This is a genomic window from Paenibacillus arenilitoris (genome assembly GCF_014705655.1).
Lineage (GTDB): Bacteria > Bacillota > Bacilli > Paenibacillales > Paenibacillaceae > Pristimantibacillus > Pristimantibacillus arenilitoris.
Window position 1 is genome coordinate 1 of the sequence record NZ_JACXIY010000012.1, and the last position, 57,671, is coordinate 57,671.

Genomic DNA, 57,671 nt, shown 5'->3' on the forward strand with positions numbered 1-57,671 from the left:
CGTAAACCCGCCGTGCCGCCCTAGGCGGCGCAAGCCCGGCCGTGCCGGGCAAGCTGCCGCCTCGGGCGGCCAAGGGCCGCTACTCCTTCACCGAGCCGAGCACGATGCCCTTCACGAAGAAGCGCTGCAGGAACGGGTAGACGGCGAGGATCGGGAGCATGGCGATGAAGATTTGGGCCGCTTTGACGCTGCGGTTGGACAGCATCTCGAGGTCCTCGAAGTTGATGCCGGTCTTGCTCAGATCGAGCGCGACGACGATCGTCTGCAGCAGCGTGGCGAGCGGCCACTGGTCCGGGGACCGCATGTACAGCATGCCGTCGAACCAGTTGTTCCACTGGCCGACCATCGTGAACAAGGACAGCGTCGCGATCGCGGGCATGGAGATCGGCAGGTAGACCGAGCCTAAGATCCGGAAGGCGCTCGCCCCGTCCATGATGGCCGCCTCATCCAGCTCCTTCGGAAGGGCGCGGAAGAAATTCATCATCAGGATGATGTTCCACACGTTAAGCAGATGCGGCAAAATGTACACCCAGAACGAGCCGACGAGCCCGAGCTTCTGGTTCATCAAGTAATGGGGGATCAGCCCCGCGTCGAAAATCATGATGATCAGGAAAAACCAGACGTAGAACGTGCGCGGCCGAAAGTCGGCGCTTCTCCGCGACAGCGGGAAGGCGGCCAGCACGGTGACCGCCATCGCCATCGCCGTGCCGACGACGGTGCGCAAGGCCGAAATTTCGAGAGCTCGGACGAAGTTGCTGTTCTCGAACGTCTTCGCGTAGCTTTCCAGATTGAAGCCTACGGGGAAGAACGTGACCAGATTCGCTTCCGCCGCGGACTTGCCGCTGAGCGATACGGCGAAAATATGGACCATCGGCAGGATGCAGAGCAGCGATATCAACAGCAGAACCACCACGTTGCTGTAGTAGAACGCCTTATACGACGGATTTTTATAATACATGGCGGTTACCTCCACGGGCAGTCATTTTAAAATACGCGATAGTTGGTCCACTTGTAGGCGCAGTAGTAGCCGGCGCTGATCAGGATGAACCCGACGGCCGATTTGAACAAGCCGACGGCGGCGGCCAGGCTGTATTGTCCGTCCTGGAAGTTGCGGAAGACGAACGTGTCGATGATGTCTCCCTTCTCCAGCACGAGCGGATTGATCAGGTTGTAAATTTGATCGAAGTTGGCGCTCAGCATGCTGCCGAGCGACAGGGTGAATACGACGGCCATGATCGGGAGCAGGGACGGAATCGTAATGTAGATCGTCTGCTTCCAGCGGCCGGCGCCATCGATTTCGGACGCCTCGTACAGCTCCGGATTGATGCCCGACAGCGCGGCGAGGAAGACGATGGCGGAGAAGCCGAACTCCTTCCACAAATCGCTCACGATGACCGTTGCCCGGAACCAGCTGCCGTCTCCGAGGAACAGGACCGGCTGCAGATTGAGCCAGGTCAGCAGGCGGTTGACGATGCCCTCGAGCGAAAGCACGTCCAGCAGGATGCCGCCGAGTATGACCCACGACATGAAATGGGGCAAGTAGACGAACGTCTGAATGGACCGTTTCAGTCCCATGCTCCGGACCTCGTTGAGCAGCAGGGCGAACGCGACCGGGACGGCCAATCCGAACAAAATCTTCAGCACGGAAATGATCAGGGTGTTCCATATGACCTGCACCGAGCCGTGCATCGTGAAGATGAGCTCGAAGTTGTCCCAGCCGACCCAGGCGGACCCGTCGATCCCGAGCCAAGGCTTGAAATCCTGGAACGCCATGACGATGCCCGGCATCGGGGCGTATTTGAACACGAGCGCCGCCAGGACGGCGGGCAGCAGCATGAGATGCAGCCTCCACGTTTTGCGAAGCGGGCTTAATTTTTTCGTTTTGCGTCTTGCCGGCGCGACGGTTGATGATATAATGGCCGTATTCTTCATTCGCTTTCCTCCTTTGTCAGTAATTTCATTGTAGGTTGGAAGCGCTTCGATTTGTAGAACACATATTCAAGATCGCTGTCAATATCTTAAGGGAGGCAAGCGCCGGTGAAGCGGAACAGGCCGATTTTTTTGAAAATCAACTTGGTCATCCTCGTTTTGTTAATTCCCGCCGTCATTTTGTACACCTATTTCAGCAGGACGAGCTTGCAGGTGATCGACAAGCAGATGTCGGATTACAACGAAAGCCGGCTGCAGTTTCTGAAAAGCCAGATCGAATCGAACGCCGAGCGGCTCTCCTTCTCCTCCAGCGTGCTGGCGCGCGATTCGTCGATCCTCGATCTCCAGCTGAGCATCTTGACCCGCGACTACTACGGCACGATCGACTACCAAACCCAGGTCAAAGAAAAGCTGTACCTGCAAAGCTTCTCCAGCAACTGGACCAACTCGCTGTCCGTCTATTTGCCCGACATCGCAACCCGCATATCGACGAACCCGGGCGACGGCTACGACGAGGGCGAGCTGGACGAAGCCGATAACGGCAAATGGCGGTTTCATCCCGGGCAGGACGGCGGTCACCCGTATTACCAGCTGTTCATATGGGATCCCTATTTCTCGAAGGACGGCTCGCAGACGGTCAACGCGGTGTTCGAAGTGCGGTTCGGCCTCGACAATATCCGGAAAATGCTGCAGCATTACAAGCTCGAAAGCGCCGGCAACTGCTTCCTGCTGACCGCCTCCGGCACGGTGATCACGGATGCGGCGGCGGCCGACGCGGATTACGCGGAAGCGGGCGCAAGCCTGATGGAGGCGTCCTTAAGCGAGCTCGGGCATCTGAATATGAAGCTGGACGGGCAGCGCACGTACGTCAGCTACGTATGGCTTCCGGGGCTCGAAGCGTGGCTGGTCGATTACGTGCCGCTGCACGTGTTCCACGCGCCCGTCATCGAGAGCCGGAACTTGTTCTACCTCAGCATGCTCGCGCTGATCGTGCTCGGCTTCGCGGCCTCCTGGCTGCTGTATCTTCACGTGCAAAAGCCGATTTCGCACATTATCAAGGGGCTGAAGCATTTTGAAATGGGGGACTATTCGTACCGGATCGGCAAGCGGTTCCACAACGAATTCGACTACATGCTGCAGCGGTTCAACGACATGGGGAAGGAAATCCAGCATTTGATCCAAAACGTATACGAGGAGCAGAACCGTTCCCGGCTCGCTACGCTCAAGCAGCTGCAAGCGCAGATCAATCCGCATTTTTTGTACAACTGCCTGTCGTTCATCGCGGGCTGCGCCAAGGTCGGCCATACGGAGACGATCAAGGAAATGGCCTACCATCTGGGCGGCTATTACCGGTATACGACGCGGGTGGAAAATCAGGTGCCGCTGCTGAGGGAGGAGGCCGAGCTGGTGCGGCATTATCTGCAAATTTACTCGTACCGGCTGGAGCGCGTCGATTACGGCATCGACATTCCGCCGGACATGATGGACGAGCCGGTGATGCGGCTGATTCTGCAGCCGGTCGTGGAGAACGCGGTCATGCACGGAATCGAGCCCAAGCCGGGGAGGGGGACGGTGCTCGTCACGGGCGTCCGCGAAGCCGGATGGGCGGTCATTCGGATCGAGGACAGCGGGAGCGGCATGTCGGCATCCGAGATCGAGGCTTACGTCCGCCGCCTGAATCAGCCGATGGACGAGGGGACGGGCTGCGGGCTGTGGAACGTCCACCAGCGGCTGAAGCAGCGGTTCGGCGGCGGAGCGGGCGTTACGCTGGAGCCGTCGAGAACGCTGTCCGGCCTGTGCGTCACGCTCAGGTGGAGAGCGGAAGCGGGATAGGCTAATAGAAGCGCGTTACGAGAGGAGAGACAAGATGCTTCAGCTATTGATTGTCGATGACGAGCCGGTCATTTTGCACAGCATGGTCGCCAACGATTGGGCAAGCGCAGGAATCGGGAACGTCTACCAGGCGTCGTCGGGGCTCGAGGCGGCGGAGCTGATGAAAAATACGCCCATCGACATCGTCGTGTCGGATATCCGGATGCCGGGCATGGACGGCTTGCAGCTGTGCAAGCACATTCAAGACCGATACCCGCGCGCCAAATGCATCCTGCTGTCGGGATACGGCGAGTTCGAATATGCGCAGAAGGCGATTCTGTACGGCACGGTGAGCTACCTGCTCAAGCCGATCAAGGACGAGGAGCTGATGGCGGAGGTCGCCCGCGTCAGGTCGCTCATCCTGGAGGAGTGGGAGCGGATCGGCTCGGTGGAGCGGGCGAGGCAGTCGTTTCGCGCCCATCTGCCGCTGCTCAAGGCGAATTTGCTGAACGAGCTGCTGTCGGGCGCGGACGTTCCGGCCGCCGAACTGACCGGGAAGCTCGGCGAGTACGGGCTGCCCTTCGAGCCGGATGCCGACTGCTCGCTCATGCTGCTCCGGCTCGAAGACGGATTCGGGGAATCGCCGGAAGACGCCATGCTGTACGAATTCGCCGTCCGCAACGTCGCCTGCGAAATTTTGGAGGCGGACTACGGCGTCTGGACCTGCAAGGACGCGTTCGGTTATTTGTGCATTCTGCTGCAGGACAGGGCCGGCGGCGACGGCGTTCGGCGCACGAATGACAAGAGGCTGGACAAGGCGGCCCACGAGCTGCAGCTGAAGGTATCGGGCTTCCTGAAGGGCGGCGTATCGGTGCTGATCGGCGGGACGGGCGTCTTCCCGCGGGAGCTGGCGGACCGGTACCGGAAGGCGCTCAGCGAGTTTCGAAAGGTTCCGCGAAGCGACCGGGGGGCGATCGTCCTTCCGGCCGAGCCGCGCGCCCAGTCCCGCTCGCCGGGCGCGCTGTACAGCCCGCCCGGCTTCCAGCAGCTGCTCGAAGCCGGGCGGTGGGCGGACGCGCGCGCCAAGCTGGGCGGCGTATTCGAGGAGATGCGGGCCAAGAAGCTGGATACGGAGGAGCATATGACGGAAATCGTCTATACGCTCATGAACGCCTTCTACTACATCGCGCACCTGCAAGGCAAGACGCTGCTCGAGCTGTCGGGCTGGGAGCCGGACATGGCGGCGGATCCGCGCCACTTGACGCAGCCGGAGAAGGTGCGGGAGTGGGCGGATAAGGCGCTCGCCGGCATGGAGGCCGGCAGCGTGCGCGAGATCAAGGACGGCAAGAGCCAGCTCATCTCGAAGATCCACCGTTTCATCGAAGCGGGCATCGCGGGCGACGTCTCGCTGCAGACGATCGCCGACCACGTCGGCCTGCATCCGGTTTATCTATCCTCCGTGTACAAGCAGGAGACGAGGGAGAACATCAGCGACTTCATCATGCGGTACCGGATGGAGACGGCAGGCGTGCTGCTTCGGACGACGGACGTTAAGATCTACGAGCTCGCGAGCCGGCTGGGGTTCCAGAACCCGCCCTACTTCAGCAAGCTGTTCAAGCAATATTACGGCATAACGCCGCAGGAATTCAGGGACCGCCACGTCGATTGAACCTTAACAAATTGACATACGATCTTAAAACTTTATCTCTTACCCCGGATGTAAGCGCTGTAATAAGATTAGGGTGCAAATCGATTACAGCGAAATTAGGGAGGTCCGGAACAACGATGAAAACAAAAATTGCGCTGGTCGCGCTTGCGGCCATGATGCTGTTCTCGGTCGCGGCGGCCTGCTCGAACGGCTCCGGGGGCTCGAACGGTTCCAATAACGGAGGCGGCGCGTCGACCGGCACGCCGGCCGGGCAGTCGGCGGCGCCGGAAGGGCAGAAGGACGACGAGGCGGAGGCGATCCGGAACGGGACGTACAAGTTCGATCCGCCCGTGACGATCACGACCGTGAAGGCGACCGACTCCACGATGACGTTCAAGAACGGGGAGACGATGGAGAACAACGTCCATACGAAGTGGGCGCGCGACGAGCTCGGCATCGACATCAAGCACTTGTGGCAGGTGCCCGGCGAGCAGTTCAATACGAAGATGAGGCTCATGCTGACGGCGAACGAATCGCTGCCCGACGTGCTGACGACGCAGGATATGACGCTGCTCGACGAATTGATCCAATCCGGCAAATATCGCGACATCACGGCGGATTTCGAGAAGTACGCTTCGGACAAAATGAAGCAGATCTACAATTCGAACCCGCTCAATTGGAGCCAGGTCACGTACGGCGGGGCGAAGATGGCGCTTCCGAACTTCGCGAACGCGGGCAACGACAACGCGGTCATGTGGATCCGCCAGGACTGGCTGGATGAGCTCGGCGTACAGGCACCGAAGACGTTCGAGGAGCTGGAAGCGCTCATGCAGGCGATGCTCGACAAGAAGCCGGGCGGCGCGGACAACATTATCCCGCTAGGGGCGAGCCTCGGCTCAGGCGGGTCCTCGCCGAATCCGTTCACGAGCTGGCTGGGCGAGACGTCGTGGGTGTTCGGCGCATACGGCACGATCCCGTATCAGTGGCTGGAGAAGGACGGCCAGCTGGTGCACGGCTCGACCCTGCCCGCGATGAAGGACGGCCTGGCCAAGCTGAAGGATTGGTACGACAAGGGCTACCTGTCGAAGGAAGCCGGCCTGCATGACGAGAACAAGCTGGCCGAGCTGATCGCCCAAGGGCGGGTTGGCGTCGTCGTGTCGCCTTACTGGATGGGCGGATGGCCGACGTCCGACCTGATGAAGAACGTGGAGGGCGCGTCGATGAAGCCATACCCGCTGCCGACGCTGGACGGCAAGGCCGCGGCGCGCGATACGACCTACCTGCGCGGCGGCATGCTGGTGAAGAAGGATTTCGAGCACGTCGACGCCCTGTTCCTGTACTTGAACCGGATCTTTACTTACGTGAACGCGGAGGAAGGAAGCGAGTTCGAGAACGGCTGGTACAAGGATTACGATTATACGATCAAGGCGGACGGCACCAGGTCCGTAGACGAGAAGGATATTCCCGGGGGCAAGGTCGGACCGGCCAAATATTTGCTGATCGAGCCGAAGGATCCGTTCTCGGGGCTCGGCACGCTGGCGAAGCTAAGCCGCGGGGAAGCGCCGGTTACGGCGGCCGAGAAGCGGGCGGCCTCCGGCATCCCCGAGAACATGAAGGCGGCGGAGATCGTCGACGACGGCTGGAAGGCGGGCATCTACGTTCCCCAAGCGTACACGGGAGCGAATACGCCGTCGATGCAGTCCAAGGGCGGCATTCTGGTCAAGCTGGAGGGCGATACGTTCATCGGCATGATCTACGGCAAGAAGCCGATCGACGACTTCGACCAATTCGTGCAGGAGTGGAAGAGCCTCGGCGGCGACGACATCGCCAAAGAAGTGAACGAGTGGTATGCCAAAATGAAGAAGTAGCGCAAAGGAGCCTCGGCGGCGCGCTTAGGGACGCGGCGGCGCAAGGAAGGGGCTTCCCGCAAGCGGGTACGCTTGTATACATGGAAGGAATGGCGGTGCAGGGGGTTATCCTTGCGCCGCCATTTCTGATTTCCGTCCAGCCGCCGCCTTCTTCAACGGATGGGGCATCTCGCGCCTAAGCGGCCGGTCGGCGCGCGTACTGTCTCCAGTCGGCGTACGATCTGCTCCCGGACGGCGCCGTATTGCCGACAGTCGGGGCATGATCTGTTCCCGGACGGCGCGTGTATTGCCACCTGTCGGCGTACGATCTGCTCCCGGTCGGTGCGCCTCGCGCCGAAGCCGCAATTGTGCAGGCTTTTCGTCGGACTATGCGCTTAGTGAAGCAAATGCCTGCGAATGTGCATCTTCTTTCGTTCGGTAAGCGCGATAGGGGCCCCATGTCCCCGAAATGGCTGTACGTACGCATGCTTTCCGTTAGGCCGCCCCATCGATAACGCAAAGGCTGCACAATCGCAGGCTTGGCGCTGGGCTAGCCGCCGACGGGCAGCCGCGCTGACGAGCAGCCAATGTGCTGACGGGCAGCCGAAGGTTCTTTTGTTTTACAAATCGAAGAAGGGGCGTCCTTCCGTCTCGTCTCGCGATGATTTTTGGTTACCTCCTTCCTTGCGTGCTTCATGCTCTTCTCTGCCAAATTTCACGGTTCGGGTTCTATCGCGGCCCCGAGTCCCATATACATGTCGCGTTCCTGGCAACCGCCGACTGGAGGGATGTACATGAAGCTGGATCTCGGCTGCGGCGACCGCAAGCAGCCCGGTTTCCATGGCATGAACGACCGCCCGCTCGCAGGGGTGGACGTGGTCGGCAGCCTGAACGAGAGACTCCCGTTCCCGGACGACGCCGCAGAGTTCGTCATGGCGGTCCGTTCGCTTCCTTACGTGCGCGATTTGTTCGCCGTTCTATCGGAAGTATACCGCGTGTGCGCGCACAAAGCGGTCGTATGCATTCTGGCGCCATACGCGCACAGCTTCCGCCATCGATCGAATCCCCATTTCAACCATCTGTTCGACGAGCACACGCCCCGTCATTTGACGAGCTGTTTTTTTCAGCCTTCGTTAGGCCAGCTTTCCCCGGAAATCACTCCTTATGAAGGTCCGCCTCCTCCGTTCGACTTCCGCCTGCTCAGGATGGAAATGTTTTATTTGCCGCCATTCCGATCGCCGCTCTTCGAGGAGGAGGAGCTCGAAATTTTGCAGCAGCTGCAGCTGAACGTCGTGGACGAAGTCATGTACCACTTTCTGGTCGTCAAAGAGTCGATTGCAGGGGATGAGCTCGACCGGCTGAGCCGTCTGACCATGACGGAACCCGATTGCGTGAAGGAACTGCGAAGATCCGCAGGCGAAGAAGGGGACGTCCATGACGGAGGTTCGGATTAATCCTAGGCAATACCCGGCGGACAGGCAAAAAATTCGAGTAGCGTTCATATCGTTAGGATGACTCATCGCGCCAGGATTTCGTTCTTTTTTGGGTAGGGAGGTGGATACCATTCCGCTTATCGTTCGAGCCACCTTTAACGCAACCGGAGCCATCACCTTCACGGGCAATACGCTCGGCTTGAGCCGATCGGACGTATCCGGCGTACCGGGCACGCAAGACAGCATCGGCGCGTTCGCAACGACGAACGCCGCGGTCCGTTACGGTATCTATCCGCTCGGCACGACGGACAATTATTTGTCGAGCGGGGCTTCGGCGCAGCTCGTGCTGCCCGCCGGGAGCACGATCCTGTATGCCGAGCTGATCTGGGGCGGCAGCTATATAAACGGCTCGGTCAATCTATCGTCCGCCATCAACAATGCCGTCACGTTCGCGACGCCTGCCGGCAGCTTCACCGTCGCGCCGGACTCCGCGACCGCGAGCGACCTGGACCTCGGCAGCGGCGTCCGCGCGTACGTGCGCACGTCGATCGTAACCTCGCTCGTGCAGCAGGGCGGAGCGGGGACGTATTCGACGGGGCGCGTACCCGGGACGATCGTCATCAACAACGATCCGACGGGCAATCACGCCGGCTGGACGCTAGGCGTCATCTACCAGAATCCCGCGCTGCCGTTCCGGAATATGTCCATCCGCGCGGGCGCCGTTCTTATTCAGAGCACCTCGTCCCCTGTCACGACGACGCTGACGGGCTTCTCGACCCCGGTATCGGGAGCGACCTCGGGGCGCGCGCTGTTCAGCGCCCAGGAGGGGGACGCGAACCGGAACGGCGACCAAGCGTTGTTCGGACCGACGGCCTCCAATCTGGTCGCGCTCTCGGGGCCGAACAATTTCGCGAACAATTTCTTCGCATCTCAAATCAATAACGACGCGGGCCAGTTGAATACGATGGGGACCTTCGGCAACAGAAACCAGACGAACGGCTCGCCCGGAACGAATATTTCGGGCGGGAGGCAGGGCTGGGACATTACGAACGTCGATATATCCGCCCGGCTCGTCAACAACCAGACGTCGGCCGTGCTGCGTCTGACGACGTCGGGCGACGCTTACGTGGTCAACGCGAACGCCATTCAGGTCGATATTAACGCGCCGCTCGTCACGGTCGCCAAGTCCGCGAACGCGTCCGGCGCGCTGGTCGGCGATACGATCCGGTATACCGTAACGGTTTCGAATACGGGAACGGCGAACGCGACGAACGCCATTTTGTCCGACGCCTTGCCGGCCGGCGCCGCGTTCGCGAGCGGAAGCGTTACCGTCGGCGGGGTTGCGAGACCCGCGAACGACATTGCGGCCGGCGTGCCGCTCGGCACGCTCGCGCCGGGCGCGTCGATCGCGGTTGCGTACAGCGTTCAGATCGTATCGATGCCGGCCGGGCAACAGCTCGTCAATGTCGCCAATCTGTCGTTTTCGTTCCAGAGCGTAGCCGGAGGCCCTATTACGCCGGCCGTCATTCCGTCCAATCAAGTCGCTTTGCCGGTCTATTCGCCGCTCGTTACGCTGGCCAAAAGCGCGAATACCGGCAGCGCGCTCGTCGGAACGACCGTGACCTTTACGTTGACGGCCGCCAATAACGGAAATATCGCGGCGGCCGTGACGGTAAGCGACCCGATTCCGGCCGGCGCCGCGTTTGTGCCGAACAGCGTCACCGTGAACGGGACGCCGCAGCCCGGCGCAAACATCGCGACCGGCGTGTCCGTCGGCTCGTTGTCCGCCGGGGCAAGCGCCGTCGTCGCCTTTCAGCTTCTCGTGCAGAGCGTTCCGTCGCCGCCGCAGCTGTCCAATCGCGGCGCGGCGAGCGCGACGTTCCAAATTCCGGACGGCCGCACGTCCAGCCAGTCCGCTTTGAGCAACCTGGTGGAGCTCCCAGTCGCGCTGCCTAACGTTACGGCGGTCAAAAGCGCCTCGCTCGCCGATGCCGCGGCAGGGGAGACGATCACGTACTCGATCGCGGTATCGAACGGCAGCGCGGGGCCGGTGACGGACGTTGTCGCGCAGGATTCGATTCCAGCGCCCGGCCAGTTCGTCGCCGGGAGCGTCAGGCTGAACGGTACGGCGGTTCCATCCGCGAACCCGGCGAGCGGCATCGTGATCGGAACGCTGGCGGCGGGCGCGGGCGCGACCGTCACGTTCGATGTCGTTGCCGCGGCTTTGCCGGCTTCGGGCCAATTGACGAACCAGTCGTACGTCGCGTTCCGGTCGGGCGCGTTCAATAGCGTCGCGGTGACGAACGCGGTAACGGTTCCGATCTACCAGCCGGTTATCGCAACGGCCAAATCGGTCGACCGGAATATCGCGACCGTCGGCGATACGTTGACCTATTCCGTCTTCGTTACCAATTCCGGCAACCTGGCCGCCTCCGCAACCTTGACGGATCCTTTGCCGGAAGGCGTTTCCTTCGTTGCCGGCAGCGTGACCGTCAATACGGTGACCGTCCCGGGCGCTTCCCCTCTGACGGGTATTCCGCTCGGCGGCGTGGAACCGGGCAGCGCCGTGCCGATAAGGCTCCAGGCCGTCGTCGAAGCCGTTCCCCCGTCTTCGAGGCTGGTCAATCAATCTACGGCCGCCTATTCGTTCCAGCTGCCGAGCGGAAGAAGCTTTACCGGACTGACGTCCCCGTCGAATGTCGTCGACATTCAGGTGACCGTCCCCAACGTTTCTGTAGCGAAGAGCGTCAGCGCCGCAACGGCCGTTCTGAACGACGTGCTGACCTATGATGTCGTCATAGCGAACGACGGCGTCGAAGGCATAACCGAGGTCGTCTTCTCCGACGCCATTCCGGACGGCCTCGTCTTCATTCCGGGCACCGTAACGATCGGCGGGACGGCAGCCCCGATCGCGAATCCCGCGGCGGGCGTGGCGCTGGGCGGCATACCGGCAGGGGGAGAGGCGTCCGTCGCCTTTCAGGTCCGGGTCGTCTCGGTGCCGCTGACGATTCCGGCGGTAGCGGCGAACCGGGCGAACGTCAGCTTCACCTCGGGCGCCTTCAAAGGGACGGCGGCGTCGCCGCTCGTCGAGACTGCGATTTACCAGCCCGTTATCCAGGTCGTTAAGTCAAGCAGCGTTTCCGCGATCACGGTCGGAGGCACCTTCGTCTATACGCTGCAGGTGACGAACGCCGGCAATTATCCCGCGGACGTCGTTCTGACCGATATCGTCCCGGCCGTCATGGCCTTCGTGCCGAACAGCGTCGTCATTAACGGCTTCCCGAATCCGGGAGTGGAGCCGTCCACGGGCATTCCGCTGGATACGCTGTCCGCCGGCGAGACCAATACGGTCAGCTTCTCCGTCAACGTCATCGCGCTGCCGAGCCCGCAGCAGATCGGCAATCAGGCGGAAGCCGCCTTCGAGTACACGCTGCCGGACGGCAGGACGCTCGCCGGCTCGGCCGTGTCGCCGGCATCGGCCGCAAGCACGGTAACGGTCTCCGCTCCCGATGTGGACGTCGTTAAGAGCGCGGGCACGGTTTCGGCGGTAACCGGCGACGCGATCATATACACCGTCGCGATTACGAACAACGGCCTTGAGGCCGTGGATCAGGTTGTTCTCATCGACAGGCCGCAGGACGGCTTGACTTTCGTTCCCGGCACCGTTGCGGCAGACGGCATTCCGATGCCGCTCGCAAGTCCGGTCGCCGGCATTCCACTCGGTACGATAGCGGCGAGCGCTACCGTAACCGTCACATTCGAGGTGATCATCAGCATGCCGGTTCCAAGCCCGATCAGCAATCAGTCGACGGTCAGCTTTACGTCCGGAACGTTTGCATCCTCGTCGTTGTCCAATATCGTGCAGATCCCGGTTACCCAGCCGGTCATCGCGCTTACGAAATCGGCCAGCACGGCGGACGCGACGCTGGGCGACACGATCGTGTATTCGATTGCCGTCGCCAACAGCGGCAACGTATCGGCGAACGTGACCTTAACCGATCCGCCGCCCGCGGGAACGATCTTCCGGGCGAACACCGTCGTCGTCGGAGGTGTTCCGCTCCCCGGCGCAAGTCCGGCGGAAGGGATTCCGATGGGCGCCGTCGCGCCGGACACGACGGTCGTCGTCACTTTCGAGGTCATCGTCGATTCTTTGCCTTCCCCGCAGACGTTAGCGAACCAGGCGGGGGCCAGCTATACGTTCGTTCCGCCGGACGGCCGGACGCTCACCGGCAGCGCGGCGTCAAATACGGTGAGCATTCACGTCTCCGCGCCGAACGTTACGCTCGTCAAGAGCTCCACGACGACGAATACGGCGATCGGGGATATCGTTCCGTTCTCCATCGCGGTGACGAACGCGGGAATTGCGGCAGTTACCAATATCGTATTGGTGGATGCCATCCCGCCCGGCGCCTCCTTCGTAACGGGCTCGGTTACCGTGAACGGGACGCCGGTACCGGGCGCCGTTCCGTCAAGCGGGATCAGTCTCGACACCATCGCTCCAGGCGGGTTGACGACGGTCGCGTTCAACGTAAGGGTCGATGCCCTGCCGTCCTCCGGGACGATCGCCAATCAGGCGTCGGTCAGCTATAATTCCGGAGCGTTCACCGGCACGTCGATCTCCAATACGAGCGCCGTTCCCGTTAATCAGCCCGTCATCGCGGCCGTCAAATCGTCCGTCGTCGCGGACGCGACCGTCGGCGATACGGTCAATTACGTGGTCAACGTCTCGAACGCGGGCAATTACGGCGCGTCGCTCACGCTGACGGACAACGTTCCCGCGGGCACTTCCTTCTTGGCGAACAGCGTCCTGGTCGGGGGGATCCCGCAGCCGGGCGCGACCCCCGCGATGGGCATTTCGCTCGGCAATCTGGGGGCCGGCGATGCGGTATCGGTCGCGTTCTCGGTCCTGATCGAGGAGCTCCCCGCCCCGCCGCAGCTCGTGAACCAAGCGACGGTCGCCGCGGAATTCACCTTGCCGGACGGAAGGCCGTTCAGCACGGAGGCCGTCTCCAATTCGGTCGTTGTCGGGGTCAGGGCGCCGAACGTCGCGGTGGTCAAATCCACGGCGACGACCGCAACGACCGTCGGCGATACGATCGAATATGCCATTAATGTCGCGAACAACGGCATTACCGCCGTAACGGACACGATTCTGACCGATCCGCTGCCGACCGGAACGGCGTTCGTGCCGGGCAGCGTGACGGTGAACGGGACGCCAGTGGCGGGCGCGATCCCGGCAACCGGCATTAGCCTGGGCACGATCGCCGCGGGAGCGTCGGTGCCCGTCACGTTCCAGATCAGCGTTATCTCCGTGCCCGATGACCGGCTCGTCAGCAATCGCGCGTTCGTCAGCTTCACCTCGGGTTCGCTGTCGGCCGCTTCCTTCTCGGAGATCGTCACGACGCCGGTATACCGGCCGTCCTTGACGCTGGTCAAATCGTCGAGCAGCGCGAACGCCACCGTGGGCGATACGATCGTGTATTCGACCGTCCTGTCGAACGCGGGCAATATCGCGGCGAACGTCGCCTTTACCGACGTCATTCCGGACGGAGCCGCGCTGGTGCCGAACAGCGTGCTTCTGAACGGCGCATCGCTGCCGGGGGCCGACCCGTCCGAGGGCATACCGCTCGGGCCGATCGCGCCGAACGCGCAGGCCGCGCTTACGTTTTCCGTCGTCGTGCCGTCGCTGCCGGCGACGCAGCAATTGGTCAACCAGGCTTCCGCGTCCTACGGCTATTCGTTGCCGGACGGCCGTTTATTTAACGGCAGCGCCGTATCCAACACAGTCGTAGTTCCCGTCTCATCGCCCGACGTCACGCTCCTTAAAGGCACGACCTTCACCGCCGCGACGGTAGGCGATGTTATCCCGTATACCGTGACGATCGCCAACAACGGCGTCCAGAGCGTGACGAGCGTGTCGTTCACGGATCCGCTGCCCGCCTTTGCGTCGTTCGTCGCGGGCAGCGTGACGCTGGACGGGACGCCGCTGCCGAACGCCAATCCGTCTACCGGGATCCCGATCGGCACGATCGCGGCGGGCGGCAGCGCGAGCGTGGCGTTTAGCGTAACCGTCGAGTCGCTGCCGCCGTCCGGCCAGCTGACGAATCAGAGCTCGGCGGCTTTCTCGTCGGGAGCCTTCTCGGGCGTCTCCTATTCGAATCCGCTGAATTTGCCTGTCTACCAAGCGCAGCCGGCCGTCGCGAAGAGCGCGAGCGCGGCGGTGGCCACCGTCGGCGACACGATCGTCTATACGCTCGACCTGACGAATACGGGGAACATTGCGGCAGCCGTAACGCTTACCGATCCGATTCCGACGGGAGCGGAGTTCGTCCCGAACAGCGTTATCGTAGGCGGCGTGCCGCAGCCCGGGGCGGATCCGGAGGCCGGCTTCTCCGTCGGTGCGGTACCGCCCGGCGGCACGCTTACGGTTAGCGTAACGCTGCAGGTTACGGTAGAGTCGCTGCCATCGCCCCAGCAGCTCGCGAACCAGGCAACCGCAACCTATTCGTACGCGCTTCCGGACGGCCGGTCGATCACCGGAGCCGTCACGTCGAATACGGTCACGATCCCGGTATCCGCGCCGGACGTCAGCGTCGTGAAGAGCACGCCGGCCATCGACGCCGTGTCCGGGGATACGGTCACCTATACCGTCGTCGCGACGAACAACGGCATCTCGCCGGTGAACAACGTCGTGTTCGTCGACCCGATTCCGCAAGGAAGCAGCTTCGTCGCGGGCAGCGTAACCGTCGACGGCACGCAGCTTTCCGCGGCTGATCCGGCCATCGGCATTCCGATCGGAAGCATCGCGGCGGGCGACAGCGTGGAGGTGACCTTCCAGGTATTGGTGTCATGAGCGCGGACCGCTACGGGAATCAGCTCGTTAACCAGTCGCATATCAAGTACGACGCGGGTTCCCTCCGTTACACCACGTACTCCAACACGGTCGGCATCCCCATCGTTGGCGCTATCGTCACGCTGGAGAAAGAAACGGCGGAATCGCAGGCTTCTCCCGGCGTGCCCGTCCAATACGCGGTGAGCGTAAGGAACGCTGGCAACCTGGCGGCCGATGTCGTCCTGTACGATGAACTGCCGAGCGAAATGGCCTTCGTGCCCAACAGCATCCGTCGCGACGGCGTCCCCGTCCCGGGCGGCAGCCTGGAGGAGGGGCTGCCGCTCGGCAGCGTGGGGGCGGGAGAGAGCGTGCGCGTCGTCTTCCAGCTCGTGCTCGCGCCTTCGGCCGCGGCGGAAAACCGCGAGACCGTCGGCAACCGAATGAAGGCGGATGTTTCCTTCACGACCTCGTCGGGCAGGCCGGTCAAGGAAACCGTCTATTCGAATACGGTCGTACTGCCGATCGCGTGGGGAGAAAAGCCCGTTCTCTACGCAAAGCTGTCCGCCGACGTATCGAAGGCGGCGCCGGGCGACCGGATCCGCTATACGCTGCTGGTCGGCAATGACGGCAAGGAGCCGGCCCGCGTTCAGCTGATCGACTTCATTCCGATGGGGACCCTCTACGTGCCGAACAGCCTGCGCGTCGAAGGCCAGTGGGTTAGAGCGGGCGTCCATCCGGAGGATGGCTATCCGCTTGGGCGGCTCGCCCCTGGCGAGAGCGTCGTGGTCGAGTGGTACGTCTCGGTCCCGGTCGTCGGTGTCGAGTCCCCGGGCCAAATTGTCGCCAATGCCGCCGGGCTTAGGGGGGAATACGCCGATTACGAGAGCGGGAGGCCCGCCTGGCAGCCATTCGAATCGAACAAGGTTTTCGTCGAGCTATGGTTTCCCGTCATCGACGCGAAAGCGAAGGCGAATCCGAAAACCGCAGTGCCGGAAGAGACACTCGAGTTCGTCTCCGTTGTCGGCAATTCGGGGAATTTGGCCGCTTCGATCGCGGCGGACCGGCTGGTCGCCGCGCCTCTCCTGCTCGTGCCCGGAAGCTTGCGGGCGGACGGTGCTCCCGTACCCGAGCCGGGCAGGGGCGAGCCGTTCCGCTTCGGCGAGCTGGCGCCCTCCGCAGCGCTTAGACTTACGTTCCAGGCGATCGTAAGCCCGCTGGCCACGACGCGCAGCATACGGGGGCATCTCGCGTTCCAATACGCGTACCGGCTGAACGGCCGCGTTTACTCGGGCGAAGCGTCGACGAATCCGTATGCCGTCGCCATCGTGTACGACGACGAATAAGTGCCGGCCCGCGTCGGGGCCGGACGCCGGGAAGGCGCCGGAGCGGCAAGCTCGCTTGCTCTCCGGCGCCTTCTTTTGCCGTGTCGCGGCAATCGCCCGCGTATGGCTCGCCCCGCTCCGAACGGCTAGGGATCGCCGCAACCTTAACATTTTGCTAGCGATCTTAAATCTTTGTCTCTTATCCGAGTGTAAGCGCTGTAATAAGATGGAGAAGAGGTGAGGAGATGAGGCTGAAGAAGCAGTGGACGGCGGCCGTATGGCTGTCTGCGGCAATTCTGGTCGCGGTTGGCGGCGCGATCGCCTATTCCGCTTCGGCGCGTTCCGGTTCGGGCGGCGCTCCGGTCGCCGAGGTGAACGGAAGTCCGGTCGCGGCGCAGGAATTCGCGAAGGAGCTGGAGCGGCAAAGAGCCGCGGTCATCGATTATTTCCAAAGGGAGCGCGGCGCGGCATACGAAGCGGGCTTCTGGACGGCCGATTACGGCGGGGAGAACCCGGAAGAGAAGGCGAAGGACATGGCGCTGCGGCAGCTTGTCCGGGTCAAGGTCGAGCTGGAGCTTACGAGGCGGCACGGGCTTGTCCAAGGGACGACCTACGCCGATCTGCTTGCCGCCATGGACAACGAGAATAAACGGAGACGGGAGGCTGTCGAAGCGAACCGGCCGGTATATGGTCCCGTCCGGCTGGACGAAAGCTCGTTTCTCCCTTACTATTTGTCCAATCTGCGGAACGGGCTTAAGGAGGCGCTGGCGGAGGGGGAGCTGCGGGCAACGGACGAGGAGCTTGAGCGGCATTACGAGCTGGTCAAGGACCGGTTGTTCGCCGGAGAAGAGAGGATCGGCTTTCGGAAGCTTTCGGTGCCGTACCGAATGCACGATGATCGGGACGATGCGGACGAGAGGAGCAGGCAGTCGGCCAAAGCGCTGCTCGATTCCGCGAGGCGGCTGCTGGAGTCCGGCAGGTCGCCCGAGGAAGCGGCGCGGGAGCTGGACGCCGGCGGCGAAGCGGGCGGAATCCGTTACTCGGAGGAAGAGCTGAACGAAGGCACCGCAGGCACTTACTTCAAGTCACAGCCGGCGCTGTATGCGGCACTATCAGGCGGACTGAAGGCCGGTCAGGTCAGCGAGCCGTTCGACGAAGCCGTGCAGGGCGAATACGTCCTTATTCAAATCACGGAGAGGGAAGAGACGGGGCATGCGGGCTTCGAGGAAAAGGAGCGCGCCGTACGGGACAGTTACATGGACGCCGCCTATAACGCTTATTTGGAGCGGCTCGTCCGGGATGCGGAGGTCATCGTCCATACGGACGAACTCGATAAGATCGCGATTCGTTAACACCAATCTTGAAAGCGGTTTCTTAAGCGGGCATGCGAAAGGAATCGTTTTTTAGATAAAAAAAGTCTAGTTGGGAGGATCATGATGTGAGAAGTATGCGAAGGTTCAGGTGGTTCAATCTGTTTCTCGCCTTTGCCGTGCTTGCCGCCGGCATCGCGGCTTGGGGCGGACCGGCGTCCGCAAGCGCCGAGGAGGCATCCGGCACGTCGTATTACGTCGACGCGCTGGGCGGAAGCGACGCGAATGCCGGAACGACCGAGGGAACGGCATGGCAGTCGCTGGCGAAGGTGAACGCCACGACGTTCCAGCCGGGCGACCGCCTCTTGTTCAAGGCGGGAGGCGTTTGGACGGGCACGCTGTCGCCGCAAGGCTCGGGCGCCGAAGGAAATCCGATCGCCATCGACATGTACGGGACCGGGGCGAAGCCGCTCATCGCCGGGGCCGGCGCGAGCGCGGCGGTCTACTTTTACAACCAGGAGCAGTGGGAGGTCCGCAATCTCGAAATTACGAACAACGCGTCGACGCCCGGGACGCGCAGAGGCATTCACGTGGACGGCAGCAGCGGGACGTGGACGAATCCGAAGGTGTACAAGCATTTCCTGTTCGAAAATTTGGACATCCATCACGTCAAAGGCAATATCGCCTCCGACTACGCCCATAACGGCGGCATTATCGTCTGGGGCACGAACTGGGATTATCACGTCTCCGACGTCGTCGTCCGGAACAGCCGGATTTATTCGCTCGACAGCGTGGGCGTCTATCTGTACGGCGCGCAGAAGCATCTTTCCTCCGGCTTCAAGGTCGAGGGGAACGTCATTTACGATATCGGCGCGGACGGCGCCTTCATCCTGGACACGACGAACGGCTTGATCCAAAACAACGTCGTCTACGATACGCACGTGAGAGCGAGCGGCTACCATGTGCCGCTGTGGGTATTTTCGAACAAAAATTCGGTCATTCAGTTCAACGAGGTGTACAATACGGCGCCGGGCGGCGACGCGATGGCGTACGACGCGGATTACAAGAGCGACGGCACGATCATCCAGTACAACTACAGCCATAACAACGCGGGCGGCGCCTTCCTGGTCGTGAACGACGGCACGGTCGCCAGCAATGCCAACACGAATACGACGATCCGCTACAACATCAGCCAGAACGACAGCGGCGCCGTGTTCAACTTCAGCGGGACGCCGGACACCACTTACATTTACAACAACACCGTCTTTCTGCCCCGATACTCGAACGCCAAAGTGGTGGACTATCTCAATTGGGGCGGCTTCGCGAAGAACACGTACTTCTACAACAACCTCATCTATAATTTGGGCTCGGGCGGCTACAATTTCGGCGCAAGCACGAACAACGTGTTCGAGCACAACCTGTTCTACGGCAACCACCCGGCAAACGAACCGGCGGACCCTTACAAAATAACGGCGGACCCGCAGCTCGCCTCGCCAGGCTCGGGCGGCATCGGCAAGGATACGCTCGTCGGCTACCAGCTGCTCGCGACTTCGCCGGCCATCGGCGCGGGCAAGGCCATCGCAAGCAACGGCGGCCGGGACTACTTCGGCAATCCGGTGTCCGCGACCGCGGCTCCGAATATCGGCGCTTACGGCGGACCGGGGCTCGACCCGAATAACCTGCCCCCGCTGCCGGAGCCGCCGGAGGAGGAGAACCTGCTCAAAAACTCGGGCTTCGAGACGGGGGATTTCACGAACTGGCCGATCCATTATAACGGCGCGACGATCGAGAACAACAACGCCCGGACCGGCAATTATTCCGCGAAGGTGACGGGCTCGACCGCCGGAATGGAGCAGACCGTCAGCGGCTTATACCCGAATACGATTTACAAATTGTATGCCTACGGGAAGAGCTCGGGCGGCGGCTCCGCGGTATTCGGCGTCAAAAATTACGGCGGCTCCGCCAAGGACGCCTACATGACCGCGGCAGGCTACACCCGGAAGGAAATTACGTTCACGACGGGCAGCGCCGATACGAGCGCCATCATCTATTTGTACAAAGCGGGAGGAAGCGGCGACGTTTATTTCGACGACCTGGAATTGATCCAATTCAGCGCGGCGCCGGGCGGACCGACGGGCCCGATATGGACGGAAGGGACGGACGACGAGTTCAACGATCCCGAGCTGAACGGCCAGTGGAACTGGATCCGCGAGAATAGCGCGAACTGGTCGCTTGGCGCGAAGCCCGGCTCGATGCGGATCGTCAGCGAGGCGGGCGACATCGTGGACGGCGGGGCGACCGCGCGAAATATTTTGCTGACCGGCGCGCCGGAAGGGGATTGGATGATCGAGACGAAGATGGACGGGAAGCCTTCGTCCAGGTGGTCGCAGGGCGGACTTATCGTCTACGTCGACGACAATACGTACTTCCGGATGACCCGCTTGTACGGAAGCGGCAACCAGATCCAATTCACGAAGCAGATCAACGCGATCCGGGAGCATGTGGAGGTGCCCGATCCGATCGCGGCGACGGAAATTTATCTTCGCATCGTGAAGTACGGCGACACGTACAGCGGCTATTATTCGGCGGACGGCGTATCGTACACCCAGGTCTGGACGACGCAGGCCGCGGTTCTGGACGATCCGAAGATCGGGCTGATCGTCTGCGCGGGAACGGGGCTCACGGCGGACTTCGACTATTTCCGAATCGTTACGGAAGGCATCGAGCCGCCGCCGACTCCTACGCCAACCCCGACGCCGACACCGACACCGACGCCTACGCCGGTTCCCGTGTCCGGGGTTACGCTGAACAAAACCGCGTTAAGCTTGAGGCCCGGCCAGTCCTCCGCATTGACGGCCACCGTCCTGCCGTCCGGCGCGGCCAACAAGACGGTAAGCTGGAGCTCGGACAATGCCGCCGTCGCGACGGTCGATTCGAGCGGCAACGTGACGGCGACGGGGGAAGGAACCGCGGTCATTACCGTGACGACCGAGGACGGCGCCAAGACGGCGACCTGCGCCGTGCAGGTCGTGTCCGCGGACAATTTGCTGGCGAACCCCGGGTTTGAGACGGGGGATTTCACCGGCTGGGGCACGCATTTCAACCAATCGGCCATCTTGAACGCGAACGCCCGCTCGGGAACGTATGCGGCCAAATTGGCGAAGCAGTACGGGGGCATCGAGCAGCGGGTTATCGGCTTGATTCCGAATACGACCTATACGCTGTCCGCATGGGCCAAAACGACCGACGAAGTGTCCGGGGAATTCGGCGTGCGGAATTTCGGCAGCTACGAGAGGACCGTATTCGTCAATTCCGCGGACTATGTACGGAAGGAATATACGTTCACGACGGGAAGCACGAATACCGCCGCAACCATCTTCATGTACAAAAGGTCGGCCGCGGGCGAAGTGTATTTCGACGATTTCGAGCTGGTGCAGACGGGGCCGTCGCCGACGGTTTCTCCTTCGCCGACACCGACACCGACACCTTCATCAACTCCGACGCCGACACCGACGCCAACGCCAACGCCAACGCCAACGCCGACTCCGCTGTCGTGGGATTTGGCGGATGACGACATGGACGATTACGCGTCCGGATGGAGCACGACCGGCTCCGGCGGATCCGTGACGCAGCATGACGGCTACGTCTCGGTCGCGGACGGCACGACGAGCCATTTTTTCATGACGAAGAAGGATTTCGCGCCCGCGGCGGGAGCGTTCACGTTCGAGGTCAAGGCGAAGGCGAACGAGCCGGGCACGATCAATGAAATATCGGCGCGAAGCGGCTCGTACAACATTTCCTTATTTTTGCCGTATGGCACGTCGGGGGCGGCTCAGGACCGGGAGAGCGATCCGGTGAAGCGGACGACGCTCGATACGACCGTGTACCATACGTATAGGGTGGTTGTGCATGCGGACTTCACATACGATCTTTACGTCGACGGCAACCCGGCCTGGAGCGGAGCGGCGAGCGGCGGCACGGGGACCGATATATTGAAAATCGGGGGCAGCGCAAGCAGCGGCGTTACGGCCGGGCTGGACGTCGATTATTTCCGGATGGGCCATGGCGAAATGCTGCCATCCGCGACACCGCAGGATACGACGCCGCCCGCGCTTGCGGCGCCGGCCGACCGCTCGGTCGAGGCGACCGGCGCCCGGACGCCGGTCGACATCGGGCTGCCTGAAGCCGCCGACGACTCCGGGGCCGAAGTAACGGTCGCGAACGACGCGCCGCCCGACTTTCCGCTCGGCACGACCGTCGTCACCTGGACGGCGGCGGACGGCTCCGGCAACGTAAGCACGGCGCGGCAGAACGTAACCGTCGCCGATACGACGCCTCCGGTGCTCGCGGCGCCGCCCGACGTCGCCGTTACGGCAACGGCAAAGCTGTCGCCGGTCGCGCTTGACGAAGCGGTCGCGACGGATGCGGTGGACGGCGCGGTAGCGGTAACGAGCGATGCGCCGCCGCTGTTTCCCGTCGGGAATACGCTTGTGACCTTCACCGCTATGGATTGCAGCGGGAACTCGTCAACGGCTCAAGCGACGGTAACCGTGCGGAATGCCGCGCCCGTGCTCGGGGCGGTCGGGAATCAAGCGGCGAAGGAAGGGAAGAAGCTGGAGCTCGTCCTCCGCGCGGACGATCCGAACGAGGACGCGATCGCGTACGGCGCCGCCGGCCTGCCCGAAGGCGCGGTCTTCGACCCCGCGGCCGCCAAGCTGGTCTGGACGCCGACCTTCGCGCAAGCCGGAACGTACGACGTTGAGCTGTATGCGAGCGACGGCGAGCTTGACGATCGCGAGCTCGTCACGATCACCGTCCAGAACGTGACGCTCCAAGATCTGATTAAGGAGCTCATCGACTACATCCGGCGCCATCTCGGAGCTTCCGTGCAGCAGGAATTGGTTGTTAAGCTGGCCGCCGCAGCGGACAAAGCGGTCAGAGAAAGCGACCATGCGGCGCTGGACGCGCTTCAGGCGTTCGAGAACGCCGTCGAGGCGCTTAGAGGGAAGAAGAAGCTGACCGACGAGCAGGCGGACGAACTGCTTCGGATGGCCGCCGCCATCGAAGAATGGTTGTCTTCCATGTGACGGGGAGTCATTTCCCGTACCGCACAAGCTCCGGTACACGACGAGGCGGCGGAACCTAATAGCCGCTTCCAAGGAACCGAAGAAGGAGCCGTCTCCACAGGTCATGGGCGACCGTAGAGACAGCTCCTTCTTCATTGCCTTTCCGCACTTGGCCGCGTTTACGCGCCTCTTCCTCCTTTCAAACACGACCGCCTGCTTCCGCGACGTTCGGCCATTAGACGGCGATACTAATTTCAAAAAATGAAACTAAATCGCATTAACCCCCATCCACACTCGATTTAGTTTAAATGTTTGATATTAAACGGTGTTAATCGATCCTTTCATTATGATATTAACCGTCTTAGTATCAAAATTTGAAACTAGTCCTCAATATTCCTTCCAGCTTACCGCTCTTAGTTTCAGAATTTGAAATAAGTGCCCTCGTCGCGCAAAGCGTAACCGTCCGCTCGACGCTTCATTGCCGGTAACCTCGCATCGGATCGGACGATAGGGCGGTTGCAGGAACCGGGGAACGGACGGCGCGCGGAAGGCAGCCGACCATCGCGCCGGCTCCCTTCGTGTTTTTAATTTGCCGCGGAACGGCTTGGGACAATGCTTTTATCCTCGAAGCGGGTGGAGAGAACGACGAGGGTCGACGAAAAGCCGAACGCGTGGCAGGCTTCAAGGAAGGCTTCCAACGTTTCGCTCGTTTCGGTTACGACCTTCAATAAATAGTTATACTCCCCGCTCGTTCGGTAGAAATCGACGATCTCGGGGGCCGCTTCGCCGAAAGCCTCGAACTCCTTGCACTTATTCGATTTGAACAGCACGAACGCGGTTGTATGCTTGCCCAGCTTGGACGGGGCAATCTCCGCCCGATAGCCCGTTATGATCCCCTGCTCCTCGAGCTTCCGAAGCCGTTCCGTTACGGCCGGCTGCGACATCGCGATCATTCGGCTCATTTCGGAAATCGTGATTCTGGCATTATCGTGAAGCGTTGACAATATTTGTTGATCGATGCGATCCATTACGAGAGCACCTCATTTTTTTAGGATTTGGTGGGAAAACGACGATGGAATTAAGCTTTTTAGCTCCAAATGCCTTAATCCGCTCATTTAAATGGTAACGCGGTTTCAATAAAATGTCACTTATAACCAGTAAGGGGGAATGAACATGATGACAACGTCATTATATGAAACCGGAGCGATCGATGAGGTGAAATTTGTCACGACAGGGGACGGCGTTCGGATCGCTTATCGAATCGACGGATCGGCAGGCAAGCCGATCTTGATGCTTGCGAACTCGATCGCCACCTCAATGGGCATGTGGGATGGCCAGATGGACGAATTTGCACGGCATTTCCGTGTGCTTCGCTACGACTATCGGGGACATGGCGCCTCGGATACGCCCGCGGGCCCGTATTCGTTCGACAGGCTGGGACGGGACGTCATTGAACTGCTCGACTCGCTACGCATCGACCGAGTCCATTTCCTCGGGCTGTCGCTGGGCGGCGCCGTCGGACAATGGCTCGGCATCTACGCTCCCGAGCGGATCGATCGGCTGATTCTGAGCAATACCTCCTCTTACCTTGGACCGGCCGAGCAATGGGAAGGCCTGATCGCGTCCGTCCTTCAGGCGGAGAACCTGACCGGATTCGCCGATATGTTCGTGAAGAACTGGTTCCCTTCGCATATGGCGGCGTCGAACGAAGCGATCGTCGAGTCGTTTCGCCAAATGGTGCTCGCTACCCGCGCGCAAGGAATCGCGGGAAGCTGGGCCGCGATCCGCGACATGGACATGCGCCGGACCGCCGCCCTTATCCGCAATCCGACGCTCGTCATCGCCGGCCGATATGATACGGTGACGCTCCCTGCGCACGGCGAATTAATCGCCGGGACGGTGCCGAACGCGAAGCTCGTCATGCTGCCCGCCGTTCACCTGCCGAACGTGGAGTACCCGTCCGAATTTCTGAATGCCGTGCTCGAATTTCTGCAAGCGGAATAAAGAAAGCACGGTCCATGCTACAAAAAAACGAGCGACCTCCCCGAAAATTACGGAGGTCGCTCTCGGTTTATCCGATCACGCTCAGCGCAATCGATACCGTATCCGCCCCGTGCGCGCGGGCAAACGATTCGAGCGCGCGATGCACGCTTTCGCGAAGGCCGTCCGCGTAGTCGACTTCGGGATCGATTTGCAGCAACTGCACGGTCAAATGGCCTTGCTTGGCGTCCAGGCGCGGGTCCATGCGGCCGATCAGACGGTCGCCTGCCAAAATCGGCATCGCATAATAGCCGTATTTACGCTTGACGGCCGGCGTATAGATTTCCCACCGGTACTCGAAGCCGAACAAGTCCTCGAGCCGCGACCGGCTCCATAACAGATTGTCCAGCGGCGGGAGGAAGCGAACCGTCCCTTCCGTTTCCTTCCCGGCCGCGTCTTCCTGCGCGGCAAGCCGATCCCTATCCGATGCCAGCATGTAATAGGGCTTGTTTAATCCCTCGACTTCAACCTTCGCGATTTCCCCCGCCAGCAGGCGGCGTTCGATCGCCTCCCGCCGTTCTTTTGCGCTTAGCCGCTGCCAGCCGAGTCGAGGGTCGCCCGGTTCGAACACCCGGTAAGCCCGAAAGTATTTTTGCAGCATCGCTTCCAGCGCTTCGGCTCTGCCGATCGACTCCGCTTGCCGGAGCAGCTCGGCCGGAACGCTGCGCCCGGTGACGGCGAAGAGGCGCTGGTTGCCTTCTCTTCCGACGATCCGGATTTGCGCGGCGTCCATCATCAAATTGAGCGCATGGGACGTCGCCTTCGTCTTCGCGTTCACGTTATCCCAATAGCCGTGCACTCGCTGATCGGAGTCGAACGACTTGGCCGGCAGCGGGCCTTCGTCCTCCAGCCGCTTCAGCACCTGCTCGGCGACGGGGCGAATTTGATCGATATAGGGCTGCAGCTTCCGCTTCATCAGCAGGCGGGTCGGTTCGAAAACCGGGTAATCCTCCATCGGAATGACGCATGCCGCATTTGCGATATATTCGAACAGCTCGCCGCCGCGCAGCAGCTCGTTCAGAATGCCCGGCTCGTAGCCGCCGATTCGCGCCGCCAGCGTCAAATGCTGATTCGGACGCACGGCGGAGACCGGGTCGATCTGCACGCATTCCAGATGCCGGATCATGTCCAGCACGCGCCGGCTCAGCGCTTCGGCCGAGGCCGGCCGATCCTCCGGCGGATGAAGCAAAGCCTGCCGCTCGAGCAAAAAACGCCGGAGCGCCCGTTTCGTCGTTTTGACCGTGTTCATCGGAACGCCTCCGCCGCTTCGGACAAATGCCAGCAGACGCCGGAAGGATCGATGAGGTGGATCTCGCGTTTGCCCCATGGATACACGGTCGGCTCTTTCGCCTTCGCCGGGTAGCGGTTCGCCGCAAGGACGGCTTGGAGTCGGGACCACCAACCGTCCAGGTCCTCGACCGCCAGCTCGAGCATGTAATTGTCCTGAAACGATTGGTCGTGGAAATTTTGAAGGAAAAATTCCTGTTCCCCGATTCGAAAGACGCTCAGTCCGTCGTCGGAGTAGATTTTGTCAAAACCAAGCTCCTCGAAAAAACGCTGCGCCAGCGCGTAATCTTTCCCCGATGGCACGAACGGCCGAAGCTTCACGGCTTTCATAGGCAAGGCTCCCTCCTCTGCATTACTTTTTATCACAACATCCATTTTCAAAATTGTAGCACAACTTGCGTGAGAAATAGTTGACCAAAACCGCATGTCACAAAAAGAGGGCGTTCGTTGTCTTGTTTAATGCAGCCGATTCTAACGCAAAATAATGAAAAAAAGGGAGAGGAACAAGATGGAACCATTGCTCGTTATTAACGCGCATCCGAAGACGGATGCCGAATCGTCCGTCAGCCTGCAAGTGCTGCGGCGGTTTCTCGAAACGTACCGGAAGCTGAATCCTGAAGGACCGGTGGAGCAAATCGATTTGTACCGGGACGACGTTCCCGCCATTGATCCTGTCTTTCTCAGCGCGCAGGAGAAGACGAGGAAGGGCGAGCCTTTGACCGAGGAGGAACGGCGTCTGGCTTCCCGCATGTCGGAAATTCTCCGGCAGTTCAAGCAGGCCAAAAAGTACGTCATCGCCATGCCGCTGCATAACTTCAATATCCCTTCGAAGCTGAAAGATTACATGGATAACGTCATAATCGCGAGAGAAACGTTCGCGTACACGGCAAACGGTTCGGTCGGCTTGCTGAACGACGGCCGAAGCCTGCTCGTGATTCAAGCGAGCGATGCCGTGTATACGAATAACGATTGGTATACGGAAGTCGAGTATTCGCATAAATACTTGAAGTCGATGTTCCATTTTCTAGGCGTGAAGGATTACCGGATTATCCGGGCGCAAGGCAATGCCTTCTTCGATCGCGGGGACGTGCTCGCCAAAGCCTGTCAAGAAGCCGATGACGCAGCCGCTTCCTTAATCGAGACAACGAAATAAAGGAGCGGCGGTACCGTGCCGCATCGGCGGTCTACCCGTCGCCGTCCGCCGGATTGGCGGCATGGGGCCGCTGCCGGAATTCGCTGGGCGAGAGTCCCGTTTCTTTTTTGAAGTTATTGCTGAAATAGTGGATGCTCGCATAACCGAGCGCATCCGCGATCGCTTCGATCGCCTCTCCCCGCAGCAGCGCTTGCTTCGCCTGCCTGGTCCGCTCGGCGATCAGGTAATGCTTCGGATTTTGCCCGACCTCCCGGTTGAAAACGACGGAGAAATGACCCGGATGATAGCCGCATAGCCCGGCCAGCTCGCGAACCGTCCACTTCCGGCCCGGCTGCTGGCGAATCGCGTCCAGCGCCGGCCCGATCCTTCCGGCCGGTTCTTCCGCCTGCGATCGCAAAGCGGTGCGAACGACGAGCGTCAGCAATTCCATTATCAGGGCGCGCAGCGCGAAGGGATAGGCGGCATGCGCGCCGGCATACTCCTTGACGATGCGCGTGAACAACGGCTCCGCGAGGACGATCGAGAAGCGGCTCGGCAGCTCGAGGTCGGCCGCTCCCGGAATCGCGATGCGGAACCTCTCGGGCTCCGCCGCGAGCTGCGCCGAAGAGGCTTCCCGGATCAGATAGGCCGGATGGACGGGTACGGGGCTGTCGCTGCGGAACGCGAAGTGAACGCTATAGTATTCGGTCTCCTTCGTCGTCGCGAGCAGATGGGCGCTGCCCGGTCCCAGCATTACGCATTCGCCGGGGGAGATGCGGCAGCGGCTCCGCCCCGACTGCAGCACGGCTTCACCGGATACGACGTGAAAGAACTGCCAATCGGGGATGAACCGCGGGCCCCACTGCACGTTCGGGCCGGCGGCGTCGCGGCTGGCGAAATTAACGGCGGGGCTGCAATCGAACAGCGAGCCCAGGTGCATGGCGATCAAGCCTCCTGCTCTAAGCAATCTTGAAAAAACGTAAATCTCTCCGGTATTTGTCTAAATACGTCCCGATGCTCCTACTGTATAGTTAAAGCGCATACAAAATCAACTTCATTTTTAACGGAGGTGCGCTATAGCGATGTTGTCGGAAACGCAAGTGAAGCAGTTCGAGCGGGACGGTTTTCTTAAAGGGGATGTCGTATTAAGCGAGGACGAGGTTGAGGCGCTGCGCGCCGAGCTGCAGGACGTCATGGACGGGAAGACCGTCAACAAGCCGATTCTGAACCGCAACATGCTGGACTCCGGGTCGCTCTACGACAATATGAAAATGACGGTAAGCGAGCGGGTCGTGCAAATCGTCAACATCTGGATGGCGAGCGACGTCTTCTTCCGGCATGCTTCGAACCGCCGGATATGCGAGGAGATCGCGCAGCTCTCGGGAACCGGCACCGTCCGCATCTGGCACGATCAGGTCCAATACAAGCCCCCGGTATCGGGCGGTCCGACGGGCTGGCACCAGGATCACCCGCTGTGGCCGATCATCCAGCCGGCCGATCTCGTCAGCGCCTGGGTGGCGCTGGACGACGCGGTCATCGAGAACGGCTGCATGTGGATGGTGCCCGGCAGCCACAAATGGGGCAATCATCAGAAGTACTTGGCCAGCGACCAAAACTTCATGCCGTACCATAAGCAGCCCGAGCTGCTGCCCGAGGGCGCAATCGTGAAGGCCGTGCCGTTCGAGATCAAGAAAGGGCAAGTCGGTTATCACCACTGCATGACCTGGCACGGCAGCCCGCATAACCGCTCCGACCTGCACCGCCGGGCCATCGCGGTTCACTACATGCCGGGCCATACGAGATACGAGCCGTCGGCGAACCATCCGATGCACGATTACGTGAACGTGAAAGCCGGCGAAATTCTTCAAGGCGACCATTTTCCCGTCGTGTACACGACGCCGACGAGCAAGATGGCTTGAAGGCGGCCTGTCCGCATTCGTCATCGTTCGTCCAAAAGCAAGGAGCAGCTGCCGCGGCCGCTGCTCCTTGTTCCTTATCGTAAGCGAATCTCGCTACGGCGCCGCAATATCCCGGGCAACGGCGCCCAGGACGTTATGGAAGAGATGCCCGCCTCCGTCGAGCTCCCGGCATACGGCCCCGGGAAGCTTGTCCGCGTACCGCGCGAGGTGGTCGAAGGGAACGATTTCATCGTCGCGGCTGTGATAGATGAAAATCGGAAGCGCCGAGGGCAGCTTGGATGCGAAGCCTTCGCGCAGCGCATAGTCGCCGACTTCCCAGTCGACGGCGCCCCAATAGGGAGGCGCGAGGAGGAAAAGGCCGGCAATCGGCGGACTCGTATGCGACTCCGATAACAATTTCAATAGAACGGAGGCGCCCAGCGAATGCCCGACGGCAATCGCATTGCCATTGCCCGCGGTAAGCCGTTCCTCGATTAAGCCGCGCCAAGCCGCATAGTCGGGGCTGTCCTCGTCGGGCATTCTCGGACAGCAAATTTCGTATGCAGGACCGAGCAGCGATTGCAGCGTCATCGCCATATGCCGGCCCGCCTCGTAAGCGCCGTGTCCGCCTCCGTGGATGAAAAGCAGTTGCTTCTTCAGTGCCTCCACCTCCATCGTTTCGTCAAAATTCCGTCTGTCCGAATTGTAGCATATCAGGCGACAAACGATTTCTTCTCGTTTGCTGTTTGGCCTCGCCGGACATGGAGATAGCGGTAATTATTGATTAAAATTATTCTATCCTGTGGATTGCGGCGGAGCGTTAATGGTAAAGTACTAACGAACAATGATGTCGGGGGGAATGGACTGCGATGCAACAGAACAAATACGACGATTCCGCTTTTTTTGCGAATTACAGCCGGATGCCGCGCTCGACCGGCGGTCTTGACGCCGCCGGGGAATGGGAAGATTTTCGCGCCTTGCTGCCCGACCTTCGAGGCGCCAAGGTGCTGGATCTCGGCTGCGGCTTCGGGTGGCATTGCCGGTACGCGCGCGAGCAGGGGGCCAGCTCCGTCGTCGGCATCGACCTTTCGGAAAAGATGCTGGAGCGCGCCAGGGCGATGACCGACGATCCGGGAATCGAGTACCGCCGCCTGGCGATCGAGGACTTCGAATTCGGCGCGGAGCGGTTCGACGCGGTCATCAGCTCGCTGGCGTTCCACTACGTCGAGCGCTTCGACCTGCTCTGCCGGAACGTGCATCGAGCGCTCGAGCCCGGGGGATCCTTCGTGATCTCGGTCGAGCATCCGATCTTCACCGCGCTCGCCGCCCAAGACTGGCACTACGGCCCCGAGGGAGAGGCCCTGCATTGGCCGGTCGACGATTACCATAGCGAGGGCGCAAGGGAGGCGAGGTTTCTTGGCCATGACGTCGTCAAATACCATCGCACCGTCGCTTCCTACGTGAACGGCTTAATCGAAGCGGGCTTCGCCATCCGCAAGCTTTCCGAGCTGCAGCCGACCGAGGAGATGCTGGCCCGGAATCCCGAGTGGCGGGAAGCCGTGCGGCGTCCGATTTTTTTCTTGATCGCGGCGGTCAAAAATTAATTCATCCGGACGCATCGACCTTTAACCGTTCAAGAACGGACCGGAACCGGGGATGCCTTTTCCCGAATTATGTGAAAACGTTAATCCTACTGCCCCTGACGGCTGTGTTATAATACGGCGGAGACCTATGATAACGGATTCATAGCATGTACGCTGGGAGGTAGTCATGAACGGAAGAAGGAAGCCGGCAGGCAAACGGTTACTTATAACGGTATGGGCGATGCTCCTGATCTGCGTCTGGCCGCTGTCCGCCGCCGCGGCGCAGCAAGAGAAGGCCGAAATCGCGAAGGGCGTATCGGTTACGCTGGACGGGGAAGCCGTGAAGCTCTCGGATCCGGCAAGAGCGCTGGATGGCAGGCTGTTTATGCCTGTTGCCCATATCGCCTCGCTATTCGGCGCGAAGATCGAATGGGATAAAGTAAATGAAGAAGCAACGATACATAACGCTTACGGAGATACGATCGTGCTCGGCAACGGCGTGCCGGTCGTCTATTTTAACAAAGGCCGCTACATGATGGACGAGGCGCCGTTCATCTTCGAGGGCAGGATGTACATTCCGCTTCGCCATGTCGCGGAGCTGATGCATGCGAAGGTTTATTGGAACGCGGCGACGGAGACGGCCGAATTGCAAACCGTGCAGCCGGCCGTCGTGGCGGACGGGTACGGGCTTGCCGAGATCGGCGAGCAGTACGGAAGCAGCAGCGCGGAGCTGCTGAAGCGGAATGGGCTGGAGAGCGCCGAAAGCGTCAAGGCCGGTACCGAGCTGCGCGTCGTCGTGCCGGCCGTGCTGGCCAACGAAGCGGAGCCGTTCACCGAGAAGGATCTGCAGCTGCTTGCCAAAATTACGCAAATCGAAGCGGGCAGTGAATCGTACGAGGGGCAGCTCGGCGTAGCGAACGTCATCCTCAACAGGGTGAAGAGCTCAAGCTTCCCGGACACGATCCATGGCGTCATCTATGCGGGCAGCCAGTTCCCTCCCGCGCACAACGGCCTGCTGGACAAAAGCAAGCCGAACGCCAGCGTGCTGCGCGCCGCCAAGGACGCCTTGAACGGGAAAAACAACGTGGTCGGGGCGGTCTATTTCTTCAATCCCGAAATTTCAAAAGGATCGTTCTGGTCGAGTCTGGACGTCGTCGCCACGATCGGTCACCACAGCTTCGCGAAATAGCGGGGGCCCTAGTCCCCCATTCCAAACCGTCGATCGGGCAGTGCCCGGTCGACTTTTTTGCCGTGTTGGGGCTGCTATATGCGCTGCCGCTCGCGTTCGCCCGCGTCGCACGATGCGCCGATTTTCGCGCCGCCCCATATGCCGCCCCCTCGCGCGCCGCCCGGTCAAACGGGCATTCGCGGAAGAGTACGGCTGCCGAATCGGTCGCGGCCGCCAATCGCCTCTTTTTCGCGCTGCTGAAACCTTTGCGCCCCGCGCAGCGTCTACCCTTCAAAGGAGTTGATAAGGATGGGGAAACGGAAAAGGATCATCTTTCTCGCCCTGCTCTGCATCGCATCCCTGCTGACGGCATGCGGGCTGGGAAGCAACGGTTCGACGAAGCCGCCGGAGGAGGAAGAGACGGAGCCGGTTCAAGCGATCGACAAGGGGTATTTGATCCGGAAGGACGAAAGCCGCTGGTTCATTACGTCGTACAAAGAGAGAGACGGCAACGCCTATATCGATGCCTATTCGTTCGCGATCAGCGACAAGACGGCAATGACGGATAGCGGCGGCCGGCGTATCGCGCCGGACCAAATACCGCTCGGCGCGCAGGTCGACGTCTGGAATGCCGGCCCGGTGGCGGAATCGTATCCGATGCAGACCGACGCCGCCAAGATCGTCCTGCACGCGGATACGCCGGATGCGCCGGAAGACGGAATCGGCCGGACGGAAGCGATAGCGGCCGCATTGGAGACGCGGAACGGGGCGGTCCTCGCAAGGGCGGTGAAGACCGTCGAGCTGGATACGGACAACGGCTATTGGGACGTCGAGCTCGCGGAATACGAAATGATCGATCAGCCGATCCGCGTGCGGGTTGATTCCAAGACGGGCGAGATATTGCCGGTCCCCGTGGCGGAGAACGAGGCGTTCCGCGTATTCGCTCCTCAGCCCGGCAGCGAGTCCGGCCCGACCATCACGGTCGAGGGCGAAGCCCGCGTATTCGAGGCCGCGTTCAGCTGGACGCTGGAGGACGGGCATAACGTGCTGGCGGAAGGGCATGAAATGGCGGACGGCGGCGCGCCCGCATGGGGGAAATTTAAATTCGACGTCAACTACGAGAACGCATCGCAGTCCAATATCATGTTCATTTTGTTCGTTCACAGCGCCAAGGACGGCAGCGTGGAGCATCAGCTCGTCATTCCGCTTAAAGCGCCCGAGGAGCTGATCCAATATAAGGCCGAGTCCTAGATAGAAACGCCAAACAACCATCCTCGCCCGCGAGCAAGGATGGTTGTTTGTTGTGTCGTATCGGAGTAGCGGGATTCGAACCCACGGCCTCACCCACCCCAAGGGTGCGCGCTACCAGACTGCGCCATACCCCGACATTTACAATTGCGATGATGGCTGTAGCCCTAATTATAATGGACGGATTGGGAAATTGTAAAGACTTGGCCGCGCTCTCATATACCCGGGTATATATAGGATATGACTTAACATATATTTTTGTTTATTTAATAATCATTATAAAATGATCCCACGGGCCGGCAAGCCGTCATCCCGGCTCTCGCGGCTTGCCTATCCGCCGCAAAAAGGGGGAAAAGCTTATGCATACGGAAACGCAATCGCAAAACGGAGACCGATTAATTCGCGTCCTGGCCGTCACGCTCGTCATTACCGTCATGAGCGCGACGATGTTCAATATCGTGCTGCCGGAGATCGCCGCGGAGTTCCGGCTCACCTTGTCGCAAGCCAGCTGGGTATCTTCCGGCTTTCTGCTCGTATACGCGATCGGAACCGTCATTTACGGGAAGCTGGCCGACCGCTTCAAGCTCAAAAACGTGATGACGTTCGGCATTTTCTTTTTCGCCTTCGGATCCTTGATCGGCCTCACGGCCGACTCCTACGGGGCGCTGCTCGCCGGCCGGATTCTGCAAGCGGCGGGCGCCGCGGTGATCCCGGCATCGGCCTCGATCATACCGGTGCGCTACTACCCGCAGGAGAAGAGGGGGCGCGCGCTCGGCATTACGATGACGGGGCTTGCGATTGGAGCGGCGATCGGGCCGGGCGTCGCGGCCTTGGCCGTCGGCTTCCTGCATTGGCGCTGGCTGTTCCTTATGCCGATGCTCACGCTGCTCGTGTTACCGTATTTCCGCCGCTATTTAAAGGACGAACGCGGGAAGCCCGGCAGGATGGATTGGCTCGGCGGCACACTGCTGGCCGGCGCGGTCGCGCTGCTGCTGCTGGCGATCACGTACGATTCGTGGCCGTCCGCGGCGGGCTGCGCGGCGGCGTTCGGGCTGTTCGCGCTAAGAATCCGCTCGGCGAAGGAGCCTTTCGTGAAGCCTGCCCTGTTCGGCAGCAAGGGCTACGCGCTAGGACTGGCGCTCGCTTTCCTGACGACCGGCGTCGGCTACGCGCTGCCGTTCCTAAGTCCGCAGCTGCTCGCGGAGGTGAACCGCCTCGATTCGGCCTGGATCGGCTACGTCATGGTTCCGGCGGCCGCCGCGAGCGCGCTGCTCGGACGCAAGGGCGGCAGGCTGGCCGATTCGAAAGGGAGCCCGTTTCTCTTCTTCGCGGCATCCGCTCTGCTGCTCGCCTGCTTCCTGCTCATGTCCTCGTTCGCCGGGGCGGCGCCCGCCTGGATCGCCGGCTTCCTCATCTTCGGCAACGTCGGACAATCGTTCATGCTCATCGCCTTGAACCATTCCGTGTCGCGGACGATGTCGCAGGAGCAGGTCGGGGTAGGCATGGGCCTGATGGCCATGCTGAACTTCATGGCCGGCGCCGTATCCGCGTCGGTGTACGGCAAGCTGATCGACCGGGGCTCGGGAGCCTCATGGAATCCGGTTCAAGAGACCCCGGAGGCGTTCGTGTTCAGCAATCTCTACTTGGCTCTTGCAGCCGTGCACGTCGTTATTTTGGCTCTGTTTTATGTTCAATTCGGCCGGGGCGGGCGCAGAATGCGCGAAAGCGGGGCGTCGAGCCCGGCCCATTCCAAAGCAACGGAAAGGATGAATAGATATGAAGGAAACCATCGGTAAAATGAAGGCGGCGGCAATTGCCGCATTCGGCGGGCCCGAGATGCTGCGGTTAACCGAATTCGACGCTCCCGAGCCGGGGCCCGGCGAGGTTCGCGTCCGGGTAAGGGCCGCCGGCGTGCAGCCGGTCGATTGCGCGGCGCGCTCGGGCTGGAGCCCGCCCGGCCTGTCGCCGTCGCTGCCGCTTATCGTCGGCAACGAATTCGCCGGCGTCATAGACCGCCTCGGCGACGGCGTAGAGGGGTTCGCGGCAGGCGACGAGGTGCTCGGCTTCCGGTCGCTCGGCTGCTACGCCGAATACGTCGTCGTTTCCGCCGCGCAGCTGGCCGCCAAGCCGCCGGGTATGCCGTGGGAAATCGCCGGCGGCTTATCCGGCGCCGGCCAGACGGCGCATACCGCCATGGAAGAGCTCCGCGTCGGCCCGGGCGATACCGTCCTGATAAACGGCGCTGCCGGGGGAGTCGGCACCGTCGCCGTACAGGTGGCCAGAGAACGCGGAGCGGCTGTTATCGCGACGGGGCGAGAGGAGAACCACGACTATTTGCGGTCGCTCGGCGCCGTTCCGGTCACATACGAGGAAGGTCTGGCCGACCGGATCAGGGTGCTCGCGCCGAGAGGCGTGGACGCTGCGCTCGACGCCGCGGGAGGCCTTGGCCTTGCGGTCGCCGTGGAGCTGGTGGAGGACAAGGACCGCATCGGGACGATATATGCCTTCGATCGGTACAAAGAGCTCGGCGTCCGCTGGATTTCCAGCAAGCGCAGCGCGGCCCGGTTAAGCGAGCTGGTCGATCTGTACGTGAAAGGCAAGCTTCGCGTACACGTCAGAAAGACGTACCCGCTCGAGCAGGCCGCCGAAGCCCACAGGGAAATCGAGACCGGTCACGGCCGGGGCAAAATCGTGCTCACGATCGAATGAACGGGCCGGCCGCGGCGACGCGGCCGGTTTTCATTTTGCGTAAAGTCCGGGTGCGAGCCTATTATAGATGCCGGCAAAATGGGGAATAACTGCGGGGAAGCAACGAAATAATGTCACGCAGGTGATCGGCCGATGATCTTGGTTTGCTATTTGATCGTAAATATTGCATGCGTACTCGCCTTTTTTGCATGGCCGGGCAAACGGCTCCACGCCCTGGAGATTTTGACGTATTGGCTGTTCGGCTCGCTTCTGATCCAGAATTACTACGCTTTTCTGCATATCAATTTCAAGCTGATCGTTATCAACGAGGCGCTCGGTCCGGCCTTGGCGCATTTTATGAACCGGACCGTCATGCAGCCGCTCATCGTCGTCGGCGTACTGCCTTACTATGCGGCAAGCGGTACCATCGGACGGAAAGCGGCCGTTCTCGCCTGCTGCGCCGGCCTGTTAACCGGATTGGAGTGGCTGGCGGACTGGGTGGGAATTCTCGAGCATAAGGGCTGGGACGGTTGGCTGACCGCGGCATTTTGGCTCGTTGCGCTCGGACTTACCGTTTTATGCCGTCGAACGTTCGGCCGAAAATTAATACGCGAGGTTAAACGAAATGAATTTTAAATGGGATTGGAACGAATGGTTCATGCTCTTTACCTCGATCGGCAGCGTCCTCGCCTTCCTTCCGATCCGGCGTTACTTTCATCCCGTCCTGACCTGCATCATTTGGCTCTTCAGCCTCGTCTACGTGGAAACGATCGATTTTTTTCTCGTGGGCAGTCCGTTCCAGTTGTATTATTTCTCGGACAACGAGACGTACGAGCCTTCGGCAGTCTTCGTTCACATGACGCAGTATTCCGTCTCGTCGATGTGGTTCCTATACGGGTATCACAAATGGCAGCTCAGGGGGATGAAGCTATTCCTGTATATTCTCGCCTGGACCGGCTTTGCCGTTCTGTACGAGTGGATTTGCATCCTGAATAAAGTGCTCACGTTTACCGGATGGAAGCTGCTCTATTCCGTGCCGACGTATCCGGTCTCCAGTCTGCTGCTTATCGCGGTGTATCGCCTTATTTATAAGCATCTTCGCAGTCCCGTCCGGTGACAGCCGTCATGGTAGGCCGCCAGCATGCGCGCCTTGCGCGGGGCTGTTTCTTGTATTCGAGGAATAAACCGGCAGTTTCTAATAAAATATTTGAAGATCCGAATACTAACCTTTATTCACGATGAAACGGCTGATTCAGCCAGCGAGGAGGAAGGATGGCCATGACGATCGCGCGTACGGCTTCACCGGCCAAAATGAGCTCGACGGAGCTCGGGGCCTTATGGATGACGTATCACAAGAAAACGATGATTTTGCGGATGCTGGAGTATTTTATCGCGAAAGCGGATGACAAGAAGGCGAAGGAGCTTATGTCGGGCTTGTGGAAGCAGCTTGACGCCAAAGTAACCGAGATGAAGGTAATGCTCGAAAACGAAGGGGCGGCGGTTCCCGACGGTTTTACGAAGGAGGACTGCAGCATCGGCGCGCCGGCGTTGTTCGAGAACGGCTTCGATATTATGTTTTGCCGGATATTAAAGGAGATCAGCATGGGCATGTACGTCCTTCACCTGACGATCTCCTACCGGGAAGATATCGTGCTTTTGTACAAGCAGCTCACGGATATTACCCAGACCTACTATAACCATTTTACGCAATTCCTCTCCGACAAAGCGCTGCTCCCCCGGCCAACCTACGTGTCCATGCCGCAGTCGACCGACTATATTACGGACAAACAGTATATGAAGGGAACGGGTCTCTTCGGCCATAAGCGGCCGCTCAATACGGTCGAGTTCGGATTGTTGTATCACGGCTTCGAAACCAATATTACGGGCATGCAGTTAATGTCCGGCTTCGCCCAGTGCGCGAAGGACGAAGCGGTAAGGAACTATTTTGCCAAAGGAAAGGCGCTCTCGAAAGAGATCCTTAAAGATATCGGGGACATCCTGCTCCAAAACGATATTCAGCCGCCCGCCACGCCGGGAGGCACGGTCACGGGCTCGACGGAAGCCCCTTTCTCCGACAAGCTGATGCTGTACTGCGTTTATTTGCTCGGCAGCTTCAGTCTCGGCGGACAGGGCTTCAGCACGGCGTTCAATCTGCGCAACGACGTCGTCGCCGTATCGGCGAAGCAGGCGAAGGACGTATTCGAATACGCGAGAGAGGCCGCGACGATCATGATGGAAAAAGGATGGATGGAGGAGCCGCCGCGCATGGACGTGTAAGCCTGCAATGCCGGATTCGAGCGGTTCGCGTTTCGATCGCTTCATGTCCGGGGACGCTTTCGGGCGTCCGCGCGGATGGCGTATAATGGAAGGGCAAGCGCAGCCCACTTTGAAAGGAGCGTCGATTCGTGAAGTTCAGGAGACTCGGCAGTACGGGGTTAAAGGTGTCGGTCGTCGGCATCGGAACTTGGCAGTTCGGAGGAGAATGGGGCAGGGAGTATGCGCAGGAGGAGGCGGATGCCATTCTCGACAAAGGGCATGAGCTCGGCATCAATCTCATCGATACCGCGGAATGCTATGGCGATCATCTCTCGGAATCGCTCATCGGCGATTATATCGGCCGGCGCAGGCGCGAGGATTGGGTCATCGCGACGAAGTTCGGTCATCATTTTCACGAGCGGTTCACCCGCACGGACGCCTTCGACGCCGGCGGCGTCGTCGAACAGCTGGAAGCGTCGCTTCGGGCGCTGAAGACGGACTATATCGATTTGTACCAATTCCATTCCGGTCCGGATATGGCATTCGACAACGACGAGCTGTGGACGGCGCTGGACAAGCAGGTGCAGGCGGGAAAAATCCGCTTCCTCGGCACGTCGATCGGTAGCAACGACAACCTGCATCAGACGGAAGCTTCCTCGAAGGTTAATTCCCGCGTCATTCAGGTCGTGTATAACCGGCTCGACCGTGCGCCGGAGGAGCGGGTATTCCCGTCCTGCGAGCGGCAGGATCTCGGCGTGCTTGCCCGCGTGCCGCTGGCCAGCGGCTACTTGAGCGGCAAGTATAAGCCGGGCGCGGTGTTCGGCAGCACGGACGTGCGTCACCGGCACGATCCGCAAAGCACGCTGCTCAAGCTGCAGGAGGCCGAGCTCATCCGGCGCGAGGAAGTGCCGCAGGGCGTCGATATGGCAGCCTGGGCGCTTGCCTGGTGCTTGAAGCATCCCGCGGTGACGGCGGTCATTCCGGGGTGCAAGGATCCGGAGCAGGTGGCGGCCAACGCGAAGGCGGTCGAGCTTGTCGAGTCGTCGCATCCTCAGGATGCGCTGTCGTAACAATAGGATGGGGAGACGGAACCTGAACCTGACCGCTTTCGGTCAGGTTTTTTTGCGTACGATCGGCCCCGATTCCAGTCTCTTGGAGTACGGCTGCGACCGTCGGATCGCCATCTCGCTTCCTTACGGACCTCACAGCCGTTATTTAACCGAAAGTGGCCTCTTCGGAAATGTAACGGACATGAGCGTCCTTATTTTGCTCCATTGGGGTATAAATGGAGGGATGAGGAGCCAATAGCGCCCCTCCTGTCCGTTAAAAATGAAAAGGCCCACGTTTCATCGAAATAAGGGCCTCCCTGTCCGTTAAGGGACGGCTTCGGCACGTCCGTACGGCAAGCTGCGGACGGTCGTCCAACGAACGGGACCGCACGGCATCGTCAGCGGCATGTTATACGCTCTAACCGACTGCAATCATGACAGAGGCTACGGCGTCCCGGAAAAAGTGGAATACGAGCTCCTGTTCATCGGCGACTCCCCGCGTTGACTCGCCGTACCCCGCGGACGTATGATGATGGTAACGAATCTTACCCGATAAGGAGACCCGAGCATGATTTCACTCATTCGCCCGCCCTGCTGATCGTAAGCCGCAAGGCAGCCCCGAGCCCCTCCATAACGGATTGAGCCTGACACGCCCAATCAGATTACGGAAGGGAGCTCCCTATGAACTACGCCATGAATTTGCGGATCCTCTATTTGTTTCGTTTTTTCTCCAGCCTCATCCCGGCCTACGTTATCGAGAGGCTGTATTGGGAGGAGCGGGGAATGACCATCCAGATGGTCATCTATACGGAGATTATTTACGCCGTGACGATCGTCCTGCTGGAAGTGCCGACGGGCATGCTGGCCGATCGATGGAGCCGCAAAAATATGCTCGTCCTCAGCGCCGTGCTCGGCTGCTGCGAGTTTTTGATCCTGATTTTCGCCACGGAGTTCTGGCATTTCGGGCTCGTCGTCTTCCTGGCGGGCATCGCCCGGTCGGCAAGCAGCGGCGCGGAGAACGCGCTGCTCTACGATTCCTTGCTGCTGCAGGGGAAGGCCGCTTCGTTCGAAAAACAGCTCGGCGGCCTGAACGCCTGCGACTTTGCGTCCGCCATGCTTGCCGCATTGTGCGGAAGCTTGCTCGCGAACCGATTCGGCCTCGAGCTGAACTACTGGCTGTCGCTCGCGAGCGCGGCGGCCGCTCTGCTCCTGTCGTTCCTGTTGGCCGATCCGCCCGCGGCCGGCGGCGACGCCGAGGAGGAGGAGCCGATTCCGCTGAAACGCTACGTGACGGAATCGCTGCGCTTCTTCCGCGACAATCCAGGCGTCAGCCTTGTCGTAGCTTCGGGCATGGTAACCGGCACGGCTATCGGCTTCGTCGACGAGTTTTGGCAGCTGTACGTGAACCGGCTGGAGCTGCCCGTCGCCTATTTCGGGGTGCTATCCGCGGGGCTTATGCTGCTGCGGCTTCCCGGCAGCCTGCTGGCCCATGCGCTGCTTGGCCGTTTCCGTTACCGGACGCTGATCGGCATGATCACCGCCCTGTTCGTCGTCGGCTTTGCCGTCGCCGCCTTCAGCGAGAGCTACTTCGGCCTGGCGGCCTTGATGCTCGTCTGCTTGTTCTCCGGCGTGATGGAGCCGCTCGTCACCGGCTATCTGCACCATCGCATCGATTCCCGGGCCAGGGCGACGATCGATTCCTTCCAATCGCTCGGCCTCAATCTGGTGCATATTGCGAGCGGGCTCGGCTTCGGCTGGCTCGCCTCCCGCTACGACGTGTTCGGCGGGTACGGCTTTATTGCCGCGATGTGCTTGGCGTTCCTCGTTTGGTTCGGCGCCGCTTCCCGCAAAATCCGGACGATCGGATGAAGCGGCGCGCGGAATAAATAAGAATGAATCGAACGGGCTGCCTCGGCAGCCCGTTATTGCCGCTCCACTACGCTTTGCCCCGGATGCCCCGCACCTTGATTCCAAAACCATTTATAGTTGGTCAACGCCATCCCGAACAGAATGGTCAGCACCATATGCGCAAACAAAGCATAAACGACGATTTCAAACCAAGATTCGCGTCTGGCGCATAGCCATAGGGAAAAATAGAGGCTGCGGACAGAAAAATGCTTGCGCAGAGAGCTGCGGTTACCACGCGAGACACCTGCTTATTCAATAAATAAAGGAAGTACAATCGGGTATCGCTCATATAAATAACGTTTGCCACCGCTGATAATTTATGTAAACGGTGCTGTCAGCCGGTAACCGCCGCCTTGAATGAGGGGAATTTTCATTTGATTTTCATGTTGACATTCCGATATGAAGGCGTTATATTAGTGTCACAAAAGCTGAAATCGCTTACTGCTGAAACGAGGCTTTTATTTTTTCGGTAATCTGGGAACGTTCCCAAAATCACTGAAACAAGTCGTCGGCACCGTTCAAGCTCGAGAAGGCTTTTCTTTTTAGAGCAAAACTGGGAACGTTCCCAAAATTGGATGGCAAAGCTTGCAATCGTGCAAGAGTACTAGAGCTAATGTTGGCGCAAGTTGTCCGTTTCATTTTTGGGAACGTTCCCACAATTGAATGATAATCGTTTATAATAGGGAACAATATCATCCAATTTCGGAAAGGCAGTGGTTCAAAATGGGTCCAACGATACATGATGTCGCAAAATTAGCCAAAACTTCTAAAAGCACGGTATCCCGGTATTTAAACGGCCAGCAGGTAAAGAAGGCGACGCAGGAGGCGCTGGAGAAGGCGATCAAGGAGCTCAACTTCCACCGCAACGCGAACGCGCGCAGGCTCGTGATGGATAAAACGTACACGATCGGCATCGTCATCGACGATATTTCGAACATTTTCTATTCCGGCATTATTAAAGGAATCGAAGAGATTGCCGGCAAGAACGGCTACAATTGCATCTTCCTTAGCTGGACGTCCAATTACGACAATGAAATTTCGTTCTTGAACCTGCTGTACGAAGGGCAAGTAGACGGCATCATCATGGTCAGCTTCCGGAAGCGGAGCGAGAAAGATCTGCTGAAGATCCGGGAGGCCGATTATCCGATCGCCCTGATCGGGGACCACGGCGAGCTTGACGGGATTTTCTCGGTGGACGTCGACAACGCCGCCGGCATCGCGGACGTCGTTCATTACCTGCATGACATCGGGCACCGCAAAATCGCCTATATTTCCGGTCCCGAGACCGTTTCGGCCAGCAAATACCGGTTCAAGGGATACAAGCAGACGCTCGAGGCGCTCGGCCTCGAGTACAATCCGGAATGGGTCGTCGAATCGGATTGGACGAATCAGGGCGGCTATGCTTCGATCGGGAGCATTCTCGACAAGTCCGAGGTGACGGCGGTCGTCGCGTCGAGCGACGAAACCGCGATCGGGGCGCTCCGGCGAATCCAGGAATCAGGCAGATACGTTCCCAAAGACATGTCGATCGTCGGCTTCGACGACGTAACGGTATCGAGCTGGGTGTATCCTTCGCTCACCACCGTGCGGCAGCCGTTCCGCGAGATCGGGAAAATGGCGGCCGAAGGGCTCTTCCGGAAAATTGCCGGCGAAGAAGAGGAGGCGAGGAGCCACCTGCTGAAGCCGCAGCTCATCATTCGCGATTCCTGCGGAAAACTTCTCTGAAAAGGGTTGTGTGACATGAACAGTAAAATTAACAAATCGCATTACGGCTACTTTTTTATCGCTCCGTTTTTTATCGGATTCGCGGTATTCGGCCTTATCCCGATTCTCTACACGTTCTACTTGAGCCTTACGAAGTGGGACGGGTTCAGCGACCCGATCTTCATCGGGTGGGACAACTACGCCAGAATCGTGCAGGATACGTTCTTCTACCAGGCGATCCTGAACACGCTCATCATCTGGATCATCTCGATCGTCCCCCAGCTTATTCTCGCGCTGGTGCTGGCGCTCATCCTGAACGAGAAGTTCGTGAGGGGGAAGCACTTTTTCCGGGCGGTCTATTACTTCCCGCATATCATCACCCCGATCACGCTCGGCGTCATGTTCAGCCTTATGTTCGACTGGCAGACCGGCAGCGTCAACAAGCTGCTGCTGGAATTCGGATGGGTTTCGGAGCCGGTCAACTGGTTCAACAGCCCTTGGTGGTCGAGGGCGATCGTAGGCCTCGTCATCTGCTGGCAATACTTCGGCTTCAACCTGATCGTGTTCATCGCGGGGCTTCAGTCCATCCCGAGCGAGGTGTACGAGGCCGCGGAGGTCGACGGCGCCTCCAAGCTGCAGACGGCATGGTGGATCACGCTGCCGATGCTGAGACCGGTGTTCCTGTTCACCTTCATTACGTCGGTCATCGGCGGGCTGCAGCTGTTCGACGCGCCGCTCATGCTCGGCAACGGGCCGGATAACGCGACGCGGACGATGGTTATGTACCTCTATGAAACAGCTTTCAAAAACTTTGATTACAGCTACGGATCCGCAATCGCCTACGCCATCTTCATTGTAGTAATGTTCTTTACGCTCATTACGGCGAGAGCTTCCAGGCTGAAAGATTAGGAGGCCTATCGACATGAACGAAGCAACCAGAGAGCCGATGCGCCTTGGACCGATCGTCGCCAAAACCGTCATGTACCTGTTTCTCATCCTGATTGCGATAACCTGTCTCGTGCCGTTCTACAGCATGTTCATTACGTCGACGCACGCGAATTCCGATATTGCCCGCAGCCTGCTGTTCTGGCCGGGCGACCAATTCATGGAGAACTACAACCGGCTCATCGAGACGGTCAACATCTGGCGCGGCTTCGCAAATACGATTTTCATAACGGTAGCGTTTACTTGCCTTAATCTGTACTTCGCCGCGCTGGCGGGCTACGGCTTCTCGAAGTACAACTTCAAGTACCGCGGCGGCTTGTTCCTGTTCGTGCTCGGCACGATGATGATTCCGGGGCAGCTCGGCATTATCGGCTTTTATAAGCTGATGAACGCGCTCAATATGCTCAATACGTATTGGCCGCTCATTCTGACCGGGATCAGAGACGCGTTCGGCATCTTCCTGATGAAGCAAATCGCGGATTCCTCCGTGCCCAACGAAATTATCGAATCGGGGAGGATCGACGGCTACGGGGAGCTGAGCATCTTTCACAAGCTTATCCTGCCGCTGATGGCCCCGGGCCTCGCGACGCTCGGCATCTTCTCGTTCATCGGGAAGTGGAACGACTTTTTGACGCCGATGATCATTTTGTTCGACAACGACTTGCAGACGCTTCCCGTTATGATCGCCAGCGTGAAGTCGCAGTTTTCTTCCGATTTCGGCGCGCAGTACGTCGGCATCGTCATATCGGTCGTGCCGATTCTTATTTTCTTCTCGATCATGTCCAAGCGGATCATTAGCGGCGTCGCCGCAGGCGCCGTGAAGGGCTGAGGCCGAACTCCATTGAAAGAGGTGATGCGCGAACCGCAAGGATGCAACGGAGCACGATTTTTGCAAAAGGGTAACGGTTACGCAACGCATTCATCACGCATGAAGGGGAGATTCGATTGAAAACGACAAAATGGTTTTCCATGATGGTGGCGCTGGTAATGGTCCTGACCATCGCGGCCGGATGCGGCAACAACGCGGGCGGCAACGCCGGCAACGAGCCGGCGCAGACAGATACGCCGCCCGCTGACGGACCGAAGGAATTGGAAGGCAAGCTGGTCGTATGGACGTTCTTCGACCAAGTGAAGGAAATGGGCGCGAAGTTCGAAGAGAAGCATCCGGGCGTCAAGGTGGAGGTTAACATCTTCCCGGGCGACCAATACCAGACGAAGCTGCTCTCCGCCATGCAGTCCGGGAATAACGTTCCCGACGTATTCGACCTGGAGAGAGGCTACATCGGCAAGTTTATCGACGCGAACTTCATTGCGGACCTGTCCGCGATGGGCATCGAAGAGCAACTGACGGACTACATCCCTTACGTTCGCGAGCTGGGCAGAGCCGCCGACGGAACGATCCGCGCCGTATCCGACCATTCATCCCCGGGCTCCTTCTGGTACATCCGCGAGAACGCGAAGAAATATCTCGGCACGGACGATCCGGATCAAATCAGCGAAATGGTCGGCAGCTGGGACAAAATCATCGAGCTCGGCAAAAAAGTATACGAGCAAAGCGGCGGCAAGGCGTATCTGATGCAGAACGCCGGCGACGTATTCGATATCGCCGCCTACAACACGGAGCCGTGGGTGAAGGACGGCAAGCTGAACATCGATCCGAAATGGAAAACGTATTATGAGACGCAGCAGCAGATCCGCGCGAACAACGTCGACGCCAAGCTCGGCTTCATGTCCGCCGGCTGGGGCAACGCGCTGAACGACGGCACGGCTGTCCTGAGCGCGATGCCCGCTTGGGCGACGTTCATGATCGACAACAAGGACGACAAGGCCGTCGGCAAGTTCGGCGTGGCGAAATCGCCGGAAGGCTTCTATACGGGCGGCACGTACCGCGGCATTTACGAGAAATCGCCGAACAAAGAGCTGGCTTACGAGTTCATCAAGTACATCGCGAGTCCGGAATGGCAGGAATACAACCTGGGCAAAACCGGCAACATGCCGGCCAGCGGCAAGGTTTACCAGGACAACATGGACACGTTCAAGGTCAATCTCCTGGGCGATCAGAACCCGATGAAAATTTACTACGAGCTCGTGAACGAAATGCCGGGCATCGCGCCGGACAAATACGGCGAAGAAGTGCTCAGCAAGTGGAGAAAGGTCGCGGGCCAAGGCATTACGGACAATACGAGCTACGACGACGTCGTAGCAAGCTTCAAGAAGGAAGTCAAGAACGCATTCCCCGACATTCAAGTCGATTAACGCCTACAGAGAAAGCGGCTGCTTCTTCGCAAGAAGCAGTCGCGATTTTTTACCATTGGAGGGAGCGGGCCGATGAGCAGCATTCGCGATTACATTAGGGACCTGCGCGTCATAGACGGCCACGAGCATTTGGCGACGCAGCGGCTCAGAGAGAAGGACAAGACGGATTTATTCGGGCTGATGCATTATTTGGATTCGGACATGATTACGGCCGGGATGCCCCGCGGCATACTGGCGAAGCAGAGCGGTCTCGACAACGAGCAGAAAGCGGCTCTGTTCATGAAGTATTGGGAGAAGGTCAAAAACACGGCTTACGCGAGAACGTTCAAGACGGCGATGGAGGATTTGTACGGCATGCGGGATTGGACCGCGCAAGGGCTGCTCGAGTTGAACGAGAAGGTGCTCGCCGCCTCGCTGAACAAGGATTGGTACGGCAAGGTGATGACGGAGAAGGCCAAGATCGACCTTGCGTTTACGCTGATCTATACGACGAACGTCAATTTCGACATGTTCCGTCCGATCATGTTCATGGATTTTACCTTTAGATTGCGATCGCTGAAAGACATCGCGGCCGTCGAACGAGCTTCCGAGCATGAAGTGAACGCGCTCCAGCAATATTTGACCGCCGTGGATGCTTTATTAAATAAATACGTGAAAGAAGGCATGGTGGCGACGAAGCTCGGCCACGCCTACTGGAGGACGCTCGCCTGCGAGAAGCCGACCTTCCACGAGGCGGAGCTGGTGTTCAACCGGCTCATGACCTGTTCGCTGGACGAAGGGCTGTCGCAAGCGGAAACCCGTCCGCTTCAGGATTATCTCATTCATTTCGTGATCCAGCGCTCGACCGCTTACAAGCTGCCGATTCAAATTCATACCGGGCATCACGAGACGAGCGTGTCCGGCAACGGAAATATCATAACCAATTCGAAAGTATCGTCGCTGCTGCCTCTCTTGCTGGAATATTCGAAAACGAAATTCGTCCTGCTTCATTGCGGCTTCCCGTACGGCGGCGAGTATTTGACCATCGCCAAAAACTTCGAGAACGTCTACGCGGATTTCACCTGGATGTACATTATATCTCCGACGGCGGCGAAGCATATTCTCCATCAAATGATCGAGATGGTCCCGCAAACGAAGATTCAAGGCTTCGGCGGCGATTACAACTATATCGAAGGAACGTACGCGCACCTCAAGCTCGCCAAAAAAATCGTCGGCGACGCGCTGGTCGAAAAGGTGGAGGACGGCGCGCTTGGCGAGGCCGAGGCGATCGATTTCGCGAAGGCGATCTTCCGGAACAATCTGATCGACATTTACGGATTGGACGAGAAGCCGGTGTAAGCGGCCGGCAAGAGAAGGAGGGAGTTTATGACGAAACCGGAGTGGGCGGTGCGCAAGAAGGAAGAGGCGGGCGCGGGCGGATACGAAATCCGGCTGCTTGCCCCCGGGCGGGGAGACGACGCGTCCTGCCTCCGCTTCCCGGCCCTGCTGCGGGCGGAGAGCCGCGAAGGGGAACGCGAGACGGTGGCGGTCGATTCCGCCGAAGCCGCGGGCGGCGCCCTTCGGGCGGCCGGCAAGTCGGCGCGGTTCGAAGCGGAGACGCGCTGGACGTTCGCGAACGATGAATGCCCGTATTACGACGTAACGGTCGAGCTCGCATACACGGGCGAACTGCCGTCGGCATGGAATGTGCAGATCGAAGCGGACCTGCTCGGGGAAGGCAGGCCGGACTGGATGATCCCGGGCGCCTTCTACAAGGAGAACCGCTTCGAGAGCAATCTCCGCCAATACCCCCGCTATGACTACGAGGGCGGAGACGCCTCGCGGATGGTATCGGATTATTGGGCGTTCCGCGCCGACCGGGCCGCGCTGCCGGCCGTATTCGCCTGGAACGATCATCTGTGCGGCGCGCTTTGCGCGGACGAGACGTCCGCGACCGGACTGAACGGGCTCGGCTTCCGGGGCAATGCGGACGGCACGCGCATTTGGCTGAATTTTCCTTACCGGGAAGAGCCCGTCACGTTCGTCGGAAGCGCCGTTCCGGCTCCCGCGGACATCGCGGCCTACACGTTCCGGCCGGGAGAACGGGTGACGCTTCATTTCAAGGCGTATGTCGGCTCCCCCGATCCGCACGCGTACAACCCGTTCGTGAGGCAGATGTATAAGCTTCACAAGAGCGGGCACGCCCTCAATCCGTGGATGAGGCTCGAGGAAGCCGCCGAGCTGACGGCGCACGGCTTGTATACTTGGCATTACAGCCCGGAGCACCGGATTTTGTACGAGACGGCGGCGTTCGACCGCGAGTTCAACAACAACGTGAAGGGCATGGGCGACCGCCCGCATATGCATGTCGGCTGGGTAAGCGGCGCGCCGTATGCGTACAGCCTGCTGACCTACGGCGCGAAGAACGGGAATAAGGATTATATGGAGGCGGGAGCCGCCGTTATCGACAAGGTCGCCTCGGGTCTTGCCCCATGCGGAACGTTCTGGGCGTCCTGGATCGTCGACAAGGGCTGGACGGCCGGCTGGAACCCGCGCAGAGACTGGCTGCAGGCGCGGACGATCGCCGAGGCGACGCTGTTCATGGCCAGGGCGCTGAAGTTCGAGAAGGAACGCGGAGCGCCCCGTCCGGAATGGGAGAAGGCCTTGCTGTCCAATTTGCGGTTTGCGGCGGGCTGCCAGCGTGAAGACGGCAATTTCGGCTCCTATTACAACAGCGGCAGCGGAACGGTCGAGGAATGGGACGGAGCCGGCGGCATGCTATGGATCGCCGCGTTATTGGAAGGCGCGAGCCTGCTCGCCGAGCCCGCGTTCGCGGAGGCCGCGGTACGAGCGGGCGGCTACTACGAGAAGTTTATTCGGAACGAGTATATATACGGAGCGCCGGAGGACGTGCATTTGACGCCAACGAGCGAGGATGCTTACAACGCGGTGGCCGCCTACGTCGCGCTCTACGAGTTCGACCGGAACGACGAATGGCTCGCGCTTGCGTCGAGCGCGGCCGACTGGATGATGACGTTCCGCTGGAGCTACAACCTGGAATTTCCGCGCCATTCGCTGCTGAAGCAGTACGACTACCGTTCGCGCGGCGCGGATCAGGCGTCGACCTCGAACCAGCATCTGCACAATTACGGCTTGTTCTGCGTGCCGGAGATGCTGCGGCTGTGGACGTATACGGGCGACAAGTATTACTTGGACCGCACGAGGGACCATATTTCCTGCTTCCTGCAGTTCATCGCGCGGGAGGACGGCGATTTCAACGCCTACAAAGGGATGGTGACGGAGCGGTTCTACAATACGAACTGCTTCCAGCCGAAAGGGATGATGCTGACGCTGTCCCATTCCTGGTGCATCGGATTGATCTTGTACGCCTCGCAGGAAGCGCTCGCCTATGCGGACGATCTGGACCTGCGCGGCGTGGCGGAATAAGGAGGAGGAGAAGGACATGTACGTGGCGGGCATCGATATCGGCACGACCTCGATCTGCTGCGTCGTCATGGACGCGGAATCCGGGAAGCAAATCGCCGTGCTCGGGAAGCCGAACGACGCGGGCCTGCCGTCCGCGAACGGCTGGGAACGGGCGCAGGATCCAGGGAGGATCGCCGCGATCGCGGACGGATTGATCGGCGAGCTCGGCAGCTGTTGGGGCCGCGTCGGCGCCGTCGGCATTTCCTGCCAGATGCACGGCGTGCTGTACGTCGACGGGCAGGGCAAGGCCGTAAGCCCGCTGTATACGTGGCAGGATCGCCGAGGCGATTGCCCGTTCGGCGATGGCATGACCTACGCCGCCTATATGGAGGACCGAACGGGCTATCCGCTCGCTTCGGGATACGGCATGGTGACGCATTTTTATAACGTGCGATGCGGTCTCGTGCCGCAAGACGCCGCCTACCTGTGCACGATAGGCGACTACGTGGCCATGAGGCTTAGCGGCTCTGCCATTCCCCTCATGGATCCTTCCAACGCGGCGAGCCTCGGCTTGTTCGATCCGGCCGAGGGACGATTCGACCTCGCGCGGATGTCGGCGCTCGGGATGGACGCGTGGATGGTTCCTCCCGTTGCGGGACGGGAATCCGCTGCCGGAACGACGGCGGACGGCAAGCTCGTCGCCTGCGCCATCGGCGACAATCAGGCGAGCTTCCTCGGAAGCGTGCCCACGCTTGCGGGGGCGATGCTCGTCAATATCGGCACCGGGGCGCAAATTTCGATATTCTCGGAGACGCCCGACGCGAAGCCGGGCATCGAGGCCCGTCCGTTCCCGGGTGGCGGCTATTTGCTCGCGGGCGCTTCGCTCGGCGGCGGCAAGACGTACGCGCTGCTGGAAGCGTTGTTCCGGGACGTATGCGAATCGTTCGGCGCGGCGCCGGCCGCTTCGCGGTCCTTGTACGAGCGCATGAACGAGCTGGCGGAAGAGGCGCTGCTGGAGGGCGGGCCGCGGCTTCGGGTGACCGCGTCGTTCTTCGGCACGCGGGACAATCCGGACGCGACGGGCTCGATCGCCGGCATCGGCGACCGCAACTTTAAGGCGAAGCAGCTCGTTCTCGGCGTGCTCGCCGGCGTGGCCGACGAGCTGATCGGGCTCGCGGCGTCGTTCCCGGAGCGGCTGCGCGGCCGGATCGGGACGGTTGCCGCTTCGGGCAACGGCGTCCGCAAAAACCGCGTCATGCAGCGGCTGCTGCGGGAGAAGCTGGGCCATCCGATCCATTTGTCCCGGATGGAGGAGGAGGCGGCGTTCGGAGCCGCCTTATACGCCGGCGTAAGGGCCGGCGCGTTCCCCGGCATCGAGGCGGCGATTTCCCATTTTCAAAGGAGCGAAGCTTATGACGGCTAAAATCGCAATTATTCATACGACTCCCGTGACGATAGACCCCTTGAAGGCGCTGGCCGCGGAGCTCATTCCGGGCTGCGCCGTCATCAACCTCGTCGACGATTCGATTCTTCCCGAGCTGAACGCGAATGGCGGCAACGTCGACGCGATCGCGGACCGCTGGAAGCAGTACGCGGCGATCGCGGAGAAGCTGGGCGCCAAGTGCATTCTGAACGCCTGCTCCTCGATCGGGGAAATACCGGCGCTCGTGCAGCCCGACATTTCGGTTCCGATCGTGAGGATCGACCAAGCGATGGCCGAGTACGCGGTCCGGAGCGCCGCGGTCGTCGGCGTGGCGGCGACGCTCGCGACGACGCTGCAGCCGACGGAGCGGCTGCTTCGGCGGACGGCCGAAGAGGAAGGGCGGGCGATCCGCCTCGTGCCGGCCCTCGCGTCCGAGGCATACGGCAAGCTGCTTGCCGGCGACAAGGAAGGCCATGACCGGGAGCTGGCGGCACTTCTAAGGAAGCTGGCCGGGGAGACCGATATCGTCGTGCTCGCGCAGGCTTCGATGGCCTGGGTGCTCGAGCGGTTCGGCGAGGAAGAGAGAAAAAAGTTCATCAGCAGTCCGCGGCTCGGCATGCAGAAGGCAGCGGCCGCTCTGTCCAACCATAAAGGAGATCTGACAGATGGTTAATGATACGCGAAGCAATAATGTAATGACGTTAAAAAAAGCGCTGGAGGCCGCCGAAGCGAACCGCTTCGCGATCGGTTCGTTCTCGCCGAGATATACGCCGATGATCAAAGCGGTGCTGCAGGCGGGCCAGCGGGCGGCGTCTCCGCTCATCGTCCAAATTTCCCATAAGGAATTGGTCCGTTACGGCATTGCGCCGGGCGAATTCGCGGAGGAGTTCTACCGCCAGATCCGGGATTCCGGCATTACGGTGCCGGCCGTGCTGCATCTGGACCATACGAAGGAAATGGGAACGATCCGGGAAGCGGTCGAAGCCGGGTTCACGTCGGTCATGATCGACGCCTCGGAGAAGCCGTTCGCGGACAACGTCGCGATCAGCAAGGAAGTCGCGGAATACGCGCACGCGAAGGGCGTGTCCGTCGAGGCCGAGCTCGGCATGATCGGCACGACCGACTTCGTCGAGACGGATACGGACGAGGAGCTGTTCACCGACCCGCGGGAAGCGGCCGAATTCGTGCGGCTGACGGGCGTCGACGCGCTGGCCGTATCGTGCGGAACCGCCCATGGCGTGTATAACGTCCGCAAGCCGAGAATCGATTACGACCGCTTGTCGGCGATCCGCGCGCTGACGCCGGTCCATCTCGTCCTGCACGGCGGCTCGGGCGTTCCCGCGGACATGATGAAGAAGGCGTTCCAGCTGCCGGAAGGCGGCGTGAGCAAGGTGAATATCGCCACCGATCTGGAGCTGGCGCTGCTCGCTTCGCTCGGGCGCGAGGACCGGATGAGCAACGCGGAGTGCAGGGCGCTTGACGCCGAGCGGCTTCGGAAGGGTCGTCAAGCGGTCACGGAGACGGTGATCGGGAAGATGGAGCAGTTTTTGTTAAGCAGCGGGAAGGCTTCCCGTTTTTAAGAATAGATGCGGTACGAGGAGGATATGGACGAATGAAGGATAAGCAGCTGTACATGATCGGCAACGCGCATTTGGACCCCGTCTGGCTGTGGCAATGGCAGGAGGGCTTTCAGGAAACGAAGGCGACGTTCCGCTCCGCGCTGGACAGGATGAGCGAGTCGGACGACTTTATTTTTACGTCAAGCTCGGCGGCGATGTACGAATGGGTCGAGAATAACGACCCGGCCATGTTCGAGGAAATCAAGCAGCGCGTCAAGGAAGGCCGCTGGCATATCGTCGGGGGCTGGTGGATACAGCCGGACTGCAACATCCCGAGCGGCGAATCGTTCGTCCGCCAGGGCTTGTACGGGCAGCGCTATTTCAAGGAGAAGCTGGGCGTGACGGCCAAGGTCGGCTACAACGTGGACAGCTTCGGCCATAACTCGATGCTGCCGCAGATCCTGAAGAAAAGCGGCATGGACTATTACGTGATGATGCGTCCGATGCCGAACGAGAAGGCGCTGCCGGGACGGCTGTTCTGGTGGCAGTCCGACGACGGCTCGAAGGTGCTGACGTTCCGGATCATGTATGAATATTTGTCGTGGGGCAAAGATTTGGAGAAGCATGTAAGGAGATGCCTCGGCGAATTCAAGGAACCGGTGAACGATCTGATGCTGTTCTACGGCGTGGGCAATCACGGCGGCGGACCGACGAAGGAGAACATCGCCAGCATCCGGAGGCTGAACGGCGAACCGGATCTGCCGAAGCTCGTATTCGCGACGCCGGATAAGTATTTCCATGACATGGAGAACAAGGGGCTCGAATTCCCGGTCGTGCACGACGATCTTCAGCATCACGCGAGCGGCTGCTACGCCGCGCATTCCGGCGTGAAGCAGTGGAACCGCCAGGCGGAGAACAAGCTGGCGGCCGCTGAGAAATATTCGGCGCTCGCCTACTGGCTGACCGGCCAGCCGTATCCGAAGGAATTCGACCGCGCGTGGAAGAACGTGCTGTTCAACCAATTCCACGACATTCTGGCCGGCACGAGCCTGGAGCCCGCGTATCAGGACGCAGCCTATTTGTACGGAGAAGCGATGGCGATCGCCGACCGTTCGCTCAATTACGCCGTCCAATCGATCTCGTGGAACATCGGCATCGAGCAGGACGAGCGGACGACGCCGATCGTCGCGTTCAACCCGCATGCTTGGCAGAGCCGCGTCAACGTGGAACTCGAGATCGGCGGCATCAAGCCGAGCGCGGTGCTGCTGGACGACCAGGGCAATGCCGTTCCGTTCCAGACGGTCAAGTCGCAGGCGGCGGCAAGAGGCCGCTTCCGGTTAAGCTTCATGGCCGATCTGCCGTCGATGGGCTACCGGGTGTATAAGCTGCTGAAGGAGTCCGATTCCGTGAAAGCGGTCGGCGAGCCGATCAAGGCGGGCGACCATACGCTCGAGAACGGCCGGTTCCGGCTCGAATTCGATCCGGTCAGCGGCGGCATCAAGAGCCTGTACGACAAGAAGGCCGAGCATGAGGTGTTCAAGGGCGAGGGCGCCCGTCCCGTCGTCATCGAGGATACGTCGGACACGTGGAGCCATGACGTTCTCCACTTCAACAAGGCGGTCGGCGGCTTCCGGGCGAAGAAGGTGCACCGCGTGGAGCACGGGCCGGTCAAATCGGTCATCCGCGTCGTGAGCGAATACGGCAGCTCGAAGCTTATCCAGGATTTCGCCATGTATCCGGACAAGGATAAGATCGACGTGCAGGTGACGGTCGACTGGCGCGAATCGTTCAAAATGCTGAAGCTGATATTCCCGATGAACGTCGTATTCAGCAAGCAAACGTACGAGATTCCGTACGGCACGATCGAGCGCGAGCACAACGGCGAGGAAGAGCCGGGGCAGAGCTGGGTCGATTACACGGGTCTCGTCCAGGACAAAAATACGATCTACGGCATGAGCCTGATCAACGACGCGAAGTACAGCTACAGCATCCATAACAAGGAGCTGGCGCTGACCGTGCTCCGCAGCCCGATCTATGCGCATCACGTCCCTTACGAGCCGGATCCGGAAGGCGAATATTCGTTCATCGACCAAGGCATCCAGCGTTTCCAATACACGCTGCTGCCGCATGAAGGCACGTGGGAGGACGCGGGCACCGTCCGCTGCGCGGCGGAGGTCAACTGCAAGCCGGCCGCGATCATCGAATCGTACCATGAAGGCAAGCTGCCGCAGACCGATTCGTACGCGAGCGTAGACAAGGACAACATCGTCATCAGCGCGATCAAGAAAGCGGAGGATAACGACGATCTCATTCTCCGCTGCTACGAGACGAGCAAGAAGGCGACGACGGCCGAAATCCGGCTGCCGAAGTGGGACCGTTCGGTCACGGCCGCCTTCAAGCCTTCGGAAATCAAGACGTTCCGGATTCCGAGGAACGCGGCCCGGCCGATCAAGGAAACGAACATGCTCGAATGGGATGAGGCCTAGGATGAAGCCGAATCCGGAACGGAAGCTTTGGGAACAGCTGCGCGACACCGGCATGTATATGCTGGACAACGGACTGGCTTGGGGCAACGCCGGCAATATTAGCGCGCGGGTGGACGAGGACCGTTATTTGATTACGGCAAGCGGGACGGATATGGGCGAGCTCGCCGAGGGCGATTTTGCCCTCTGCTCCGTCGCGAGCGGCAAGGCCGTTCGCGACGGAGGGCCGAAGCCGTCCAAGGAGGTGCCGATGCATCAGGCCGTCTACGAGCTGCGGCCGGAGATCAACGCCGTGCTGCACGCTTCCCCGTTCTACAGCACGATGATCGCCTGCACCGGCGAGCCGATCCCGGCGGATTGGTTCGTGGAGGCGATGTATTACTTGGAGCGGATCGAACGCGTGCCGTACTTTCATCCGGGCTCGCGCGAGCTAGGCGAGGCGGTCCGGGCGAAGGCGGGCGCGGCGAATATTCTGCTGCTGGAAAATCACGGCGTGCTCGTGTACGATACGAGCCTGCGGGAGGCTAGAATGGCGCTGCATACGCTCGAGACGGTATGCAGAATGATGGCGGCGGCCCGAAGCTCCGGCGTGGAGATGCGTTCGCTCTCAAGGCCGACGGTCGACGGCTTCCTGAACGAATCCGGCTACCGGCCGAGAAGGAAGTGGAGCGAATGATCGGCGTCGTGGCGGACGATATAACCGGAGCGGGCGACATCGGCATCATGTTCGCGAAGGCGGATTGGGAGACGCACGTATATCCCCTGCGGGACGCGGCGGAGGCATCGGGGCGCGCGGGCGCGCGTCCCGATGTGCTTATTATCGACACGAATTCGAGGCTGGACCGGCCGGAGGAAGCTTACGCGAAAGCGTACGAGGCGACGAAAAGGCTGGTCGAGGCCGGCTGCGGAACGTTTTACAACAAAACCTGCTCCGTCTTCCGCGGCAACGTCGGCGCGGAGTTCGACGCGATGCTGGACGCGCTGGGCGCCTCCTTCGCGCTCGTCGTGCTCGGCTTTCCGAAGACGGGCCGGACGACGCTCGGCGGCATTCATTACGTCCGCGGCGCCAGGCTTGAGGAATCGGAGTTCCGGCACGATCCGGTGCATCCGATGAACCGGTCGGACTTGGTTGGGATTTTGCAGGCGCAGACCGCGCGCAAGGTCGACCGCATCGACATCGGCGTCGTCGAGGAAGGAAGCGAGGCCCTTCGCAGGGCGATCGCCGAGAGGAAAGCGGCTTGCGGCTACTTGATCGTCGACGTTCGCGATCAGGCGTCTCTGCGGATCATCGCCGAGGCGGCGAAGGATGAGCCGGTGCTGTGCGGAAGCTCCGCGCTGGCGGAGGAGCTGGCGGCGCTGAACCGGGCCGACGCGCCAGCACTGGGAACGTTCCCGCTTGCGGCGGATGCCGGCACGCCGCGCCCGCCTGATCCCGCACGGGCCGGGCGCGGCAGCGTGCTGTGCGCCGCCGGGAGCCTGATGCCGCAAACCGCGGCGCAGACCCGGTATTTGCGGGAGAAGGGCGTTCCGGCGATCGAGCTGGATTCGCTGCTGCTCCTCGATCCGAAGCGGAGCGCGGAGCATCTGCGCGAGGTCGCGGACGAAGCCGCGCGGCGGCTGGAAGCGGGCGAGGACGTGCTCGTCTTCGCCTCCAATCGGCAGGAGAAGATCGCGGAGACGAAGCGGCTGGCGCTGCTGCAAGGAATGGACAACACGGAGGTGTCGCGCGTCGTTTCGGAAGCGCTGTCGGAGACGGTTCGGGCCGTGTGCGGCCGTACCGGCCAGCGGCACCTCGTCGTCGCCGGCGGCGAAACCTCCGCCGCGGTATGCGGCAAGCTGGGCATATCCGCCTTCCGGATCCGGAAGGAAATCGAGCCCGGCCTGCCGTCCTGCGAGTCGCTAGAGCCGGGACGGCGGCTATTCGTCCTGAAATCCGGCAGCTTCGGCGGCGAGGACTTTCTATGGAAGGCGATGGAGCATTTGAAAAAAGAGGGAGGCCGGACTTGATATGAGTCATGCGCTGGAAAGATTGATCAAGAAATATCCGGAGCTGGAAAGCTGCCGCGAAGATATCGCGAAAGCGTTCGGCCTGCTGAAAGCGACCTACGGGAAGGAAGGCAAGCTGCTGCTGGCCGGCAACGGGGGCAGCGCCGCCGATTGCGAGCACGTGGTCGGGGAGCTGATGAAGGGCTTCATGTCGAAGCGGCCGCTGCCTCCGTCCGAGAGGGAGAAGCTGCTCGTGCACGGCGAGGAAGAGGGCGCGTATTTGTCGGATCATCTGCAGGGCGCGCTGCCGGCCATCTCGCTCGTCAGCCACACCGCGCTTGCGACGGCGTTCATCAACGACGTGGCGGCGGACATGATGTTCGCCCAGCAGGTGTACGGCTACGGACGCCAGGAGGACGCGCTCGCCGTCTTCAGCACGTCGGGCAACTCCGCG

At 60.5% G+C, this 57,671-nt stretch carries 41 protein-coding genes and 1 tRNA gene (1 of these 42 running past the window's edge); 34 read left to right on the forward strand and 8 right to left on the reverse strand.

All coding sequences use genetic code 11. The features are described from left to right. Nucleotides 1-79 precede the first annotated feature (79 nt). Both IDH41_RS09215 and IDH41_RS09220 read right to left on the reverse strand, forming a co-directional pair. Nucleotides 80-958 carry a carbohydrate ABC transporter permease gene (locus tag IDH41_RS09215; RefSeq protein ID WP_190860316.1) on the reverse strand — a complete coding sequence of 293 codons (879 nt, stop codon included), beginning with the start codon at nt 956-958 and terminating at the stop codon, nt 80-82. A gap of 26 nt (nt 959-984) precedes the next feature. Further along, a complete protein-coding gene (locus IDH41_RS09220; RefSeq protein ID WP_190860317.1) occupies nt 985-1,932 on the reverse strand; it encodes an ABC transporter permease in 948 nt (315 codons plus the stop codon). A 105-nt stretch (nt 1,933-2,037) separates the two neighbouring features. On the opposite strand from IDH41_RS09220, the gene IDH41_RS31920 reads away from it, so the two are divergent. The 8 genes from IDH41_RS31920 (at nt 2,038) to IDH41_RS31765 (ending at nt 23,220) form a co-directional block, all read left to right on the forward strand. Beyond that, nucleotides 2,038-3,762 carry a sensor histidine kinase gene (locus tag IDH41_RS31920; RefSeq protein WP_190860319.1) on the forward strand — a complete coding sequence of 575 codons (1,725 nt, stop codon included), beginning with the start codon at nt 2,038-2,040 and terminating at the stop codon, nt 3,760-3,762. Nucleotides 3,763-3,796: 34 nt separating this feature from the next. Further along, a complete protein-coding gene (locus IDH41_RS09230; RefSeq protein ID WP_190860320.1) occupies nt 3,797-5,410 on the forward strand; it encodes a response regulator in 1,614 nt (537 codons plus the stop codon). A 116-nt stretch (nt 5,411-5,526) separates the two neighbouring features. Beyond that, nucleotides 5,527-7,257, forward strand: coding sequence for a type 2 periplasmic-binding domain-containing protein (locus IDH41_RS09235; protein WP_190860322.1), 1,731 nt, complete (start codon nt 5,527-5,529; stop codon nt 7,255-7,257). Nucleotides 7,258-8,030: 773 nt separating this feature from the next. Further along, entirely contained in the window at nt 8,031-8,690 is a 660-nt protein-coding gene (locus tag IDH41_RS09240; RefSeq protein ID WP_190860323.1) for a class I SAM-dependent methyltransferase, read from the forward strand. A gap of 88 nt (nt 8,691-8,778) precedes the next feature. Further along, nucleotides 8,779-15,522, forward strand: a complete 6,744-nt coding sequence (locus tag IDH41_RS09245) for a DUF11 domain-containing protein (protein WP_223829594.1) — start codon at nt 8,779-8,781, stop codon at nt 15,520-15,522. Beyond that, nucleotides 15,519-16,844: a COG1361 family protein gene (locus tag IDH41_RS09250; protein ID WP_190860325.1), complete on the forward strand. Its 1,326-nt coding sequence runs from the start codon at nt 15,519-15,521 to the stop codon at nt 16,842-16,844. The genes IDH41_RS09245 and IDH41_RS09250 overlap by 4 nt, the downstream gene beginning before the upstream one ends. Nucleotides 16,845-17,068: 224 nt before the next feature. Beyond that, nucleotides 17,069-18,175 (forward strand): peptidylprolyl isomerase, encoded by a 1,107-nt coding sequence (locus IDH41_RS09255; RefSeq protein WP_190860326.1) that lies wholly within the window; start codon nt 17,069-17,071, stop codon nt 18,173-18,175. Nucleotides 18,176-18,270: 95 nt separating this feature from the next. Beyond that, nucleotides 18,271-23,220 carry a beta-xylosidase family glycoside hydrolase gene (locus tag IDH41_RS31765; RefSeq protein ID WP_263364567.1) on the forward strand — a complete coding sequence of 1,650 codons (4,950 nt, stop codon included), beginning with the start codon at nt 18,271-18,273 and terminating at the stop codon, nt 23,218-23,220. Between the two features lie 563 nt (nt 23,221-23,783). Here IDH41_RS31765 and IDH41_RS09265 read toward each other — a convergent pair. After that, nucleotides 23,784-24,227: an Lrp/AsnC family transcriptional regulator gene (locus IDH41_RS09265; RefSeq protein ID WP_190860330.1), complete on the reverse strand. Its 444-nt coding sequence runs from the start codon at nt 24,225-24,227 to the stop codon at nt 23,784-23,786. A 145-nt stretch (nt 24,228-24,372) separates the two neighbouring features. On the opposite strand from IDH41_RS09265, the gene IDH41_RS09270 reads away from it, so the two are divergent. Then, complete coding sequence (locus IDH41_RS09270; RefSeq protein ID WP_223829595.1) at nt 24,373-25,203, forward strand: alpha/beta fold hydrolase; 831 nt, start codon at nt 24,373-24,375, stop codon at nt 25,201-25,203. 67 nt (nt 25,204-25,270) lie between these two features. Here the strand turns inward: IDH41_RS09270 and IDH41_RS09275 are convergent, their stop codons facing one another. Continuing rightward, nucleotides 25,271-26,488: a winged helix-turn-helix domain-containing protein gene (locus IDH41_RS09275; RefSeq protein WP_190860331.1), complete on the reverse strand. Its 1,218-nt coding sequence runs from the start codon at nt 26,486-26,488 to the stop codon at nt 25,271-25,273. After that, entirely contained in the window at nt 26,485-26,856 is a 372-nt protein-coding gene (locus IDH41_RS09280) for a VOC family protein (RefSeq protein WP_190860332.1), read from the reverse strand. Before IDH41_RS09280 ends, IDH41_RS09275 begins: the two co-directional genes overlap by 4 nt. Before the next feature lie 178 nt (nt 26,857-27,034). On the opposite strand from IDH41_RS09280, the gene IDH41_RS09285 reads away from it, so the two are divergent. Continuing rightward, complete coding sequence (locus IDH41_RS09285; RefSeq protein ID WP_190860333.1) at nt 27,035-27,679, forward strand: FMN-dependent NADH-azoreductase; 645 nt, start codon at nt 27,035-27,037, stop codon at nt 27,677-27,679. A gap of 31 nt (nt 27,680-27,710) precedes the next feature. Here IDH41_RS09285 and IDH41_RS09290 read toward each other — a convergent pair whose 3' ends face one another. Continuing rightward, nucleotides 27,711-28,598 carry a helix-turn-helix domain-containing protein gene (locus IDH41_RS09290; protein ID WP_190860334.1) on the reverse strand — a complete coding sequence of 296 codons (888 nt, stop codon included), beginning with the start codon at nt 28,596-28,598 and terminating at the stop codon, nt 27,711-27,713. A gap of 142 nt (nt 28,599-28,740) precedes the next feature. Here IDH41_RS09290 and IDH41_RS09295 point away from each other — a divergent pair, with 142 nt between their 5' ends. After that, on the forward strand, nt 28,741-29,577 hold the full coding sequence (locus tag IDH41_RS09295; protein ID WP_190860335.1) for a phytanoyl-CoA dioxygenase family protein: 837 nt from the start codon (nt 28,741-28,743) through the stop codon (nt 29,575-29,577). 93 nt (nt 29,578-29,670) lie between these two features. On the opposite strand, the gene IDH41_RS09300 is transcribed toward IDH41_RS09295, so the two are convergent. Then, the gene (locus tag IDH41_RS09300) at nt 29,671-30,231 is read right to left on the reverse strand and encodes an alpha/beta fold hydrolase (RefSeq protein ID WP_190860336.1); all 561 of its coding nucleotides are present in this window, start codon (nt 30,229-30,231) and stop codon (nt 29,671-29,673) included. Between the two features lie 194 nt (nt 30,232-30,425). Here IDH41_RS09300 and IDH41_RS09305 point away from each other — a divergent pair, with 194 nt between their 5' ends. The 3 genes from IDH41_RS09305 (at nt 30,426) to IDH41_RS09315 (ending at nt 33,558) form a co-directional block, all read left to right on the forward strand. Then, on the forward strand, nt 30,426-31,160 hold the full coding sequence (locus IDH41_RS09305; protein ID WP_190860337.1) for a class I SAM-dependent methyltransferase: 735 nt from the start codon (nt 30,426-30,428) through the stop codon (nt 31,158-31,160). A gap of 166 nt (nt 31,161-31,326) precedes the next feature. Beyond that, nucleotides 31,327-32,328: a cell wall hydrolase gene (locus tag IDH41_RS09310; RefSeq protein WP_190860339.1), complete on the forward strand. Its 1,002-nt coding sequence runs from the start codon at nt 31,327-31,329 to the stop codon at nt 32,326-32,328. 288 nt (nt 32,329-32,616) lie between these two features. After that, nucleotides 32,617-33,558 (forward strand): Gmad2 immunoglobulin-like domain-containing protein, encoded by a 942-nt coding sequence (locus tag IDH41_RS09315; RefSeq protein ID WP_190860341.1) that lies wholly within the window; start codon nt 32,617-32,619, stop codon nt 33,556-33,558. Nucleotides 33,559-33,618: 60 nt separating this feature from the next. Here IDH41_RS09315 and IDH41_RS09320 read toward each other — a convergent pair. After that, nucleotides 33,619-33,692, reverse strand: a tRNA-Pro gene (locus IDH41_RS09320). A 222-nt stretch (nt 33,693-33,914) separates the two neighbouring features. On the opposite strand from IDH41_RS09320, the gene IDH41_RS09325 reads away from it, so the two are divergent. From IDH41_RS09325 to IDH41_RS09420, 20 genes are all read left to right on the forward strand, one after another. Then, nucleotides 33,915-35,351 carry an MFS transporter gene (locus tag IDH41_RS09325; protein ID WP_190860343.1) on the forward strand — a complete coding sequence of 479 codons (1,437 nt, stop codon included), beginning with the start codon at nt 33,915-33,917 and terminating at the stop codon, nt 35,349-35,351. Between the two features lies 1 nt (nt 35,352). Further along, nucleotides 35,353-36,264, forward strand: a complete 912-nt coding sequence (locus IDH41_RS09330; protein WP_190860602.1) for an NADP-dependent oxidoreductase — start codon at nt 35,353-35,355, stop codon at nt 36,262-36,264. Nucleotides 36,265-36,396: 132 nt separating this feature from the next. Further along, nucleotides 36,397-36,879 carry a hypothetical protein gene (locus IDH41_RS09335; RefSeq protein ID WP_190860345.1) on the forward strand — a complete coding sequence of 161 codons (483 nt, stop codon included), beginning with the start codon at nt 36,397-36,399 and terminating at the stop codon, nt 36,877-36,879. After that, complete coding sequence (locus tag IDH41_RS09340; RefSeq protein ID WP_190860346.1) at nt 36,869-37,360, forward strand: hypothetical protein; 492 nt, start codon at nt 36,869-36,871, stop codon at nt 37,358-37,360. The genes IDH41_RS09335 and IDH41_RS09340 overlap by 11 nt, the downstream gene beginning before the upstream one ends. A gap of 161 nt (nt 37,361-37,521) precedes the next feature. Beyond that, the gene (locus IDH41_RS09345) at nt 37,522-38,520 is read left to right on the forward strand and encodes a DUF3231 family protein (protein ID WP_190860348.1); all 999 of its coding nucleotides are present in this window, start codon (nt 37,522-37,524) and stop codon (nt 38,518-38,520) included. Nucleotides 38,521-38,648: 128 nt separating this feature from the next. Continuing rightward, nucleotides 38,649-39,569, forward strand: a complete 921-nt coding sequence (locus tag IDH41_RS09350) for an aldo/keto reductase (RefSeq protein ID WP_190860350.1) — start codon at nt 38,649-38,651, stop codon at nt 39,567-39,569. A 660-nt stretch (nt 39,570-40,229) separates the two neighbouring features. Next, on the forward strand, nt 40,230-41,417 hold the full coding sequence (locus tag IDH41_RS09355; protein WP_190860352.1) for an MFS transporter: 1,188 nt from the start codon (nt 40,230-40,232) through the stop codon (nt 41,415-41,417). A 762-nt stretch (nt 41,418-42,179) separates the two neighbouring features. Beyond that, entirely contained in the window at nt 42,180-43,181 is a 1,002-nt protein-coding gene (locus tag IDH41_RS09360; protein WP_190860354.1) for a LacI family DNA-binding transcriptional regulator, read from the forward strand. Between the two features lie 15 nt (nt 43,182-43,196). Continuing rightward, nucleotides 43,197-44,069: a carbohydrate ABC transporter permease gene (locus IDH41_RS09365; protein ID WP_190860356.1), complete on the forward strand. Its 873-nt coding sequence runs from the start codon at nt 43,197-43,199 to the stop codon at nt 44,067-44,069. Between the two features lie 13 nt (nt 44,070-44,082). Then, nucleotides 44,083-44,934 (forward strand): carbohydrate ABC transporter permease, encoded by an 852-nt coding sequence (locus IDH41_RS09370; RefSeq protein WP_223829596.1) that lies wholly within the window; start codon nt 44,083-44,085, stop codon nt 44,932-44,934. A 116-nt stretch (nt 44,935-45,050) separates the two neighbouring features. Further along, on the forward strand, nt 45,051-46,361 hold the full coding sequence (locus IDH41_RS09375) for an ABC transporter substrate-binding protein (RefSeq protein ID WP_190860358.1): 1,311 nt from the start codon (nt 45,051-45,053) through the stop codon (nt 46,359-46,361). Nucleotides 46,362-46,433: 72 nt separating this feature from the next. Continuing rightward, the gene (locus tag IDH41_RS09380; RefSeq protein WP_190860360.1) at nt 46,434-47,699 is read left to right on the forward strand and encodes an amidohydrolase family protein; all 1,266 of its coding nucleotides are present in this window, start codon (nt 46,434-46,436) and stop codon (nt 47,697-47,699) included. Nucleotides 47,700-47,726: 27 nt separating this feature from the next. Continuing rightward, nucleotides 47,727-49,787: a hypothetical protein gene (locus IDH41_RS09385; RefSeq protein ID WP_190860362.1), complete on the forward strand. Its 2,061-nt coding sequence runs from the start codon at nt 47,727-47,729 to the stop codon at nt 49,785-49,787. Then, a complete protein-coding gene (locus IDH41_RS09390) occupies nt 49,750-51,189 on the forward strand; it encodes a sedoheptulokinase (RefSeq protein ID WP_190860364.1) in 1,440 nt (479 codons plus the stop codon). Before IDH41_RS09385 ends, IDH41_RS09390 begins: the two co-directional genes overlap by 38 nt. Beyond that, complete coding sequence (locus tag IDH41_RS09395) at nt 51,179-51,862, forward strand: aspartate/glutamate racemase family protein (protein ID WP_190860366.1); 684 nt, start codon at nt 51,179-51,181, stop codon at nt 51,860-51,862. The genes IDH41_RS09390 and IDH41_RS09395 overlap by 11 nt, the downstream gene beginning before the upstream one ends. Then, complete coding sequence (locus tag IDH41_RS09400; RefSeq protein ID WP_190860368.1) at nt 51,855-52,769, forward strand: class II fructose-bisphosphate aldolase; 915 nt, start codon at nt 51,855-51,857, stop codon at nt 52,767-52,769. Before IDH41_RS09395 ends, IDH41_RS09400 begins: the two co-directional genes overlap by 8 nt. A 32-nt stretch (nt 52,770-52,801) precedes the next feature. Next, nucleotides 52,802-55,234, forward strand: a complete 2,433-nt coding sequence (locus IDH41_RS09405) for an alpha-mannosidase (RefSeq protein WP_190860370.1) — start codon at nt 52,802-52,804, stop codon at nt 55,232-55,234. A 1-nt stretch (nt 55,235) separates the two neighbouring features. Continuing rightward, nucleotides 55,236-55,907, forward strand: coding sequence for a class II aldolase/adducin family protein (locus IDH41_RS09410; RefSeq protein ID WP_190860371.1), 672 nt, complete (start codon nt 55,236-55,238; stop codon nt 55,905-55,907). Continuing rightward, the gene (locus IDH41_RS09415) at nt 55,904-57,238 is read left to right on the forward strand and encodes a four-carbon acid sugar kinase family protein (RefSeq protein ID WP_190860374.1); all 1,335 of its coding nucleotides are present in this window, start codon (nt 55,904-55,906) and stop codon (nt 57,236-57,238) included. Before IDH41_RS09410 ends, IDH41_RS09415 begins: the two co-directional genes overlap by 4 nt. Nucleotide 57,239: 1 nt before the next feature. Beyond that, nucleotides 57,240-57,671, forward strand: partial view of a D-sedoheptulose-7-phosphate isomerase gene (locus tag IDH41_RS09420; protein ID WP_190860376.1) — the 5' portion only. Its footprint extends 201 nt past the window's final position; 432 of the gene's 633 nt are visible here — the first part of the coding sequence; it begins with the start codon at nt 57,240-57,242; its stop codon lies off the right edge, out of view.

Coding starts and splice junctions, on each gene's coding strand:
- IDH41_RS09410 (WP_190860371.1), top strand. CDS start 55,236: ATGAAGCCGAATCCGGAACGGAAGCTTTGGGAACAGCTGCGCGACACC.
- IDH41_RS09305 (WP_190860337.1), top strand. CDS start 30,426: ATGCAACAGAACAAATACGACGATTCCGCTTTTTTTGCGAATTACAGC.
- IDH41_RS09380 (WP_190860360.1), top strand. CDS start 46,434: ATGAGCAGCATTCGCGATTACATTAGGGACCTGCGCGTCATAGACGGC.
- IDH41_RS09355 (WP_190860352.1), top strand. CDS start 40,230: ATGAACTACGCCATGAATTTGCGGATCCTCTATTTGTTTCGTTTTTTC.
- IDH41_RS09395 (WP_190860366.1), top strand. CDS start 51,179: ATGACGGCTAAAATCGCAATTATTCATACGACTCCCGTGACGATAGAC.
- IDH41_RS09275 (WP_190860331.1), bottom strand. CDS start 26,488: ATGAACACGGTCAAAACGACGAAACGGGCGCTCCGGCGTTTTTTGCTC.
- IDH41_RS09340 (WP_190860346.1), top strand. CDS start 36,869: ATGAATTTTAAATGGGATTGGAACGAATGGTTCATGCTCTTTACCTCG.
- IDH41_RS09295 (WP_190860335.1), top strand. CDS start 28,741: ATGTTGTCGGAAACGCAAGTGAAGCAGTTCGAGCGGGACGGTTTTCTT.
- IDH41_RS09330 (WP_190860602.1), top strand. CDS start 35,353: ATGAAGGCGGCGGCAATTGCCGCATTCGGCGGGCCCGAGATGCTGCGG.
- IDH41_RS09390 (WP_190860364.1), top strand. CDS start 49,750: ATGCGGACGATCTGGACCTGCGCGGCGTGGCGGAATAAGGAGGAGGAG.
- IDH41_RS09265 (WP_190860330.1), bottom strand. CDS start 24,227: ATGGATCGCATCGATCAACAAATATTGTCAACGCTTCACGATAATGCC.
- IDH41_RS09280 (WP_190860332.1), bottom strand. CDS start 26,856: ATGAAAGCCGTGAAGCTTCGGCCGTTCGTGCCATCGGGGAAAGATTAC.
- IDH41_RS09300 (WP_190860336.1), bottom strand. CDS start 30,231: ATGGAGGTGGAGGCACTGAAGAAGCAACTGCTTTTCATCCACGGAGGC.
- IDH41_RS09370 (WP_223829596.1), top strand. CDS start 44,083: ATGAACGAAGCAACCAGAGAGCCGATGCGCCTTGGACCGATCGTCGCC.
- IDH41_RS09235 (WP_190860322.1), top strand. CDS start 5,527: ATGAAAACAAAAATTGCGCTGGTCGCGCTTGCGGCCATGATGCTGTTC.
- IDH41_RS09285 (WP_190860333.1), top strand. CDS start 27,035: ATGGAACCATTGCTCGTTATTAACGCGCATCCGAAGACGGATGCCGAA.
- IDH41_RS09400 (WP_190860368.1), top strand. CDS start 51,855: ATGGTTAATGATACGCGAAGCAATAATGTAATGACGTTAAAAAAAGCG.
- IDH41_RS09230 (WP_190860320.1), top strand. CDS start 3,797: ATGCTTCAGCTATTGATTGTCGATGACGAGCCGGTCATTTTGCACAGC.
- IDH41_RS09415 (WP_190860374.1), top strand. CDS start 55,904: ATGATCGGCGTCGTGGCGGACGATATAACCGGAGCGGGCGACATCGGC.
- IDH41_RS09325 (WP_190860343.1), top strand. CDS start 33,915: ATGCATACGGAAACGCAATCGCAAAACGGAGACCGATTAATTCGCGTC.
- IDH41_RS09315 (WP_190860341.1), top strand. CDS start 32,617: ATGGGGAAACGGAAAAGGATCATCTTTCTCGCCCTGCTCTGCATCGCA.
- IDH41_RS09360 (WP_190860354.1), top strand. CDS start 42,180: ATGGGTCCAACGATACATGATGTCGCAAAATTAGCCAAAACTTCTAAA.
- IDH41_RS09365 (WP_190860356.1), top strand. CDS start 43,197: ATGAACAGTAAAATTAACAAATCGCATTACGGCTACTTTTTTATCGCT.
- IDH41_RS09220 (WP_190860317.1), bottom strand. CDS start 1,932: ATGAAGAATACGGCCATTATATCATCAACCGTCGCGCCGGCAAGACGC.
- IDH41_RS09290 (WP_190860334.1), bottom strand. CDS start 28,598: ATGCACCTGGGCTCGCTGTTCGATTGCAGCCCCGCCGTTAATTTCGCC.
- IDH41_RS09255 (WP_190860326.1), top strand. CDS start 17,069: ATGAGGCTGAAGAAGCAGTGGACGGCGGCCGTATGGCTGTCTGCGGCA.
- IDH41_RS09405 (WP_190860370.1), top strand. CDS start 52,802: ATGAAGGATAAGCAGCTGTACATGATCGGCAACGCGCATTTGGACCCC.
- IDH41_RS09240 (WP_190860323.1), top strand. CDS start 8,031: ATGAAGCTGGATCTCGGCTGCGGCGACCGCAAGCAGCCCGGTTTCCAT.
- IDH41_RS09345 (WP_190860348.1), top strand. CDS start 37,522: ATGACGATCGCGCGTACGGCTTCACCGGCCAAAATGAGCTCGACGGAG.
- IDH41_RS09385 (WP_190860362.1), top strand. CDS start 47,727: ATGACGAAACCGGAGTGGGCGGTGCGCAAGAAGGAAGAGGCGGGCGCG.
- IDH41_RS09335 (WP_190860345.1), top strand. CDS start 36,397: ATGATCTTGGTTTGCTATTTGATCGTAAATATTGCATGCGTACTCGCC.
- IDH41_RS09270 (WP_223829595.1), top strand. CDS start 24,373: ATGATGACAACGTCATTATATGAAACCGGAGCGATCGATGAGGTGAAA.
- IDH41_RS09215 (WP_190860316.1), bottom strand. CDS start 958: ATGTATTATAAAAATCCGTCGTATAAGGCGTTCTACTACAGCAACGTG.
- IDH41_RS09310 (WP_190860339.1), top strand. CDS start 31,327: ATGAACGGAAGAAGGAAGCCGGCAGGCAAACGGTTACTTATAACGGTA.
- IDH41_RS09250 (WP_190860325.1), top strand. CDS start 15,519: ATGAGCGCGGACCGCTACGGGAATCAGCTCGTTAACCAGTCGCATATC.
- IDH41_RS31765 (WP_263364567.1), top strand. CDS start 18,271: ATGCGAAGGTTCAGGTGGTTCAATCTGTTTCTCGCCTTTGCCGTGCTT.